Below are 57,671 nucleotides of genomic sequence, written 5' to 3'. Positions count from 1 at the left end.
CAGCAACTTGTTTCATTTCAATTGATGTCAACACACGTGTGTCACATTCTAATTGTTCTAAGCTATCTTGGAGTGCAAGAGCATTCATAACTGTAGCAAGCATACCCATGTAGTCTGCTGTACCACGGTCCATACCTAAATCACTACCAGTTTTACCTCTCCAAATATTGCCACCACCAACGATAACTGCGATTTCGCAATCCATCTTAGCAACTTCAGCTACTTGCTGTGCCACGCTTTTAATAATGATTGGATTAATACCAAAACCTTTGTCTCCTGCAAGTGCTTCACCACTAAGTTTTAATACTACACGTTTATATTTAGAAGTTTGCGCCATTGTTTTTTCCTCTCTATTGTAAAAATATGTAATATATACAAGTAAAGAAGACACTGACGCGCCTTCTAACATAAAGTATCACTTTATAATAGAAAACCTCAAAGGTGTCTTCTTTCTTGTAAATCTTGTCGACAGATTATTTCATTTGACCTTTAACTTCATCTGCGAAGTTTTCTTCACGTTTTTCCATACCTTCGCCTACTTCATAGCGAACGAAGTCAACAAGTTTACCACCTTTAGATTTTAAGAAAGCTTCAACTGTTTGATCTGGATCTTTAACGAAGTTTTGATCAACTGCACAAATTTCTTGAAGATATTTACGTAAACGACCTTCAACCATTTTTTCAACGATGTTTTCAGGTTTACCTTCATTTAATGCTTGTTGTTTTAATACTTCTCTTTCGTGATTGATTTCTTCTTCTTTAACTTGTTCTGAAGAAACATATTTTGGATTGATAGCCGCGATGTGCATAGCAACATCTTTAGCAGCTTCTTCATCAGTAGTACCTTCAACTACAGTTAACACACCGATACGTCCACCCATGTGTAAGTATGCACCAAATGCATCGTTATCAGATTTTGTTCTGATTTCGAAACGACGGATACTTAATTTTTCACCGATTGTTGAGATTGCTTCTTTCATTCTTTCATCAACTGTTTTACCACTTGATAATTTAGTTTCTAATAAAGCATCTACTGTTTCAGCTTTGCTATCAAGAACTTGATTAGCAATTTCTTTAACTAATTCTTGGAAGCCTTCATTACGAGCTACGAAGTCAGTTTCAGAGTTGATTTCAACGATAGCAGCTTCATTTCCTTTAACTTCAACATGTACTAAACCTTCAGCTGCGATACGGTCTGCTTTTTTAGCTGCTTTAGCGATACCTTTTTCACGTAAGTAATCAATCGCTTTATCGATGTCACCATCAGTTTCTGTTAGCGCTTTTTTACAATCCATCATACCAGCGCCAGTTCTTTCACGTAATTCTTTAACAAGTTTTGCTGAAATTGCCATTAATTATTCCTCCAATATTTCTAATTGTAATAATAGATGATACCTAAATATTACCATTAAAGTCACTATAATTTCCAATACTCTAGTAAACTTTAATCATTATTTTTTATTATTTGAAAAAAGGGCGATAAGCATTACATCTTATCACCCATTTAAACTATATCTTAGTTTGATTCAACAGTAGTATTTTCTTCAGTTGATTCTGCTTCTTGAGATTCTTCTTTTTCATCTAAATTGATGTTTTGCTCTGCAGCTACTTCATCGTTAGAAACACCTTGTTGACCTTCTAAGACAGCGTCAGCCATTTTACCAGTTAATAATTTAACGGCACGAATAGCATCGTCGTTCGCTGGGATAACGTAATCAATTTCATCTGGATCACAGTTAGTGTCAACAATACCAACGATTGGAATATTTAATTTACGTGCTTCAGCAATCGCGTTACGCTCTTTACGAGGGTCAACTACGAATAATGCTTGAGGCATAGATTTCATATCACGAATACCGCCTAAGAATTTGATTAAACGGTCGTATTCTTTTTTAAGTTCAACAACTTCTTTTTTAGGTAAAACGTCGAATAAACCGTCTTCTTCCATTTTTTCGATTTCAGAAATACGTTTAATACGTTTAGAAATTGTTTTGTAGTTAGTTAAAATTCCGCCTAACCATCTTTGGTTAACGTAGAATTGTCCAGCACGTTCTGCTTCAGCTTTAACTGACTCTTGTGCTTGTTTTTTAGTACCTACGAATAAGACTCTACCGCCATCTTCAGATACTTGTTTGATGAAGTTATAAGCTTCTTCAACTTTTTTCACTGTTTTTTGTAAGTCAATGATATAGATACCATTTCTCTCAGTGAAGATATATTTTTTCATTTTTGGGTTCCAACGGCGTGTTTGGTGACCGAAGTGAACACCGGCTTCTAGTAATTGTTTCATTGAAATTACTGCCATTTTAAATTCCTCCTAGTGGTTATTTACCTCCATAATAAACTCATATAAAGACAATTAATTTAATTGCACCCTTTAAATGTACGTTTATCATGTGTGTATTGGCTTTTATAGCCGAAAACAATAATATCATATTTCTATATAATGCGCAATGTTAATTTCACTAAAGAAATAATGCAATACACATTTTTCATAATAAAAACTGTTACAAATAATATATACTTGCAACAGTTGAATGTTGGTTATTGCATTATCGATTTAAATCATAATTATTTATTTCGTTCTAATTCATCAAGGAATTTTTCTTTTTTAACTTTAATAAAGGTACCCTTCATCCCTAAGGATCGTGATTCGATTACACCAGCACTTTCAAGTTTACGTAACGCGTTCACGATTACTGAGCGAGTGATACCTACTCTATCTGCTACTTTTGAAGCTATCAATAGGCCTTCATTGCCACCTAATTCTTCAAAAATATGCTCAATTGCTTCTTTTTCAGAATAAGATAATGAATTAATTGCCATAGTGATTGCCGCTTTATCACGTGCCTCTTTCTCAACTTCATTATGTTTCTCACGAAGTATTTCCATTCCAATAACTGTTGCAGCATATTCGCCTAATACTAAATCATTTTCGTTAAAGTCATCTTTAACACGACCAAGTACTAATGTTCCTAATCTTTCGCCGCCACCAAGTATTGGAAATACAGTTGTACGACTGCTACTAAATACTTCTTTATCTTCAGGTGGGAATACAGTTAATTCATTATCAATATCAATATTAGATTCAGTTTGTTTAACGTCCATTAATAGTTCTGTATATTCGCTAGGAATGTGTTTACTTTCTAACATTTCGTTAATTCTTTGACTTTTTAAAAGTTCATTTAAACTTGAACCTAGAATTTTACCTCTACGTGAAACAATAAATACGTTCGTTACTGTAACGCTACTAATTGTTTGAGCAACGTCTTTAAAGTCGACCGCAATACCTTTATGTTTTTGTAATAGTGTATTTAATTCTCTAGTTTTAGATAATAAGCTCATAAAATTTCTCCTTTATTTATATTATAAAATAAATGCACTTAAATCTTTATTTGTTGAAATAGATTTCAACTTATCATCAACATATTGTGGTGTTATATCTACTACAGCATTTGGCATGCTAGGGGCTTCGAAAGATAAATCCTCAAGCATTTTCTCTAAGATTGTGTGTAAACGACGTGCACCAATATTATCAGTGTCTTGGTTAACTTGATATGCCATTTCAGCTAATCTTGTAATCGCTTCCTTAGTAAAGTTCACAGTGACCTCTTCTGTTTGAAGCAATGCCTCATATTGTTTAATGAGTGATAGCTTAGGTTCAGTTAATATTCTATAAAAATCGTCAACAGTTAAACTTTCTAATTCTACTCTAATTGGGAAGCGTCCTTGTAATTCAGGTATTAAATCACTTGGTTTCGATACGTGAAACGCGCCAGCACCGATAAACAGCATATGTTCAGTATTTACAGTACCATACTTAGTTTGAATCATGCTACCTTCTAAAATTGGTAAGATATCTCGTTGTACACCTTGTCTTGAAACATCTTGACCACTATTAGCGTTATTCGTTGCTACTTTATCGATCTCATCGATGAAGATAATACCCATTTGTTCTGCTAACTCAAGCGCTTCTTGATTTGCAGTTTCTTGATCAATTAATTCATCGGCAAAATCATCAGCCAAAATCTTACGAGCTGTTTTAACTGGTACCTCACGCTCAACTTTACGTTTAGGCATGAGTTGATTCATCATGTCTTGCATTTGTTGGTTCTGATTTGTACCGAGCATGCCTAGTGCACCTGGATCTTGTTCTACTTTAATTCTAACTTTCTCTTCTTCAAGTTTACCATCTAATAATTGTTTTTTGATTTCTGAACGCTTAGTTTTAATCTCTTCTGTAGGTGTTTCCTCTTCTTCATCATCATTGTTACCAAAGTTTGGAATTGCACCACCAAGTAATGACTCTAAAGGATTACTATTATTTGACGCTTTTTTCTTCATACTAGGCACAAGTAATTTAACTAACTTTTCATTAGCTTTATTAACTGCTTCGTCTTTAACCAAATCTTTCTTTTGATCTTTAACAAGTCTTACAGCTACATCGACTAGATCACGAACCATACTCTCAACATCGCGTCCAACGTATCCTACTTCAGTAAACTTAGTAGCTTCCACCTTAATAAATGGCGCTCCTACAACTTTAGCCATACGTCTTGCTATTTCAGTTTTACCAACACCAGTCGGACCAATCATCAAAATATTCTTAGGTGCGATTTCTTGTTTGGTTTCTTCATCAAGCAAACTTCTTCTATAGCGATTTCTTAGAGCAATGGCAACTTTTCGTTTAGCATCATCTTGCCCAACTATATATTCATCTAATTTAGATACGATATCTTTAGGTGTTAATTTTATACCGTTTGCATCCATATATTTTACCTCCAACCTAATTAACGTCCATTTATATTCATTTCCATAATTTTTAAAAGTTAAAGTGTTTCCACTATAATATTATCATTTGTGAACACACAAATGTCAGATGCAACTTTTAAACTTTCGTAAGCCATTTCTTTAGCAGATAATTGGCTTGCATGACGCTTCAATGCTCTTCCAGCACTTAAAGCATAGTTGCCTCCAGAGCCAATCGCAATTAAATCATCATCAGGTGCAATGACTTCTCCAGTTCCGCTGACTACTAATATTGCATCTTTATCCATTACAATTAACATAGCTTCCAATTGACGTAATTGTTTATCACCACGCCACTCTTGAGCTAGTTCAACAGCTGCACGTTCTAAATTACCACTAAATTGTTGTAATTTTGTTTCAAACTTCTCAAACAAAGTGAAGGCATCAGCTACACTACCAGCAAATCCAGCTAACACTTTTCCTTCATATAGTCTGCGGACCTTGCGCGCTGTTTGCTTCATGATAACTTGCTCACCTAGTGTAACTTGTCCATCACCAGCCATCGCTGCTTCACCGTTGTGTCTAACGGCATAAATAGTTGTTGCATGTAATGATGTTTTACTCATTTATTTACTCTCCTTTTTCGCTCGAGGATGTGCATTTAAATACACTTTACGTAATTGTTGGTTAGAAACATGTGTATATCTTCCAGTTGTCGAAAGATTAACATGTCCTAACAAAGATTGTACCGTTCTTAAATCCGCACCTTGATTAAGTAAATGTGTTGCAAACGTATGTCTTAATTTGTGGGGGTGAATTTCCGTAACCCCTGCTGTACGTTTAACAACATCATTTAAAACATACCTAACGCCTCTCTCTGTTATAGGGGCGCCATTCATGTTAACTAATAAAAATGAATGTTTGGTATGTTGTATAGGCTTAAATTCGCTTAAGTATTGTTCAATGCTTTGACGACAAAATTCTCCAAACGGAACAAACCGTTCCTTATTTCCCTTTCCTAGTACTTTCACACCAGGTAAAGACATATCAATATCTTTAAGTTGGATATTTACTAGTTCAGAAACGCGTATACCCGTTGCATATAATAATTCTAGAATAACGCGATCCCGTAATCCCTTTTTAGTATCTTTTGCTACAGTTTCGAATAATGCTTCCATCTCTTCTTCATAAAAAAACTGTGGCAAGTAGTTCTCCTTCTTAGGATGAACGAGTTGTACAAAAGGATTTATGATTGTCTCGTCTTGTGTCATCCAAAACTCATAGAAAGTTCTTAAAGTTGAAATCTTCCTTGATACAGTAGTACGTTTCAAATTCTGTGAATATAAATAGCTTAAATAATTTCTAGCATCTTTATATTCAAATGTTCTTAGATTTAGTAATTCTTGTTCTAAAAAATGATTAAATTGTACTAAATCATCATGATATGATTTTAACGTATGGGCGGAGAAATTTCTCTCAACTTTGAGCATATTTAAGAATGTAACTTGGATTTCTTCCACTTAAAAATCCCCTCCATCATATGCATTGTAGCATATAACATGAAGGGGACTAAAATAATTAGCTATAGAATTCAAAATCTTTTGAGAATTACTTAAAAGATTGAAATAACTTGAACGTGAGACTAAAACAATGAATTCGAAATCAATTCTATTCTAGTTCAATCACTAAACTTATAGTGTTTTCTTATAATTCTCTAAATATTCGAGAGCTCTGTTAGCTTGTGCTTCGTAACGCTCTTTTTTATCTTTAATACGTTTTTCAAGTGAGGGTAATAAACCAAAGTTAGCATTCATAGGTTGGAAATTCTTTTCATTTTTAGCGTGTGAGATGTAATAAGCCATACTTCCTATCATTGTCTCTCTAGGGAAAATAACTTCACCTTTATCAAGTAATTTGTGAGCTAGGTTAATCCCAGCAACAAGTCCACTTGCTGCACTTTCAACATAGCCTTCAACACCAGTCATTTGACCTGCGAATTGAATTCTATCTTCTTTAATCAACTCATATTTCTCATTTAATACATCTGGAGAATTTATAAATGTATTTCTATGCATCACACCATATCGTACGATATCAACATTTTCTAAACCAGGGATAAGTTGAATTACTTCTTTTTGTGCGCCCCATTTTAGATGAGTTTGGAAACCGACAATATTATATAGCGTTCCAGCTGCATCATCCTGTCGTAATTGAACGACAGCAAATGGACGTTTACCTGTTTTTGGATCATCAAGACCAACAGGTTTCATAGGACCAAATAATAGTGTTTTGCGTCCACGTTCAGCCATTACTTCAAAAGGCATGCATCCTTCGAAATATTTTTCTTTTTCAAATTCATTTGTTGGTGCAACTTCTGCTTCAAGTACTGCATCATAAAAGCGATTAAATTCTTCTTCTGTCATAGGACAATTAAGATAGGCTGCTTCACCTTTATCGTAACGTGATTTTAGATAAACTTTATCCATATCAATCGATTCTTTTTCAATAATTGGAGCAGCTGCATCATAAAAATAAAGTTGATCCTTACCAGTAATATCTACGATTTCTTTAGCTAAATTTTCTGTAGTTAATGGACCAGTAGCAATAATTGTGTATCCTTCCGGGATACTATTAATTTCTTCATTAATAACAGTAACATTAGGATGATTTCTTAAAGTTTCAGTAATATAACCAGAAAAATCATGTCGATCAACTGCTAATGCACCACCAGCAGGAACTCTTGCTTTGTCAGCAGCAGAGATAATTAATGAGTCTAATCTTCTCATTTCTTCTTTTAATACACCCACACCATTTGTTAATGCATTGCCTCGTAGTGAGTTAGAACATACTAATTCTGCAAATTTATCAGTATGGTGTGCTGGCGTTTGCTTAACTGGGCGCATTTCAATCAAATTCACTTTGATACCTCGTTGAGCTAATTGATAAGCGGCTTCTGAACCAGCTAGTCCAGCGCCAACTATATTTACAGTTTGACTCATGGTTTTCCTCCTTAATTTATTATCTATTTTTGAACTTCTTCTTTATAGTCACAGTTTGAGCAAATAACTTGTGAACTGCGTCCTTTCTTATGTTCCATTAAATAATGATTACATTTAGGACAATCACGACCAACAGGTTTGTCCCAAGAAATAAAGTCACATTCAGGATAGTTTGAACAACCATAGAAAAGTCTATTTTTCTTAGATTTTCTTTCAACGACATCTCCATCTTTGCATTTAGGGCATGTTACGCCAATAGTTTTCACGATTGCTTTCGTATTTCTACAGTCTGGGAAATTTGAGCACGCCATAAACTTACCATATCGTCCCATTTTAATAACCATAGGAGAGCCACAAACTTCACAATCTTCGCCAGCAGGTTCATCTTTAATTTCAACTTTTTCCATTTCTTCCTCAGCACGTTCAACGTCTAATTTGAAACTTCCGTAAAAGTTATCAATTACTTTTCTCCAGCCAATATCTCCTTCAGCAATCTTATCCAATAGCGTTTCCATATTAACAGTAAACTCTACATCAATTATTTCAGGGAAATAGTCTTTTACTTGTTCATATACAATTTCACCTAATTCAGTAGGTACAAATCGTTTACTTTCAAGTTTTACATAATTACGTTTTTGTATTGTGTCAATCGTAGGTGCATAGGTAGAAGGTCTACCAATTTTTAATTCCTCTAACGTTTTAACCAAACGTGCTTCTGTATAACGTGGAGGTGGCTGAGTGAAGTGTTGCGCTGGTTCAATTTGAGTTGCAGTCACTTCATCACCTTTACTCAAGTTAGGTAATTTATTTTCTTTTTCATTATCTTTATCATCTTTGGCTTCTACATAAAGCGTCATGAAACCTTTGAATTTGATTGTTTGACCATTAGCTCGGAATTTAATGTTGTTTTGGGTAACATCTAAAGCAACAGTGTCTAAAATTGCTGGTGCCATTTGACTTGCTACAAATCTTTCCCATATTAATTTATACAATCGATGCTGATCTCTAGTTAAGTATGCTTTCATTTCATCAGGTGTACGTAAAGTACTTGTTGGTCGAATTGCTTCGTGGGCATCTTGGTCACCCTGTTTACCCTTAGCAGTTCTATTAGAAAGATAATCTTTACCATACTTATCTTCAATATATTGTTTCGCTTCGTCTTTAGCGGTTTGTGATATACGTGTAGAGTCAGTTCTCATGTATGTGATTAATCCAACTGTACCTTGTCGTTTTAGATCAATACCTTCATATAATTGTTGCGCGAGCATCATAGTTTTACGCGCTTTGAAATTTAATTTACGAGCTGCCTCTTGTTGTAATGTTGAAGTGGTAAATGGATTAGCAGGATTTCTAGTTTTTTCTTTTTTATTAACATTTGTAATTTCAAATTTGTCTCCATCTAATTCAGCTGTAACTTTTTCAACATCTTTTTTTGTTTTTAATTTAAATGGTTTATTTTTATAATGAAGAAACTTAGCAGTAAATTTAGATTTCTTATATCTAAACTCACCTTCTATAGACCAATACTCTTCAGGCTTAAAGTTACGAATCTCATTCTCTCTATCTATTACTAATCTTAAAGCTACAGATTGAACTCGCCCTGCAGACAGCCCCTTTTTCACTTTCTTCCATAATACTGGTGAAATATTATATCCAACTAATCTATCTAATATACGGCGTGCTTGTTGTGCATCGACTAAATCCATTTCTATGCCACGAGGATGCTTAAAACTTTCTTTTACCGCATCTTTTGTAATTTCATTAAATACTACTCTGTTTTCTTTTGAATCATCAAGTTCTAAAATTTTTGATAAATGCCAAGCAATCGCTTCACCTTCACGGTCAGGGTCACTCGCAAGAAAGACATTTTTTGCTTTCTTAGCATATTTCTTTAAGTCTTTAACAACTGGACCTTTACCGCGTATCGTAATATATTTCGGTTCATAATTATCTTCTACATCGACACCCATTTGACTTCTTGGTAAATCTCTAACATGTCCCATAGAAGCTATAACTTTATATTTTTTACCTAAATATTTTTCAATGGTTTTCGCTTTTGCAGGCGACTCAACTATGACTAAATTATCTGCCAAAGTGAATTCCCCCTTGCTATTTCAATTACTAAAGATAAATGATAAACGGTCAATTTTGTTTTTGTCAATGTTTAAATTCTATTAACGTGCATTTTAAACGCTTTTTAATATTATTTTTAGCTATCAATTAGAATTAAATATAGATTTTTATTACTCTAGAATGAATCATTAATGATATCTATTTATAATCACATAGGATATCATCAGCTGAGGTTACAATCATCGCACCTTCTTGAGCTCGTTTCAAATTACCTTTAGTTAGTGGATTAAATATTGAACCTGGTAATACATATATATTTCTATTTTGGTCTAATGCGCAATCAATTGTAATTTGACTACCGCTTCTAACACTTGCTTCAGTTATTAAAACCCCTTGTGAAAGACCGCTTATCAAACGATTGCGTTGCGGAAAGTGATATCGCCTAACACTAGTGAATGGCGGATATTCACTAATAACTAAACCTTTTTCTTCTATTATGTTGCGTAATTTTTGCGTTTCTCTAGGGTAATGCATCATATGACCAAAACCTAAAACAGCTATAGTAGGTAATTGATACTCTATAGCAAAATGATGTGCAATGCTATCAGCACCTTTTGCCAAACCGGAAATAATAGTTAGTGGAATTTGTTTAAATTTAGGAAATAAGTATTGCATGGCTTTAGCTGAGTATTCTGTTGCATTTCTTGAGCCCACCACACCTAATGTATTGGAGGATGTTAATAAACGGGGGTCACCTTGGTAAAATAGGACAAACGGATAATCATAAATTTCTTTTAACAGTCGAGGATAATTAGTGTTAAACGGTGTTGTAAAACTTACTTTGTGATTCTGCAAAAGTGACAAAATATCTTTTTCATTTAAATTATTAAATTTATCAATAAAATCATCATTATGAAACATTCTGTCCCAATTTCTTATTGTATCTATTTGATCAGTATAAGAGAATTCAAAAAAATCAGGATTTAATTTTAATAAATGATGAATATGTTGGGTCGTATAACCTAACCAAATTAATTTCAAAAGTAATATGTTGTTGTTAGTCATGAAGTCGTCTCCTTTAAAAACATTATAAGACAACTATGTCGTATATCACATTTCAATTAAAAGACATTTGATGGATAAAATTTAATAACTTTTAATGAGTAATTTTAATATTGAATTATGTAAACAGTCTTCATGCTTATTTTACACAAAAATCTGAGACCTAAAAGTCCCAGATTACTTTAAATTTTGTTACCTTAGCACTAAATAAATCAATTCACTTAATTTTGATATAATTTATAGAGCAATTTATTTACTGGCTTAATAAAATTACCAACATATTCTTCTACAAACGCATTGAATCCTTTTTTAAATTGTTGGACACCATAATCTTCTGCATCCTCACCAAAGTCGCCAGTTATGCCGTAGAAATTATAACGCTCTATGCCTTTCTCTTTTGCGTAGCGTATCATATCCCATTGCAGACAATAGGCACCCATAAATTCATTGTATTTAGGATTAGAACCACTTGATAAATAGTACATTTCGTGATTGTTATAAATAAACAATGCAGCAGCTAAATCAAGTAATGTACCATCCGTAATGATTAATTGTTCAGTTTTTGCAATTTTTTTATTAAGGCTCTCTAGTTGTTGATTTAATTGCTGATATTTTGTTTTTGTCTTTTTTGAATTAGCATTCACTTTTAATGATTGTTTAATTTCAGTCACTTTCTCTTCTAATTCTATCGCTCGTTGCTTTAATAAATTTATATACTTATTTAAATCAATATAAGCTAACTTCATACATGCTTTATCACCATAAATTTCAAGCATTTGTTTGAAATAAGGTTCTTCTTGAAAATGAAAGCCATGTTTTTCTTCAGCCATGTGATACAGTCGATAAAATCTATTCGTTTCTTTAATTGATAAAGTTTTAATTTGCACACCCATTTCAATTGTCTTCATAATGTTACGTCTAGTTTGATAAGACATATCTTTTAATAATTGTTGTTCACTTTTATCTTTTAAATCTAATATAGAATGCCATCTTATTTGACTCATAGCTGAATAGCCAGTTGTAAAACCTTGATGCTGGTATCCTAATTTATTCATCACCTTAAACCACTGTTTATTGTTAAAGTGTTCTATAATTTCACCATCAGCACTTCTTATATTCTCCAAGACATAAGGGTCAACTAGTATGAAAACACCACTTCGCATACGTACATAATGCGTTAATTTTTTAAAGAAAAATTCAACTAACGCTAAATTAGTAAAATCCATCACCGGTCCTCGATGGGTATAAAAGTATTTAAACACCTTAAATATACGAGCATCAGTTAATAGACAGGCAGCAACTACGTTACCGTTTTCTTTGACACCGACAATATGAACCCCTAAATTTCGAGCTTTCCTATATTTATATAACTCTTCAATCTGAGTATAATGCGAAAAATTATTTCTCATAAAAATTTCAAATTCATTTAATTCTAAAGTTGTAAAAATCAAATCATTCATACTCCCTTTTCTCAAATTCATTTATGCCACTTTATTAGGTCTTATAAAAATCATATCGTAGTCATAATTATGTATTACTCGATGTGCTACTTCTTTTTTTTATAACCACCTAAATTCCAATTTTTGATCTAAACTTTGAAAATTCATGAGTTTACCATCATAATTACCATTCAACACTATTGCTATATGTCCAAATCCACCACCATATCTTCAACTAAAAACTACAACATCTCCAGGTTTAGCTTCAAAAGTAGGAGTGTTTTTGTATTCAATTTTCACATTTTCATATTGGTTTTTAGAACTTGTTTCATTTGTCATAACTATATTTTTATTAAAATCATCCTGTGAAGTTATTACTACTTTATCGTTAGATTTTATCTCACTTGCATATGCACTATAATTGTGATTAATAAAAAATAAAGAACCTACTACAATAGACACTATACCGATAGTTATTTTTCGAATAAAAAAATTTTATGATATGATGTTTTATTCTTGATGCTCACTCTTTTTATCAATACACCATTATTATATATCTTATTTGTAATAAATTAAATATATTTTATAAATCATTTATTTAATTAATCTTATACATATATTAACTTCGACTTTGACTTTAATAATTATTAATAACTTATAATAAATTAAACAAAAGACCTGATTTCCAATAATAGAAATCAGGTTTTGAACAATAAAATCAATTTAAATTTTAATGATGATTATTTAATTGTTAATAATTCTTCATAAATACCAGCTTCTTTAGCTGCTTCGATTAATGTAGTACCAATTTCTGAAGGTGTATCCGCAGTTTTAACACCACATTCATTTAATGTTTTAATTTTTTCATCTGCAGTACCTTTACCGCCAGAAATAATCGCACCAGCGTGACCCATACGTTTACCTGGAGGGGCTGTTTGACCTCCAATGAAGCCAATAACCGGTTTAGTCATATTAGCTTTAATCCATTCCGCCGCTTCTTCTTCAGCAGTACCACCGATTTCACCAATCATTACAACAGCTTTAGTATCTTCATCTTCATTAAACGCTTTAAGTACATCGATAAAGTTAGTACCGTTGACAGGGTCGCCACCAATACCTACAGCTGTAGTTTGACCAATGCCTTCTTCAGTTAATTGATGAACCGCTTCGTAAGTTAACGTACCAGAACGTGATACAACACCTACATGACCTTTTTTATGAATGTATCCTGGCATGATACCAATTTTACATTCATCAGCAGTAATAACACCTGGGCAGTTTGGTCCAACTAAACGTGTTTTTCTTCCTTCTAAGTAACGCTTAACTTTAACCATGTCAACAACAGGAATATGTTCAGTGATACAAATAACCATATCTAAATCTGCATCTGCTGCTTCCAAAATAGAATCTGCTGCAAATGGCGCCGGAACATAAACTACAGATACGTTAGCACCTGTTTCTTCTTTAGCTTCAGCAACAGTATTATATACAGGTACGCCTTCAACAACTTGTCCACCTTTACCTGGTGTTACCCCTGCAACAATTTGTGTACCATAATCAAGCATTTGTTTTGTATGGAAAAGGGCAGTAGACCCTGTAATACCTTGTACCATTACTTTAGTATTTTTATCTATAAATACACTCATCTTAGTGTTCCCATCCTTTCCTTACGCTTCTTTAACAAGCTTAACAATTTTTTGAGCGCCTTCAGCCATTGTAGCTGCTGGTTCAATTGCTAAACCTGATTCGTTTAAGATTTCTTTACCACGTTCTACATTTGTACCTTCTAAACGAACTACTAATGGTAAAGTTAATTCAACTTCTTTAACTGCTGCTACAATACCTTCAGCAATAACATCACATTTCATGATTCCACCGAAGATGTTTACAAAGATACCTTTAACATTGTCATCACCTAAGATGATTTTGAATGCTTCAGTAACTTTTTCTTTTGTAGCGCCGCCCCCTACGTCTAGGAAGTTAGCTGGATTTCCACCAAAATGATTAATAGTATCCATTGTAGCCATCGCTAAACCAGCACCATTAACCATACAACCAATATCTCCATCTAATGCAATGTAAGATAAGTCATATTTAGATGCTTCAATCTCTTTAGGATCTTCTTCTTCTAAATCACGTAATTCTTGGATATCTTTATGTCTGAATAATGCATTGTCATCGAAGTTGATTTTAGCATCTAAAGCTAAAACTTCACCTTCACCAGTAGTAACTAATGGGTTAATTTCAACGATAGAACAATCTTTTTCGATAAATACATTGTATAAAGAAATTAAGAATTTCGCTGCTTTATTAATAGATTCTTTTGGAATATTAATATTAAAAGCAATGCGACGCGCTTGATAAGGTGATAAACCTACAACTGGGTCGATTGTTTCTTTAAAGATTTTTTCTGGTGTTTTAGCAGCTACTTCTTCAATTTCTGTACCGCCTTCTTCTGAAGCCATTAAAGTAATACGATCAGTTGCACGGTCAATTACAAAACCTACATAATATTCTTTTTGAATATCGCAACCTTGTTCAATATACAAACGTTTAACTTCTTTACCTTCAGGTCCAGTTTGATGTGTAACTAATTGTTTACCTAATAATTCGTTGGCATAAGTTTCAACTTCAGATAATGATTTAGCAATCTTAACTCCACCTGCTTTACCTCTACCCCCAGCGTGGATTTGTGCTTTAACCACATAAACCTCTGTGTCTAATTCTTTAGCCTTTTCCACTGCTTCTTCAGCAGTAAATGCAACTCGTCCTTCTGGAACAGCTACGCCCATAGAACGAAATATTTCTTTACCTTGATACTCGTGGATATTCATCTTCCATCCTCCTACTTCTTAGGTTAAGTTCAGTTATAATTATAGAAAATGAAAGCGCTATTGTAAACTGAAAGTGTTCCACTTTTTGCAATTAATTTAAAATTCAAATAATTACGTCATAGATTTGATTGGTTCAAAGCTTTTACGATGATACGGTGTGATACCAAGTTTATTTAGGCCTTCTAAATGTGCTTTAGTTCCGTAACCCACATTTTTCTCAAATTCATATCCTGGATATTCATCTGCAATCTCTTTCATTAAAGCATCTCTGTACTCTTTTGCCATTATACTTGCTGCAGCAATAGACACACTCTTTGCGTCGCCTTTAATAATAGATGTTTGAGGAATTGTTGTATCTAAAGACATTGCATCTATTAACAAATGATCTGGACGATTTACTAATTGACTCAAAGCTCGATTCATTGCTACTTTAGTTGCATTATATATATTCAATTCATCGATCTCTTCTGGACTAGCTAAACCATAGGCATACTCCAATACCCCATCTTTAAGCTTTTTATTAAGTATTTGTCTTTTACTCGCTGTTACTTTTTTAGAATCATCAAGTCCTAAATAGCGATGCCCTTCATTTAAAATTACTGCACATGCAACAACAGGACCTGCTAGCGGACCACGTCCAACCTCGTCAATACCACAGATTAATGCTTGAGGATTGTTATTCAGCAACTCATTTTCAAATTTATTCATTGTATTGTAATGGTCTAAAATTTCTTGTTCTTTAAAAAGTTGTTTACGACGTCTTGTAATAGCTTGTTGTACCCCTTTACGAGCGTCTTGATTTAATTCATGTTGTTCTAAAACTTTAATTGAGTTAATTTCAGACAATATGTGCTTTGCTTCATTAATTGTTTGTGTCATTATCTAATTCACTCTTCATTTCTGAATATAAGTCAAAACAGTATGTTCCAATTTTGGCATTTCTAACGTCATTAATTATCAGTTCAATAACCGCTTCGTAGTCTACTTCATTGCCTCTTTGTAAAAGTCCACGTCGACGTCCAATTGCATCAAACCATTCTAATATTTCAGCATCTGCAGGTACATCAATCTTATAATGTTGCTTAAAACCTTCTATATCATGGTTAATTAAAAACTGTAAACCATAGATAGCAACTTCATCTAAATGTACAATACTATCTTTTATTGCGCCTGTTAAACTTAATTTTTTACCAACAATTTCATCTTCAAATTTAGGCCATAAAATTCCAGGTGTATCTAATAATTGTAGAGATTGCCCAACTTTAATCCACTGTTGTTGTTTGGTTACACCTGGTTTATTACCAGTTTGTGCAATATTTTTACGTGCTAATTTATTTATCAATGTTGATTTACCAACGTTAGGTATGCCAACAATCATTGCTCTAATTGCTCTAGGTTTAAGTCCTTTAGCTTTCTCACGTTCAAATTTTTCTTTTGTTGCTGCTATAGCTGCTGTTTCTACACCTTTTAAATTTTTGCCATGCTTAGCATCTACTGACACAGGATAATATCCTTTATCTATAAAGAAGCGTTCCCATTTCTGCATTTCATTTAAATTGGACATATCTTTTTTATTAAGAATAACTACGCGTGGTTTTTGTTTAATTACTTCATCAATCATTGGGTTACGAGAACTATATGGAATACGTGCATCAACTAATTCAAATACAACATCTACTTTTTTTAATTGTTCTGTTACCTCTCGTTTAGCTTTTGCCATATGTCCTGGATACCATTGAATTGCCATTAATTGTCACCTTACTTTCGATATATTTTAATTCAACCTGTTGATTATAATTGAATTTTTATTTGAGAGCCACTTTTTTTCTAAGTTCATCATTTATTTTATCATTCATTAAATAAAACGATAAAGTACAATAAGTTTATAATGTTAGAAAAGCATAATTACTTTTAATCGCACAACCTATCCCCTACAATTTAAATATACTGTTACAATTATAATCCTATCGCTTAGAGGTAAATTATGAAGAAAATATTAATATATATAGGTATATTCTTAACACTGTCTTTCATAGGACATAGCTATATAATTTTTCGCTTTATTCACGATGGCGTATTATTCACAGGACCCAACGATGGTATCGAACAGATGATACCTATTCAAATGTTTCTATTTGATAAATGGAGCGATGGCAATCTTTTTTATGCTACTGATTTTGGTCTAGGTGGAGATTTTTTTACGGATTTAAGCTATTATTTCTCAACCAACATACTATTTATTATTAATGTACTATGTATCATTCTTTTAAAAACAATTATTCATATAAATACTCAGGGATTACTATTTTGGATGGTAAATGCGCTAGTTATTTCCATTATTAAAGCTGCATTAGCGATGTATTGTACCTATCTCTATAGTAAATTTATTTCACGTAATACTTGGATTAGTATTATTATGGCATTTCTATTTGTTATGTCGCCGCTTTATTATCGCTTTACTGTTTATTGGCCATTCTTTAGTGATGTATTTATTTGGATGCCATTGTTACTATTTTCTATAGAACGCACACTTCAAAAACAAAAGTTTGGTCTATTTATTGTCACAATTACACTAATAATGATAAATAATTTCTACTTTGCATATTATCTTTGTCTTATAGGTGCAGCTTACATACTTCTTCGTATAATTTTTAGACACTCTAAAGATATTATTCCACGTGGCAAAGCTTTACTATTATTTTCTATCAGTACCATTTTAGGGTTAGGTAATAGTTTATTTATGTTCTTCCACGGTGTTCAAAGTTTTTTAAATAATCGTCGTGTCCCTTTTTCAGGAACAGTAAATACCTTCGAAAAGCTAGATATTAACACAAATATCTTCTTTGATAATTATTTAATCGTATTGCTATTTCTAACTATTCAAGCATTATTATGTATTAAACTTTATAAACACTTTTATTATCGCTTATTCGCAATTTTAACTTTCGCATTTATTCTATTAAGCTTTGTACCATTTATCGATCAATTGTTTAATGGATTTTCTGCACCACAAAAACGTTGGCATTTTATATTGTCTTTTAATTCAGCAATATTAATAGGTCTATTTCTAAAATATTTTAGAACACTAAAAATCAAATCATATTTAATTAGTAATATTATTGCTGAAATTGTCATTTTCGCTAGTGCTATTACCTATCATAAATTTGTAGCTTGGCTTGTACTTGTACCAATCGTTTCTTTAATAGGGTTACTTATTTTAATTTTAAAAGATAGACGTTATCGCATTAATCTAAGCTATATATTCGGCATTTCTATAATCTTACTTAATTTAATGGTTTCTTTCGTCTTTATTAAAAATCAAATTTATTTTAAAGATCATCAAGAACGAGCTAATACATTTTATATTAATTCAAGTTTATATAGTTCAGACTTACAGCGTTCATTAGTTAATATAATGAAGAATAGTAAACGAGAAGATGAACGTATCGATTGGCGAGTGAATGAGCAAGATAACACACCTATGTACCAACACTTTAAGGGACTAAGTTTATATTCAAGTATCTTCCATCATAATATTCTCGATTACTATTATGATGCACTAAAAATTAATCTTGCCGAGGAGTCACTAAGTCGATATCAATCAATAAATGGTCGACAAAATATAGCGAGTCTTTTCTCAGTACGTTATATGATGCTTAAAGATTATCAGGGAAATTTACCCGCCTATTTTAAAAAGGTTAAAACAAGTGGACAATATTCTATCTATGAAAATACACTTAACTTGCCGAGTGTTAAAGTTACGAAAAATGTTTATAATAGTAAATCTTTAAAAACACCTATAGATCGTGAGCATGCGATGTTAAATGGTGTGATCATGAATAATGAAGGAAAATCTTTCAAACAACCAACATCTAATTTACTATCAAATGTTGATATGCAACAACAAAATATTAAGCGAATTGGAAAAAATCGCTATAAAGTCATTGGTGGCAAAGGTGGTACTATAAAATTACATCTTCCAAAACAAATACGTGATAAATATGATGATTTTTATTTAACGATGAAGATTAAGAGAGGTAATCCAGATAGTAATTACACAGTCGCTATTAATAATTACGCTAATCATCGATTGTTTAATAATTCTACTTATCGAACAGGTGTAGACACTCAACTTTATCGCACTCAACCAGATAAAAATGGTGATATCACTATTACCCTTTCGCCTGATGGTGAATTTTATGTCGATTTACAACAATTAAATGGCGAAAATTATGATACGCTTAAAAAGGCGCATGATAATGCTAATTTTGATACAAGTTATCATGATATTAAAAATGGTATACAAGTCCAACTCAGTCACCATGAGAGTGGTATAGCTTCAATAAACATTCCTTATCGAAAAGGAATGCGTGCGTATGTTGATGGTCAACCTGCAAAAATCCAAAAAGTAAATTATATGATGACCGGTGTTCCAGTCGACAAAAATGCAAAACAAATTGTCATTAAATATCAACCTCCTTACTGGAATACTATGATATTCATTTCATTAATGAGTATGATTCTTAGTGCTGTTTTTGTAAAAATTTTTAATTCAAAAAAACGAAAGATGAGGAAGTAAATTGATTAAAAAAATATGGTCAAAACCCTTATGGACGTTTGGTTTCATTTTCATCATAGCTAATATCGTAACACTAACCATTTATTATCCATTTATCCGAGATTACATAAAAGATGGCGTGGTATTTAGTGGCTCTGGTGATGGTTTTAGACAAATGATGCCGTTCCAATTATATTTATATGAACACTTCACACAATTAAAAGGATTTTATGATCATTCATTTGGACTAGGCGGAGATTATGTTAAAGGTTTAGCCTATTATTATTCCCTTTCACCAATCATGTGGGTCAATTTTATTATTGTATGGATCGGTGAGCATATATTCCATTGGCAACCGCAAAACATTCGCTTTTGGCCAACAAATCAATTAATTGTTGCATATGTACGATCAATAATTACTTTTATTTGTGCATTTTATTATTTTAGATACTTAAAGTTAAGTTCTACACCTCTGTTGATAGCAACAATTTTATATGGGGCATCGACAGTAGTGTTATATTACAATTTTACTTGGTCATTTTATGGAGATTTATTAATTATATTGCCATTATCATTATGGGGAATGGAACGTTTCTTTCAACGTAGAAAGATAGGTTTGTTCATCTTTGCAGTGGCAATCACACTATTTTCAAATTTTTACTTTACTTATTATCAAGCCATTGTGTTAGGTATTTATTTTATATTACGTGTCGTATTCCAATATCGCCATGACATCGTATCTCGTTGGCAAAAATGTTATTTACTAATTATAGGGGCTATGTTTGCGCTCCTATCAAGCATATTAGGTTTTTACACTGGTGTATCATCTTTCCTAAATAATGATCGCCAACAAAATTCTGATTTCAACATCTCACTATTTACTGATTTAACTAAAAATAATTATTATATATTTTCAAATGGCTTTTATGTAACAATATCACTTATTGCATTGGCAGCTTTATTAACGCCAAAGTTATATAAACACTATTACTATAAACTTTTCGCTATTATAACGTGGTTCTTACTTATTGGTTCATTATCACAGTACTTTGACAGTGCTTTTAATGGATTCTCATTACCACAACGACGTTGGGTTTACTTCTTAGTGTTATCTACAAGTGGACTGATTGCTATATATATTCATCACTTATCAGAGTTGACTATGAAACAGTTTCTATTTGCAGCTGTGCCCGTATTTATTGCTGGTTTGTGTAGATATATCATAGCTGACAACTTTGTGGATTGGATGGTAATTGCTTTAATTATCATCGTTGTGCTAGGAATATTTATCTATCGCAAATCTTTACTGAAACAACCAATTATTATGTTATCGTTGATAGTGCTATTTTTCGGTCAACAAATTATAATGACACATGATTCAAGACAAAGAACGATAGACCCATATTCAACGACAATCAATACATTGAGCGATCCTTCATACTATAATGATACTATTGCTAAAAAAATGGATTCTATCAAAGAACATCATGATGATCCATTTCATCGTATTGATTATATGTCGGCATATGCATTAAATTCTCCTTTTCTTTATCACTACAATGGTATTTCGCTATACTCAAGCATTTTTGATGGAGGAATTTTGAAATATTATGATAAATTAATGCAAATTAATATGCCCGTTGATAAAAATAGTACGTATCGCTTCTTAGGAAATCGTGCAAACTTAACTGCTTTATGGAATGTTCAAGATCGACTACGTCATCCTGAAGATAAAAATATGACTTACGGTTTTGAAAAGAAAGATACGATATTGAAAGGTAAAAATACGCTTATTCATTCTAAAAACATGATTGACTATCCATCTGCTCATGTAACTAATCATATATATAATAGTGATGATTTAAAGTCACCTTTAGATCGTGAACAAGCTATGTTAAAAGGGATCGTATTAAACGACAATTCAGAAAAAGCAAATACTTCATTTAAACCTAATAAAAATCTTTTAAACGAGTCAAAAATGTTTACAAAAGATGCGACTTGGAAAAATCAAAATCATCTTAAAGTACACAAAGATAATGGTGGAGTTACATTAAAATTACCTGAATCTATCGCTAATCAGTATAAAGATATGTACGTAGAAATGGATGTTGAACTACTTTCGCCTGACAAAGCGCATTCAGTAGGTGTTAATGAATATTCGCAAAATCGAAATGAACTGAGCTACAAATATCGTCGCTTAGTTACACCAGTTACAATGCGTGTTAAAGCGTCTGATAAGCTAAATATTCATCTATCTAAAGGGAATTATCGTTTATCTGTGAAAGGTATTTATGGTGAGGATTACAGCACACTTAAAAAAGCTTCAAAAGAATTAACACCTGTGAAAGTTAAAGATATGAGAAATGGTTATGTCGTCAAGAAACCAAAGAACGCAACAGGCTATGTCATTTTACCAACTGTATATGCAAATGGTATGCATGCGAAAGTCGATGGGAAAGAAGTACCTGTTCACCAAGCTAATGGTATCATGACAGCAATACCAGTTAATAAAGGAGATAAAGTGATTAAACTCACATACACCCCTCCTCACTTCTATCTACTTGCTATTATGAGTTTCATTGGTATTATCGGTAGTATATTATTTAGTTTATGGGTTAAGAAAAAACGCTAAATTAAGATAATTAATAACTTAAACTTTTATTGTTTAAAATGTGAATAAAAATAATAAAGCTTCCAATCTCAACTTGAAAGAAGAAGATTGGAAGCTTTATTTGTAAGACAAACGTTGTATCTAACCTCTGTCTTATTATTATACTCAGTTTGCTGATTAACGAATTTCTTGGATTCTAGCAGCTTTACCACGTAAACTACGTAAGTAGTATAATTTAGCACGACGTACTTTACCACGACGTTTAAGTTCGATTTTTTCGATTTTTGGAGTGTGTAATGGGAATGTACGTTCCACACCTACACCTGAAGAAATTTTACGAACTGTGAAAGTTTCAGAAATTCCTCCACCACGACGTTTGATTACAACACCTTCGAATACTTGGATACGTTCACGTGAACCCTCTACGATACGTACGTGTACACGTAAAGTATCACCAGTACGGAATGCTGGTAAGTCTGTGCGTAATTGTGATTTTGTAACTGCTTCGATTAACTTATGATTACTCATTGATATACTCTCCTTCAACCTATGTTCTTGCCTAGACATTCATATAGCAGCGGATCATAGTGATAATTAGTGTCTTTTCACACTTGATATATATTAGCATAATACTAATTGTTTTTCAATTGCTTTTTATAGCTTTCTATAAATTTTTCATCGTCTTCCGTTAAAGGATATCGATCAAGTAAGTCCGGTCGCTTATGATAAGTACGGATTAATTTTTGTTCATGTCGCCATTGTTCAATATTTGCATGATTACCTGATAATAATACATCTGGAACGGTCATACCTTCAAATTCTCTTGGACGCGTATATTGAGGAAATTCTAATAGACCATCTGAGAACGAATCATCTTGATGTGATTGTTGATTTCCTAATACACCTGGTATTAATCGTACAATCGCATCTGTCATCGTCATCGCTGGCAATTCTCCTCCAGTTAATACATAATCCCCCATTGAAATTTCATCCGTCACTAGGTGCGTTCTTATACGTTCATCATAACCTTCATAATGTCCACAAATAAATACGATATGCTCAGCTTCGCTTAATTCTTGTGCAATTTCTTGTGAAAAAGGTCTACCTTGAGGACACATTAAAATGACACGCGTTTTATCAGTTCGTTGTAAATCTTTCATAGCATTGAAGACTGGTTCAGGTTTTAGCACCATACCCTGTCCACCACCAAATGGGTAATCATCCACTTGATTATGTTTATTAATGGCGTAATCTCTAAAATTTACAGTATTCACACTAATGATTTCTTTATCCTGTGCCCTTTTTAAAATGGAGTGATTGAGCACGCCATCAAACATCTCAGGAAATAAAGTTAAATAATCAATTTTCATTAATCTAACAACCCTTCCATAGGTGTTATACGAATTGTTTTATTTTCAATATCTATTTCTTTAACTACATCAGCTATATAAGGAATGAGATATTCCTTTTCTCCTTTAACAACCCAAACATCGTTTGCACCTGTTTCAAAAATATTGATAACTCTGCCGATAGGTTGATCGTCATCATCAAATACAGTACTTCCAATGATGTCAGAGTAGTAATATTCATTTTCAGCTAATTCAATATCTTCATGATCGCGTTCTTGGTACAAATAGTCACCTTTATATTGTTCGACGTCATTAATGTTATTTATTCCCTCAAATTTCAACATATGGAATCCTTTATGAACACGGTAAGATAAGACCGTCAATTGTTCTTCATGATTTTGATGATTTACCGTCAATACTTCACCTGGTTGGAAACGGGTATCGGTAAAATCGGAATTAGATTTCACTTTAACTTCACCTTTAATTCCATGTGTATTTACGATTTGACCAACTTCAACTTGCATATTTGCACCTCATTTAATCCATTAATGTCATTTTGTTTATCATATCATGATTTTTCAGTATTTAAAAAGGCGCCATCAGTTGGCGCCTCTATTACTTTACTTATAAAGTTTAAGCTAATTATTTAGCGTGTTTTTGTTCATCAAAAGTTTTTAAAATACCTTGTTTAGATAAGATATTATGAACTGTATCAGTTGGTTTAGCACCGTCTTTTAACCATTTTAATGCTAATTCTTCATCAATTTTAACTTCTGGAGCATTAACACTAGCTGGGTTGTAAGTACCGATTTGTTCGATAATACGACCATCACGTGGTGAACGTGCGTCTGCTACTACGATACGATAAAATGGATTTCTTTTTGAACCTAAACGAGTTAAACGAATTTTAACTGCCATATATAAAACTCTCCTTTAAATCTTTTACTTTTTATTTTCTACAAGAAATAATATTAACAGTAACTTGATATTTTGTAAAGACTTTTTTCTTTACCAAATCTAGGTTTTTTTAAAACCGTAGATTTGGTTATGGACTAGCTTTAGCTAGGCCGAACCTTATTACCTAAATGTTTGGTAGTACATTTATTTTTCAATAAACATCAAAATATCGAACGCTATTTGAGGAGCGTTCGATATTTTCACTTAATTAAAATGGTAAGTTCATACCTTTTAACATATTTTCCATTTGACTACGTTTACCTTTTTTACCTTTACGGCCTGCACCACTGAATTGTTTCATCATTTTCTTCATATCGTTAAATTGTTTCATCAAGCGATTCACTTCTTGTAGTGAACGACCAGAACCTTTGGCGATACGTTTTTTTCTAGATACATTTAGTACTGCTGGATTTTCTCTTTCACTTGGTGTCATAGACTGGATAATCGCTTTAATATGGTCAATTTGCTTTTCATCCATATTTAACTTATCCATGCCTTTCATCTTATTCATTCCTGGAATCATTTTCATGATGTCATCAAGTGGGCCAAGGTTTTTAACTTGATCCAATTGTTCAAGGAAATCGTCCAAAGTGAACGTAGAATTACGCATTTTTTGTTCTAAATCTTTAGCTTTTTCTTGGTCAACATCTTGTTGTGCCTTTTCAATAAGACTTAAAACATCTCCCATACCAAGTATACGAGAAGCCATTCGCTCTGGGTGGAACAGTTCAAGTCCATCCATCTTCTCACTCATACCAACAAATTTAATTGGTTTTTGAGTTACTGAGCGAATAGATAATGCAGCACCACCACGAGTGTCCCCATCTAATTTAGTCAACGTAACACCAGTAACGTCTAATTGGTCATCAAATGATTGAGCAACGTTAACAGCGTCTTGCCCAGTCATAGCATCTACAACTAACATGATTTCATTAGGTTTAGAAATTTCTTTAACTTCTTGAAGTTCATTCATTAACGCTTCATCAATATGCAAACGACCTGCTGTATCAATGATTACAAAATCTAAATGTTCTTCTTTGGCATGTTTTAATGCATTTTCAACGATTTGTTGCGGTTTAACTTGGTCCCCTTCACTATAAACAGGAACATCAAGTTGTTTACCTACCGTTTGTAATTGATTAATTGCGGCTGGACGATAAATATCCGCTGCAACTAACATTGGCTTTTTATTATATTTTTTACGCATTAATAATGCTAGTTTACCGGCTGTTGTTGTTTTACCTGCACCTTGTAAACCAACCATCATAACAACAGTTGGTGGCTTGTTTGCCATTTTAATCGTTGAGTTTTCGCCACCCATTAATTGAGTTAATTCATCTTGTACAATCTTAATGACTTGTTGACCAGGTGTTAATGATTGCATTACATCTGATCCTAAGGCACGATCTGACACTGTCTTAACAAATTCTTTAACTACTTTAAAGTTTACATCGGCTTCTAATAATGCTAATCGTACTTCACGCATCATTGCTTTAATATCCGCTTCAGTAACTTTACCTTTACCACGCATTCTCTGCATCGTAGCTTGCAAACGATCGGATAATCCTTCAAATGCCATATCAATTGCCCTCCTTTATCTCTATTTATTCTAATTCTTCTAATTGATTAATGTATTGTTCTAACTTCTTAGAATCATTTAATGTTTGTTTCATATCGTCATAAATTTTACGACGTTGTTCAAATTTTTCATACAAATTCAATTTAGCTTCATAATCTTCTACTAAATCGCCAGTTCTTCTTATATTATCATAAACTGCTTGTCTACTCACATCAAATGTCTCTGCAATTTCACTTAGTGAATAGTCTCTCAAATAAAACAGTTCCAAATAATTTCTTTGTTTTTCAGTTAATAATGTTTGATAAAAATCAAACAAATAATTCATTCGCAAAGTTTTAACTAAATCATTTTTCCCCATTTGGATTATCCTCATTATTAAAATCTAATTCAGCAACTTCATCTGGAATATCTTCATTTTGTTCAATCATATCTGCAAATAAGCCATATACATAACTTTCTGGGTTAAATGGTTGTAAGTCATCAAGTTTCTCACCTAATCCTACATATTTCACAGGTATATGAAGTTCATTTCTAATCGCAAGTACAATACCACCTTTAGCAGTACCATCTAATTTAGTTAATACTATACCTGATACGTTTGTAACTTCTTTAAATGAACGTGCTTGAGATAATGCGTTTTGACCTGTTGTTGCATCTAAGCATAATAAAGCTTCATGTGGCGCATCTGGTACAGCTCGGCTAATGACACGTTTCATTTTATCCAATTCTTGCATTAAATTAGATTTGTTTTGTAAACGTCCTGCAGTATCACAAATTAATATATCGACACCTTTATTTTTAGCGGCATTAATTGCATCATATACAACTGCTGCAGGATCTGAACCCTCACTTTGACGAATTACTTCAACACCTACACGGTCTCCCCAAACTTGTAGTTGATCAATTGCACCAGCTCTAAATGTATCTCCAGCGGCAAGCATTACTTTTTTGCCTTCCATTTTATATCTGTGTGCTAATTTACCGATTGTAGTTGTTTTACCAACACCATTTACGCCAACCATTAAAATGACATTCAAACGGCCGTCTTCAAGATTCATTGCTTCTGATTGGTCATCTTCTTGATGATAGATTTCAACAATCTTTTCAACAATAACTTCACGTAAATCTTCAGTTTCTTGTATATTTCGACGTTGTGCTTCAGTACGTAATTCTTCTGTTAATTGCATCACTGTGTTGAAACCAACATCTGCAGTGATTAACATTTCTTCAAGTGCTTCGAAGAAATCTTCATCTACTGTTCTATAACGTGCGATCAAATTATTAAGTTGTTCTTGGAAGTTCTGACGTGATTTTTCAAGTCCTGCTTTAAATTTAGCACCCATTTTTTGTGCTTCAATTTCTTCAAAATCTTCAATTGAAATTAATCCATCGTCATCAAAGTCCGCTTCACTTAATTTACGTGGTTTTTTCTTCGGTTCTATCTGTGCTTCATCATTGTCATCATGAGTTGCGCTACTCTGATTACCCTCTTCTTCTGATAATTCTTGTTCTATATCTTCAGTAGATTTCGTTGAAAATTTGTCTTTTAATCGTTTAAAGAAACTCATGCTTGTTCCTCCTTCATAACCTCATCAATTGTATTTAAGTTGACACTTACTAATTTTGAAACACCTGACTCTTGCATCGTCACACCATATAAACGGTCTGAATATTCCATAGTTCCTTTTCGATGTGTAATAACAATAAATTGAGTTTGAATAGATAATTCTTTTAAAAATTGAGCGTATCGAATTACATTTGCTTCATCGAGTGCAGCCTCTACTTCATCTAGTATAACAAATGGAGCAGATCTTACTTTCAAGATAGCAAATAGTAGTGCAATAGCACTTAATGCACGCTCACCACCACTTAATAAAGATAAGTGTTGCAATTTCTTACCAGGTGGTTGAACAATAATATCGACACCAGCTGATAAATAATCATCATCTGTTAACTCTAATTTAGCATGTCCACCTCCAAATAACGACTGAAATACTGTCGTAAAATGAGCTTGCACTTGTAAAAACGTTTCTTTAAAACGACCTTTCACTTCTTGGTCCATCTCACTTATAATTTGTTCAAGTGTTTGTTTCGCTTCACGCAAGTCTATACGTTGTTCATCTAGGAAAGTATAACGCTCATTTAATTCTTCAAATTGCTCAATAGCATTAATATTTACTGGCCCTAGTTCTTCAATTGACATTTTAGTTAGTTTGACTTTCTTTCTCAGCGCATCAATTGGCGTTTCTGAAGAGAATTCACTTCTAGCCCGCTCAACAGTTAGTTGATATTCATCATTCAAATGATCAATTGCATGGTTAATCAATACATCTAATTTCGATTGTTGTGCTTTTATATCTTGATAAAAACTTTCAATTGACAATAAATCTTGATGACATTCTTGCAATGTAGCTTCATGTGACTCAACATCTTCATTGACATCAATACGTTCTTTTTTCAATTGTTTTAACTGATCAGTGATGGATTGTCGGTCATTTTCTTTAGATTTTATCTGTTGTTGTAATTTTTCAAATGCTTGTTCCCCCATCATTTCGTCAGAATTGAAGAGTTTAATTTTATCGTCAACATTTGTTAATTGTTTGTTAATCGTCTCTATCTGTTTATCTGTACGTTCTAATGACGCTTTTTGAGCATTTATTCGTTCTTTAATTACAGCTAAGTCAGAGCGTTTTTGGTTTAATTGTTGTTGCACTTGAGTGGTATTCTCTTTACCTTCTTTAGATAATTGAGTATAACGTTCAATATCTGTTTCAAGTTGTTTTAACTTACCTTGAATAATAGTTAATCGCTCTTGTTTTTCAGTTAAAGTAATGCGACTATTTTCACTTTGGTAGCCATCATTTTTCTCGAATTCAAATTCCTCATGTTCATCTTTAATGTGCGCTTCTTGTGTTTTAAGTCGATCTAATTCTAACGCTTCGTTATGAGATTGTTCTTTTACTTCGTTATATTGCTGACTCATTTTAAAATAAGATTCGCTGAGATGTTCAACTTCATTTTTTTGTTTTTGTAACTGTTTCTCGAAATCTTGTGTTTGCGATTCATAATCTTTTAATTGATTACGCATAGTTGTCAGTTCATCTTTTTGTGAAAGAATACTCTTCGTCTTGCGCGCACCACCACCGGTCATAGAACCACCAGGATTAACAATATCTCCTTCTAAAGTTACAATGCGCGTTTTATATTGGATAGCTCTTGCCAGTTCATTAGCATGTTTCAAATTGTCTACGATAATAGTAGTACCTATTAAATTTTCAACTACAGCTTGATATTGTGAATTAACTTTAATCGCATCTGAAGCTACATTGATAAATCCATTGGTATTTTCAGCGATGTGCCTAATATTATTAGATAATTGTCTAGATTTTATAACATTTAATGGTAAGAATGTGGCTCTACCAAGACCCTTTTGTTTTAAAAATTGTATTGCCTGGCGTCCATCTTTTTCAGTATCAACTATGATATGTTGTAATGAAGCACCTAATGCGGTCTCAATCGCTTGAGTCAATTCAGATGGCACATTTATCACTTCTGCAACAGCACCATGAATACCTTGTAGGTTATCATTTTTAGCTTTTAACACATGTTTAACACCATTAAAGAAATAAGTATAATCCTCTTCTTGAGTTTCTAAACTCTCTATTCTAGCTCTCATTTTATCAGTGTATCGATAAGCCTGATAAAGTTTATCTTCATATTCAGTTTGAGTTTGTTTAGCTTTTGATAACTGCTGTTCTAGTTGACTTATTTGAGTCTCAATATCGCTCAATTGTTTAACAGTAGCTTGATGGTTGCGTTCTGTATTAGAAATTTCACTTTGCAACGCTTTAAGTTGATTGAACGCTTCAACCAAGCGAGAATCTAAGCGTGATTTTTTCGCTTCATTCTCTTTAATCGTATGCTCTAAAAAGCGAATATCATTATTTACATCTGATTGTTCAGACATTAATTCATAGTATTCATTTTTGATTGATTCCAATTTTTCGTCATGTTGTTCATCAGAAACATACAGTTGTGATTCTAATTGATGAATACTATTATTCAACTCTTTTTGTTTTTCTTTTAAAGTAGTAATTTGTTGAGTAATATCAGCTTTTTCATTTTGAGCATTTTTTAATTCTTGATGTAAATTATCTAACTCTTCTTCAAAACGAGCATTCGTTTCTGATTGATTTCGTTTTCTTTCTTCTAAAACATTCAACTGACCTGTGAACTTTTCATATTCTTCAGTAGCTTTGATTAAATCATAGTTTAATTGTTCAATGTCATTATCAATTTGTTGACGTTGAGACTTTTGCTTTTGAATATATTTATTAATCTGAGCTTGTTTTGCTTCTTTATCCGCTTGTTGGCTTTTTAAATCATTTAATTTTTGATCCAGTTGACGATTATCCTCTGAATATTGGTCGATATCATGTACAGTAACAATAACATCACTTTGTTTCATCTCTTCAGACAATTTTAAATACTCTTTTGCAATTGATGCTTCAGCTTTTAATGGTTCAACGCGTCCTTCTAAATCATATAAAATATCTTCTACGCGCGTAAGATTATCTTCAGTGTGGTCTAACTTTTGTAATGATTCAGCTTTTCGCTTCTTATATTTTAATACACCAGCTGATTCTTCAAGTATTTGTCGTCTATCAATAGGTTTAGCATTTAAAATTTCATCTACTCTACCTTGAGATATAATACTAAATGCTTCTTTTCCTAAACCAGAATCCAGGAATAGTTCAGTGATATCCCTTAAACGCGCTTTATCATTATTAAGATAGTATTCGCTCTCACCACTACGATATAAACGACGTGTCACGACGATATCATCTGAATCAACTTGTAACTTTCTAGCTTTATTGTCAAGTTTCAATTGTACTTCTGCATAATTCTGAGCGTTTCGATGTTCTGCTCCTGAAAAAATAATATCTTCCATTTTAGAGCCACGTAATGATTTGGCGGACTGTTCACCTAATACCCATTTAATGGCATCAGTGATATTACTTTTTCCGCTACCATTAGGCCCAACAATTGCAGTTACACCCTTGTCAAATTGAACATCTGTGTGATCTGCAAATGATTTAAAACCTATGGCATCAATTGATTTTAAATACACCATACTATTCTCCTTGTTAATCATTCCACTCATTCTAGTTGAGAGGAGGACAATATTTTACCGTTTAATGGTTTTCTTTAATATATGTTAAAGATTATTATTGCTTTTTAATTTTGAATAAGCGCTCTCTGCCGCTTTTTGTTCTGATTCTTTTTTAGTTTTACCTTGACCTGTTGCTACTGCTTCATTCTCTAAAATGACTTCCGACGTAAACAATCGATGATGCGCTGGACCTTCTTCTTTAATTAAACGATAAGTCACATCTCCACGATTTTGACTATGAACATACTCTTGAAATTGTGTTTTAAAATCAACAACACCAACCAATTCATCATCCTCAACATATGGAAAAATCACTTTCTCAGCAAACTGCCAAACTACATCTAATCCTTGATCAAGATATAAAGCCCCGACAAAAGCTTCAAAGGCATCGGACACTAATGAAGGGCGTGTTCTCCCACCCGTTTTTTCTTCACCTTTACCTAATAAGATAAGTTGATTTAACTCGATTTTGTTAGCAAATATTACAAGTGAGGGCTCACATACAATTGTTGCACGCATTTTTGTTAAATTACCTTCTGGTAGATCCGGATGTTTATCAAAAAGGTAGCGTGATACCGTCAATTCTAATACCGCATCGCCTAGAAATTCGAGTCGCTCATTATGCGCCAAACGATCCATATTAAAGTCATTGATAAAACTTGAATGAGAAAAAGCTTGTTGATACAAGTCAATATTTGAATATGTAAATCCCAACTCATTCATTTTCTTCGCAAACTGTTGTTGAAAGTCATTAACCATTTCTATTTTTTTTGGATTAGTCACATTAGAACCTCCCATATGTTTATTCTTAGTTTGATTCTTAAGAAAAAAATCTGAGCCATCTTGTAGACGACTCAGATGTAAGTTTTTATTTTTCAAGACTATTGATGTATTTAACTGCATCACCAACAGTATTGATTTTTTCAGCTTCTTCATCAGGAATTTCAGTACCAAATTCATCTTCTAATTCCATCACTAATTCAGCGATATCAAGTGAGTCAGCGCCTAAATCATCTTTGAAAGATGCGTCTTCAGTTACTTTATCAGCATCTACACCTAAACGGTCAACGATGATATCTTTTACTTTATCGAAGTTTTCCACGTCGATTCACCTCCTTTAAAAGTGTCTATCCATAGACTACTATATTTTCCCATTTTAATGGGTAAAATACAAGCATTTCTTAAACACTGATAATAAAATTCAAGTACTTCAATTACATGTACATGCCACCATTGACATGGATTGTTTGGCCAGTAATATATTTTGCTCTATCAGATGCTAAAAATGCTACTGTATTCGCTATATCTGTATCTTCACCAAATCGAGATAAAGGTATTTGTTCTAACATTTGTGATTTTAAATCATCACTCAGTGCGTCTGTCATATCCGAAACAATGAAACCAGGTGCTACCGCATTGACTGTAATACCACGTGATGCAAGTTCACGTGCGCTTGATTTCGTTAAACCTTCTATACCTGCTTTAGTAGCAACATAGTTAGCTTGTCCTGGATTACCCATGGCACCTACAATACTTGATAAGTTAATAATTGCTCCACCACGTTGACGAAGCATTTGAGGTGTAGCTTTTTGAATGCAATTAAATGTACCTTTAAGGTTAGTATTGATAACATCATCCCATTCATGTTCTTTCATGCGCATTAATAAGTTATCACGAGTGATACCAGCGTTATTCACAAGTACATCTATCGAACCAAATTGACTAACGACTTCTTTAATCATAGCTTTAACTTCGTCACCTTCAGCTACATTTGCTTGAATCGCAAAACTTTCAACACCTTTAGCTTTAATTTCAGAAACAACTGCTTCAGCTTTTTCTTTATTACCTGCATAGTTTACGGCTACATTGAAACCATCTTCAGCCAATTGTAATGCGATACTACGACCTATACCTCTTGAAGCACCAGTCACTAATGCATTTTTATTCGTCATGATTATTCCATCCTTTCACATCTTCTAATGTTTGAATTGATGTCAATTTAACATCGCGATTTATTTTCTTAATTAAACCAGATAAGACCTTACCAGGACCAATTTCTATAAAATGATCTACACCTTGCGCAATTAACCATTCTGCTGATTCGATAAATTCAACAGGTGAATATAATTGTTTAATCATATTGGACTTAATTGTTGCTGCATCAGTTTCACCCTGTGCATTAACATTTTGAACAATCGGGAACGATGCATCATGCCACTCAAATTGATTAATGAAAGACTCAAAGTCTTTTTCAATCACTTGCATCATTGAAGAATGAAAAGGTCCAGAAACCGCTAAAGGTAAGACACGTTTAGCACCTAACGATTTACCTTCTTCAACAAATTTATCAATAAGTGATTTGTGACCTGACACTACAATTTGACCTGGACAATTAATGTTTGCTGGTTCGACCAATTCATCATTTGTAGATAATTCTTTACAAATTCGGTCTACTTCTTCATAACTCAAACCTAATACTGCTGCCATACTACCAACACCATTTGGAAAAGCTTGAGCCATTAATTGACCACGTTTGCGAACAATCTTAACTGCATCTTCAAATTTTAATACTCCTGCAGCAACTAAACTAGAATATTCACCTAAGCTGTGTCCCATAGTATAATCAGCATTAATATTATCTAATGCACTATATAATGCTATATTATGCGTCAATAAAGCTGGTTGTGTATGTTCAGTTTCACCTAGTTTGTTCTCATTATCTGTAAACATCGTTTCCAATAAATCAAAGTCCATTGCTTCTTGAGCTGTATTTAGAATATTTGTCGCTTTCGTATCCTCATTAAACAAATCACTTGCCATGCCAACTTTTTGTGCACCTTGTCCTGGGAAAATAATTGCTACCTTACTCATCCTTACCACCTACCGTCTCTCTCATAATATCGACAATCTTTTCATCGCCAGCAATTTTAGCTTGTCGAATTGCAGAATAAAACGCGCGAGCATTAGATCCACCATGCGCTTTAACAACCGTTCCGTCAAGACCTAATAATACTGATCCACCGTATTCTGCATAATCCATCTTCTTAGTAAATGTATCTAAGTCTTTTTTTAATACTAAAGCTGCTAGTTTGTTTTTTAAACTTCCTAAAAATGTTTCTTTCAACATTTTACCTATTGATTTTGCAGTACCTTCGATATTTTTAAGTACCATGTTACCCGTATATCCATCAGTTACCACTACATCAGTATTACCTTCCATTAACGTTTTAGCTTCAATATTACCATCAAAGTTAAAGCTTTGATCGTCTTTAAGTAGTTGGTAAGATTTCTTAGTCAATGTATTACCTTTAGCTGGTTCTGTACCGATATTTAATAATGATACTTTAGGATTTTGAATGCCACGGATTTTTTTAGCATAAATATTACCAAGTTGTGCATATTGCAATAAATGTTCAGGTTTCGCATCTGCATTGGCACCCACATCTAAAAATACAAATCCTTTACCATCAATTGTTGGTAAAGTGACTACAAGTGCTGGTCTTGCCACGCCTTTAATACGACCAACAATGAATAAACCTGCTGACATAAGCGCTCCGGTATTACCTGCAGACACACATCCATCCGCTTCACCATTTTTCACTGCTTCTGCCATTCTTACCATTGAACTGTCTTTCTTACGTTTAATAGCTCTAACAGGTTCGTCTTCCATTTCTATTTTCTCAGAACAATGTCTAAATTCTATACGTTCATGATTGAGTGTGTATTGATTTTTATCACCAAATAAAATAATCTCTAAATCTTTAAAATCATTAACTGCTTTCTCAACCGCTTCTAAGACGATACCGGGTGCGTCATCTCCACCCATCATATCAATAGCAATTTTAACCATGTCATTCATCCTCGCTTATATAAAACATTTTAAACGTTCCTTTAAACACTATTGTGTCTCTTACGTATGAGTTTACTTCTATAACATAATGGTGCGAAGTTTTATTTACAACGTGTGCTTCTGCCCTTACTGTATCATTAAGTTTAACTTTCTCAATGAATGCTACATTACTTTCCTGTGTTAGCACTGTTGATTTATGTATTAAAGCTACACAAAGCGAATTTGCCTGAGCAAATAACACATGACCTCGTGCTATCTGAGTCTTCATAAAAACGGATTCTTCAGTAATTTCAATGAGGGATTGAGCAGATATATTTGGTTCAACTTGAATTAAATCTCCAACCACTTCATTTGCCTCTAGGGCACGAATTTGTTCATAATTTTGCTCAGCTACTAATTTAATACGCTTTCGTAGTTCTGGAATACTTAGGTTTGTTCTATCTAACCGTATGGTTTGAATACTAACTTCAAACTGTTCACATAATTCACTATCCGTAATAAAGGGATTTAATTCTATTGCTTTTTGAATCGCCTGACGACGTTCCGCTTTTTTCAATTTCAATTAAATCCCTCCTTAAAAGTGAAATTAGTACCAAGTCTTAAACATTCCTCACATATCATAACACTTTCCGTTTGATAAGCTCAACAAATATCATAGTGCTATATTTTACTTTTTGACAATAGTGAATTTTAAGCATCAATCAAAACTCATATGTAGCAAGTTCTGATCAATGAATTCTCGTAAGTGCTGATATGTTTCTGTAAAAAATTTACCTGATTGTATCAACTCTGCCGCTTCGTCTCGAGCTACTTCAAGCATTCGATAATCTTCAACAATGTTCGCTACCATAAAGTCAGGCAAACCACTTTGTTTAACTCCAAAGAAGTCACCAGGACCACGCATTTCTAAATCACGCTCACTCAATTCAAAACCGTCCGTTGTTTGCGTCATAATAGTCATGCGTTCTATGCCAGTTTCTGTCTTGGGAGATGCAATAAGGACACAGTAACTTTGATGTTCACTACGTCCTACACGACCTCTTAATTGATGCAACGTTGATAAACCAAAGCGGTCTGCATCATATATCATCATAAATGTCGCGTTTGGTACATTGACGCCAACTTCAACTACAGTTGTTGAAACTAGTATATCTATATCATGTTGACTGAATCGCGTCATAACCTCATCTTTTTCTTCAGCTGGCATTTTACCATGTAATAATCCTACTTTTTCCTCTCCATAATGCAGTTTAAGTGATTCATACAACTCAACTACATTTTGCACATCTTCAAGATGCTCTGAACTCTCTATCAATGGACATATTACATAGGCTTGACGTCCTTTCTTAAGTTCAGACGTCATTTGCGATAGCACTTGCTCATATTGTTCATGCTTTGCCCAATTTGTAATAATTGGCTTGCGCCCTTTAGGTAGTTGCTTAATTGATGACACATCCATTTCACCAAATACGGATATAGCAAGTGTTCTAGGAATCGGTGTTGCTGTCATAAAGAGTACATTCGTCATTGCACCCTTTTCTCTTAAAAGTTGACGTTGATTGACTCCGAAGCGATGTTGTTCATCTGTTATGACAAGTCCTACATTTTGAAATGTTACATCATCTTGAATAAGCGCATGTGTACCTATTAAACAATCAATAGTACCATTTTCTAATTGCTCTAATAGAACTTTTCTTTTTTTACCTTTAACAGAACCTGTCAGCAATGCTACATTCATGTACTCACCGAACAGTTCAGTTAAACTATTTGCATGTTGTTCAGCTAAAATTTCAGTTGGGACCATTAATGCTGATTGATAGCCCGCTGTTTTCAACGCATACATACATATTGCTGCAACAATTGTTTTACCTGACCCTACATCACCTTGTAGTAATCGGTGCATACGTATCGGTGCTTTTAGATCTCTGAAGATTTCATTTACACTCTTTTTTTGTGCATCAGTTAATTCAAAAGGTAAAGTTTCTATAAAATCTTTCACTTTTTGAATATCGTAATTTATCTCAATAGCTTCGTCAGATGACTTTTCTAAACGATTTAACCACTGCATTCTTAATTCAAACATAAATAACTCAGTAAAGGCATATGTTCTTCTAGCACGTAATAAGTCCTGTCGATCCTTGGGTCGATGTAAGGCATGGAGTGTATCCTCTAAGGATTCTAATTTATATTTCTGTTTAAGTTCTTCTGTAAGCCATTCATGAATTGTAACATCATCTAAAGTTTGATAAATCATATCCCGCATTTGTTTTTGTTTAATGCCCTCTTTAATGCGATAAACAGGTTCTAACTTAATTTCACTTGTATCTTGTGATTTTTCATTAAAAAACATCCTGTTTCCATTTATTTCTTGTTTTGCACGATTCCATTTTCCTTTAACAGTTACCGTCCCATGAAGTTCAATTTTCTTTTTCAAGTATGGTTGATTAAAGAAGATACACTTGACCGCGATGTTATCTACCATCAAGTGCACTGTTAACTTTGATTTATTTCTGCCGAAAAATGCGACAGTTGGCATCGAATAAACTTCTCCGACAATTGTAACTGTAGATTGATCTTCAGCCATATTTAAATCTACAACTGTATTATCTTCGTATCGAGTCGGTAGATAGAGTACTAAGTCTTCAACCGTATTAATATTCAGTTCTTGCAATAAAGCAATTCTTTTTGGTCCTAGTCCTTTGATACTTTGAAGCGGATACGGACTTTCTATTAAATTGACTTTAGTCATAACTTCTCACCTAGTATTTGTAATATTAATTTTTATTTTATCATGATTAGGCTGATTAATTGATTGTTACGCCTTTGCACTATAAAAAAGGTACGAAACAATATTCATTACGAATTCATTGTTCCGCACCCTAATTCACTATATGATTAATGATTATCTTTCACATGCCCATCCATCTTTATCACGGTCTAACTTAGATTGATAAGCAGGATGTCCTTTTTTAACTCCATTGGGATATTTCTTTCTCATCAAAGTACAATTTTTATAATTTTCTTTAGATTGCTTTTTTGTTGTTTTTGAAGGCGAGGTCTTTGGTGTTGTTGGCTTCACAGTAGACTTGGCAGTAGATGTCTGACCTGACTTGGTTTTAGAGTTCGATGTTGTCGTACTCCAAATATTTAGCTTTTCAGCTTGAGCTTTCGATTGACTCACCTTCAACATCTGTTCGAACGTATTATTAGGTGGATAAATGTATGTTACGCGTGCTAATCCTTGTCTTACAACGGCTTCGTTAACCATTCTACCATCAGCATAAACATACGCTAAATAACGACCATATTTATCTGTGCGTTGCCCTCTATCAAACTGCACTTGAATAGTACGAGCATTCGCTAACATATTTGTCGTGAAACGACTAGCTTCTGGACCATATTTTTGAACAGGTTTACGTGGATCTTTAGTTTCAGGTGTATCGATAAGCAACAATCTAAAAGTTGATTTCTTTCCTTTGTAAAGAAGTTGAACAGTATCTCCGTCGATGCCCTTCACAAATTTAACTTTCTCTTTTGTTAATACATTACTTTGCGCATTAACGATGTGCTGTGGCATTACTACTAATATTGAGGTAAATGCTATTAAAATCGACAAACTTGCAATAGCAACCTTCTTTTTAAAAAGAATTAACATAAGACTTATAATAATAAAAAGACAAATAAATACTAAATATATGTTCCCCATAAGTATTCTCCTAATAATTAATATACCTTTATTTTATACTAAATATCATAAAAAATACTATTAAAATTTTAATATTTTTATCATTTAAATCATTTATAAGAAAATGAAAGTTTAGCTCCATATAAAAAATAGCTATGAAGCATTCTATAGTCATAGATTACTTCATAGCTATTTTAGAAATTAGTTATTCAACTGAGAATAAATATTGATAAATCGGTTGTCCACCATTATGTTCTTCTACTTCAACATCTGGGTATTCACTTTCAACCCATTCTACTAATTTGTCAGAGATTTCATCATTTGCATCCTCACCAGCAATGATAGTTAAAATTTCACTATCTTCATTAAGCATAGCTTTAAGCAAACCAGTGACTGTAGCAAATTCATCATCATTGCTTGTAACAATTTTACTTTCTGACAATCCCATGAATTCGCCTTTTTTAATTTCTACACCATCAATTTTAGTGTCACGAACAGCAAATGTTACTGAACCAGATTTCACTGATTCTAATGCTGTTGTCATATGAGAGTGATTATCTTCAAGCGATGATGAAGGATCGTATTGGAACAATGCCGCAATACCCTGTGGTATTGATGTTGTAGGGATAACAACTGTATCCGCTTCAACTAAAGTTGCAGCTTGATCACTCGACATTCTAATATTTTTATTATTTGGTAGAATAATAGCGCGTTTGCATTGCGATTGCTCAATTACTTTCACAATATCTTCTGTTGAAGGGTTCATTGTTTGCCCACCACTTATGATATGTGTCGCACCCATAGATGTAAACAATTCAGAAATACCATCACCCATTGAAATCGCGATAATCGCAGTCTCAACTGTTTTTGATTCTTCTTGCTCTTCAGAATGATGATTTAGTTTCTCTTTTCTAATCACTTCACGATGTTGTTCACGCATATTTTCAACTTTTAATTTAATAAGTTCACCATACTCTTGACCATAGTTGAACACTTCACCAGGCGTTTCAGTATGTACGTGCACTTTAACAATTTCATCATCATTAATCACAAGTAAAGAATCACCGAATTGACTCATATCTGTTCTAAATGTTTGTTCATCAAATGCTCTTTTATCTTTTCCAAAGCGAACCATCATTTCAGTACAATAGCCGTATTTGATATCTTCTGTATTTATCACACCGTGGAAATCATGTTCTTCATGTACTAATTCTTCTGTGTTTAACTTTTCTTTTTTAGCTTCAATAGTTTGACCTGTCAATCCTTTTAAGAAGCCTTCATACACACATAGCAACCCTTTACCGCCACTATCTACTACACCAACTTCTTTTAATACGGCAAGTAGATTTGGCGTATTATTTAATGATTTTTCAGCTTCCGCAATTGTATATTCCATAACTTCAACGCAATCATCTGTTTCTTCGGCTTTATTAACCGCAGCTTTTGCAGCATCTTTAGCAACAGTTAAGATCGTACCTTCAACCGGTTTCATCACTGCTTTATAAGCTGTATCAACTCCCGCTTGAAAACTACTTGCAAGTTGTTGCGCATTTATTTCATTTTCAGTTTCGATATTTTTACAGAAACCTCTAAATAATTGAGATAGAATAACACCTGAGTTGCCACGAGCACCCATAAGTAATCCTTTAGAGAATGTCTTCCCTAATTCACCAATGCTTTGAGATAAATTATTTTCAACTTCTTCACGTCCAGAAGTAATTGTAAGATTCATATTAGTTCCTGTGTCGCCATCTGGCACAGGGTATACATTTAAAGAATCCACTAAATCTGCATTATTAGATAAATTTTGTGCCCCTTGTATTATCATATCGGCAAATAATTTACCATTAATTTTGCTAATCATCCTGCTAAGTCCTCCTATACCTACTTGCCCTTATTATTAAGTCTTACACCTTGTACAAATATATTAATTGAATTCACTTTAACATTTAGTGAGTTTTCAAGTGTATATTTTACTGATGATTGTACGTTGTTTGCTACTTCTGAAATTTTTACACCATAGCTTACAATAATATACATATCTATATCAATGACACCATTGTTTTCTTTTACTTCAATGCCTCTAGCATAATTTTCATGTCCTAAAATTTCGGCAATGCCATCTCTAACTTGTTGTCTTGATGCCATACCTACAATACCATAGCTTTCAACAGCTTTGCTGCCTACTACTGAAGCAATGACTTCATTTGAGATATCGATTTTACCATAATCATTTGAGATTTCTATTGTCATCTTTATATTCCTCCTGAAATTTGTTTAAAAATGACGAAACTATAAAATTTACAATTAAATTCATAATTGAAAATAACCGATTCTTCCATAAATAAGTCTTAATAACTTAATTAAATATATTACATAACTCCTCAGCTTACAATTATACCATAAATTATAAATTTCAAAACATTTTTAAAGAAAACGACTTTAATTTCATTGCTTTAAAATTTTATATATGGTATCTTATTTAAGTATATAAGTAGTCAAGTGTATTTATATTTATTAAAGGAGGTACTTTGATGGGTAAACAATGTTACGTAACAGGTCGTAAAGCATCGACTGGTAATAATCGTTCACACGCTTTAAATGCGAATAAACGCAGATTTAATGCTAACCTTCAAAAAGTTAGAATTTTAGTTGACGGAAAACCTAAAAAAGTTTGGGTTTCTGCTCGTGCTTTAAAATCTGGTAAAGTTACTAGAGTTTAATAAATATAATGCACTAAAAAATGCCTTCATATGTGGTGAAGGCATTTTTTTATGCTTAATTTTAATTTGCATCTCTACTTCTAATTTGTAAGACTTGTCCATCATGTACTTCGATTTGTGCAATATTCTCTTTAACCTCATTCGATAATGTAAGTGTAGATCCTTTTTCAAGAGGTTGCTGATTCAAATTGTATTTAAATCCAACTAATGACAAAGCAACCATATCACTAACTGGAATAAATGAAACGTATGGATAATTTTGTAATTTACGAATTTCATGACTACCTTGCTTCAATAACTTAATTTCATTTTGTAGATCTTCAACAATAATTAAGATGTTTTGTTCTACATATTTTGGCTTTTGTAGTATTTGCAAAACACCCATAAAATGATCTAATCTACCACCTGTTGCGCCATAAATGTGTATTTCTGTAAATCCTCTATTAACAGCTTCCTCTACACCTAATGCCAAATCAGTATCATCTTTTTCAGCCTTAACTGGTTTGATATTTAATTCGTGTTTCAATTGATGACGTTCTTCTTCTGAAACAGAATCAAAATCTCCAACTGAGAAAACTGGAATAATAGAATGATTTATAAGAATAAGTGCACCTCTGTCAATCCCGCCCCAACAGTCCTGCTTCAATGCGGTTAATACATCTGATGGCAAATGACGGTCACTACATAATAAATTGATTCGCATATCAATATCAGCCTTTCAATAATTGTGTTACCTTACCATAATCTTCCTGTTTAAAGAAATAAGAACCGGTAACAAACATATCTGCCCCATTATCAGCACATATTTTAATAGTTTCATTGTTGATACCACCATCAACTTCGATATTAAAATTTAAATTTAATGATTGTCTTAAATCTCTTAAGATTTTCACTTTTGCTGCACATGCTTCTATAAATGATTGACCACCAAATCCTGGATTTACAGTCATAACAAGTACATAATCAACAATTTCAAGTACTGGTAATAATGACTCAACTGGTGTACCAGGATTAATTACAACGCCAGCCTTCTTTCCGGCATTTTTTATCATTTGTAATGCTCTATGAATATGCTGTGTAGCCTCAACATGTACTGATATCATGTCAGCACCGTGTTCAGCAAAGGTATTAATATATTGTTCAGGTTGTTCAATCATTAAATGAACATCAATCGGTAATTGAGTAGTTGCTCTAACTGAATCAAGAATAGGAATACCAATAGAAATATTAGGTACAAATTGACCATCCATTACATCAAAGTGCAGACCATCAATTTGTGCTTCTTCTAAAGCTTTAATTTCATTCTCTAAATTTAAAAAATCGGCTGATAAAAGTGATGGGTAGATTTTCTTCATTAATATCTGACCTTTCTATTTGAAATTTCATTATATAATTGAATATAGTGATCATAGCGAAATTGTGCTAAATCACCATTTTCTAATTGCTGTTTGACATGACACTTTGGTTCCTTAATGTGGTTACAATTTCTAAATTTACATTCCTCACTAAAGCGATTCATTTCTATAAAATAATGCTTCAATTCATCTTTATCAATATGATCGAAATCTAGCGCACTAAATCCAGGTGTATCTGCGATAAAACCAGATTCTCTTTCAAACAACTCTACATGTCTAGTTGTATGTTTACCACGATTAAGCGATTTAGAGATATGATTAGTTTCTAAATTTAGTTCTGGTTTAAACGCATTGATAAACGTCGATTTACCTACACCTGATTGACCACTTAATACAATGAGCCCTTTAGGCCATGTAGCCACAACTTCTTGTTGACTCGTATGCTTGCCTACAAATTGCGTATTGTAACCAATTTTTTCATAAATTTTTAACCACGCATTAATTTTTTCAATTTCATTTTCAGAGGCTAAATCCTTTTTAGTCACTAGAATACTCGGCTCTAAATCATACGAATGTGCAATAACCAAGAAGCGATCTAACAATTGCGTTGAGAAATCTGGTTCAACAGCGCTCATCACGATGATTAAGCCATCAATATTACTAACTGGTGGTCGTTTCAATTCATTATGACGATCGTGAACGTGATGAATATAGCCTTCACTTGTGTTTTGAATTTCAAAATCAACGATATCCCCCACAATTGGTGAAAATTTCTTCTTTCTGAAAAGACCGCGTGGTTTAGTATCATATAAAGTTCCATCAACATCTACTTGATAGACACCACTAATTAGTTTGATAATTCGTCCAGTTTCCAAAATGACACCTCTTAATCATTATTTATATTAAATTATTATAGCAAATGCTTGAAGATTATTATATCCAGAAGTGAATTGAAGAAATGATTTATCATTATATATTTATTTTTAGTTTACATAATAATTTTACGATTTATTTATTTACTAAGAAACCCTTTTAGCGAATGTGCATTATTCCATTCACTAAAAGGGTTAAATTTAATATTCTATATCTTTATCTGCAATTACATCGCCATCAACTCTAATCGTATAGCCCGCATCTGAGCCTTGCTCAATTTTAAGCGGAATCGTTATCGTTTTGTCATCTTTTATACTAAACGTTTGGCTAGCAGATGTGCCACTATTGTCCTTATCTCTAATGTAAACTTGAACTTTTTGACTTTCGTCATCTCCCGTATATGGGATGTGATATGTTTCTGTATAATTCTTAACTTTTTGTTTATCATCAGACTTGTCTTCACTAGAAGATTTAGATTTCTCTGAATCTTTGTCTTCATCTTTTGAAGATGCTTTTCCTTTTGAAACAATGAATTGTACAGTACTTCCCTCTTCAACCTCTGTATTTTTAGGGCTTTGTGAAATAATATTATCCTTTTTAACATTATTACTTGATTCTGTCGTCATTTGTACTTTTAGACCACTTTTTTCAAGTTCTTTCTTTGCAGTTTGATAATTTTTATTTTCATAATTTTTAACATATACCTTTTTAACACCTAATGATTCGGTTAAAGTAATTTGATGATCGTTTATGCGAACATAACTATCAGGATTAACACTTTGCTTAGCTATAGCACCTTTAGGTACTTGATTATTATATTCTTGATTGACTGTCACATGATCAAGTTTAGATTGTTTCAATTTATCTAATGCATCTGCTTTTTTCATGCCTATAACATTAGGCATTTTAGCACGTTCAGGACCTTTTGAAAGCACAATATCTACCTTTTCATGCTGATTAACTCTTTCACCTTGTTTTGGTTTAGTCTTTATTATTTTATTTTCCGGATAATCATCACTGTAATCTCTAGAGATATTACCAATTTCTAAATGAGATTGTCTCAGTATTTTTTCCGCTTCTTTTTCAGTTTTACCTTTAAGATCAGGCATTTCCGCATATTTACTACCAAACATGCCCATCGCTATAAAACCAAATAAACTTGCGACTAATAATAGTAAAATAAGCGCAATAGCGAATTTCTTCTTTTTTGAACGTTTTTTCTTAGGTGGTTCATAAATTTGTGCTTCACTAGTTTGAAAATGATGCTCATTAACAATCGGTATTTGCATCGTTTGTGCAATTTGTTTTTGTTCATTTTCTTCTTTTATTTTACTTTTAATATCTTGTCTATCAATCGATACTGTATTTGTCTCATCTTCTTCAATAGAATGCTTCTTTTCATTAGCACGACTAGACACAAGCACGCTACTTAAATCTTCTTTCATATCTTTAACACTTTGATAGCGATCAGAGGCTTTTTTCTCCGTTGCTTTAAGTACGACATTACTTAGTGATTGAGGTATTTCAGATCTTAACTCCGTTACATTTGGAATTGAATCTTGAATATGCTTTATTGCGATACTAACGGCTGTCTCACCATTAAAAGGCGGTTCACCAACTAACATTTCGTATAGAACGATACCGATGGAATAGATATCAGTTGCTTCATTCGTAGTTTCACCTTTAGCTTGTTCTGGTGAGAGATACTGAACTGTACCTAATACATGATTCGTCTGTGTCATAGATGTTTCACTTAACGCCTTTGCAATTCCAAAGTCAAAGATTTTTAGTGTTTTGTTCTTATCAATTAAAATGTTCTGAGGTTTTATATCTCTATGTATGATAAGTTTTTCATGCGCTTGTGCCACACCTTTTAAAATCTGATTCGTGAAATCAATAGCTGTATCTACACTTAAAGGTCCATGGCTATGTATGTATTCTGATAAAGTAGGTCCATCTATATATTCCATAATTAGAAAGAAGCACTCTTCATCTTCTTGAACATCATATACTTCAACAATGTTTTCATGTGAAAGTTGTGTCGCATTGTTAACTTCTCGTTCGAAACGCTTCATCGTTTCTTCTTTTTCATTCTGAGGAATAGAGATTGCTTTAATCGCTACTTCACGATTTAAAATGGTATCTTCTGCTAAGTAAACGGTACTCATACCACCGCCACCAAGCTTATCTACTATTTTGTAACGTTCACTAACTATCTTACCAATCATAGACGATCACCTACAATAGCTGCTATTAAGACACTGATGTTATCTTTTGAATCATGATTTAATGCTAATTGAATTAGTTGCTCCCCATGTTCTTCTAATGATAATGATTCATTAAAAGACTCATGAATACTTTCACCTCTAACATAGTCCGTTAAACCATCAGAATTTAACATTATAAAGTCATAATGATTAAAACGTTTTGTAAATATATCTGGACTCACTCGTTTATCTGTCCCCATTACTTTAGTAATAATATTACGTTGCGGGTGTGTAAAAGCTTCTTCTTCAGTTATTTGACCTGTCATCACTAAGTGATTTACAAACGAATGATCGTAAGTAATTTGTTCAATTTCTCTAGAGTTAATTAGATAGGCTCTAGAATCCCCTATATTGGCCACTACCAATTGTTTATCGAATACCAGGGCACAAACGCATGTTGTACCCATACCTTTGTATTCTTCATTAGCTTGAGCATATTCAAATAGTTCACGATTAATCTCTTTTAAATTAAAACGCAACCAAGTTTCGGCTTGTTCATACTCAATAAAATTCTCATCTTCAAAACGTTTTTGAAGTTCATAAGTAACAAACTGACTTGCAATTTCCCCCGCTTTATGACCACCCATACCATCGCATAATACTAATAACTGTTGTTGGGTTTGGTTATAAAAAATACCTCCTGCATCTTCATTTTTATTTCTATGTTGTCCAGTATCTGTGAAAAATTGTGCGTTTAGCATTGTGATTACCTCGTTTCTACTTGTCGTTCCTTCGCTCTTAATTGTCCACATGCTGCGTCAATATCTGATCCTTGTTCTCTTCTAATTGTAGCATTAATACCTAATCGTTTTAGTTCTTTTTCAAATTTAAAAATATCGTCTTTAGGTGTTTTGACGTAATTTCGTTCTGGAACATGATTAACTGGGATTAAGTTAACATGACAATTTAAATCTTTAATAAGATGTGCTAAATCACGTGCGTGCTCTAGTTGATCATTTACGCCACCGAACAATCCATATTCAAATGTCACACGGCGATTTGTTTTTTCTTGATAATATTTGATTGCTTCCATTAATTTATCTACATGATATGCTCTGTTAATCGGCATTAATTTAGATCGAATTTCATCTTTAGCTGCATGCAAACTTACGGCAAAGTTAATTTGAATGTCTTCTTCGGCAAAATCATAAATACGTGGAATTATACCTGATGTTGAAACTGTAATATGGCGTGCACCGATGTTTAAACTGTTGTCATCATTAACGATACGTAAGAAATCCATCATTTCATCATAATTCTCAAAAGGTTCACCAATACCCATTATAACAATTTGGGATACACGTTCATCAGTTGCATCTAATGCTTTTTGAACTGTTAAGACTTGTGAAACAATTTCTCCGGCTTCTAAATTACGTTTTAAGCCTCCTAATGTTGAGGCACAGAATGTACAACCGATACGACAACCAACTTGAGTTGTCACACAAACTGAATTTCCATAGTCATGACGCATTAATACGGTTTCAATAGTATAGCCATCTTGTAGTTCAAATAGGAATTTAATTGTTCCATCTTTACTTTCTTGTTTAACGACAGTAGTTAATGTTGTCATTGCAAAATTATCTTTTAAAACTTGACGCAAATCTTTGGATAAATTTGTCATGTCATCAATGCTATCTACGCGCTTTTGATATAACCATTCAAATATTTGTTTGGCTCTAAATTTTTGTTGGCCTTGTTCTACTAACCATTCTTGCAGTTCATCATATCTTAATGAGTAAATCGACTGTTTTTCAAAATCAGGCAAGAATTTATTTTTCTTCTTTTTTTCAGTAGTTATCATCTTAACTTTCCTTTCTTTTTATTTTAGTGATAAAAAAGCCATCCGAATTAAAGTCTTGGGGTAGAATTTGTATTGTCTTCACTTGTTCACCGGTAACTGGGTGAGTCATATGTTCAAATTCGAAGTCTTTATTATTTTTTAAAAATGTATAAATAACATTTTCATTTTCAAGTTGTTCAATAGTGCATGTTGAATAAACTAGTGTACCACCAGGTTTCAAGTTATCTTTTACATTGTCTAATATCTCTAACTGTAATTCAACTAGGTCTTGAATATCTTGTTGCGTTTGAACATATTTAATTTCTGGCTTGTGTCTAAGCACTCCTAAACCACTACACGGTGCATCGACAAGAATTTTGTCATATACATCTTTGTATGGTTTTGTTGCATCATGATCAAAAGCTTTAATGTTATTAAGTTGTAACTTTACAATATTCTCTTTTATTAAACCAATTTTATGCTTATGGATATCTGTAGCATCCACGTGACCACTTGGCGCCAATAACTCAGCTATGTGACACGCTTTACCTCCAGGTGCACTACAAGCATCTAAAATAACGTCATTTTCTTCAACACCCATCAAATATCCTACAAACATTGAGCTTTTATCTTGAATAGAAATATTTCCATTCTTAAAGTTTGAAGATTCAATAATTGGACGCCCTTTTAGATGTAAACAATATGGAATCAATTCATCGACTTTAACTTCATATCCTTCACCTTGCAAACTTGACACGACGTCTTCAACTTTATTTTTACTTGTATTAACACGAACTGTACCCGCAGTTTGATCAAAAAATGATGATGCCATCTTTCGTGTCGTTTCAACACCATAGTGCGTAATCCAATGTTCAATAATCCACTTTGGAATACTATATTCAATGGCCATACGCTGCTTATCATTCTTAATAGATTCTAAACTTGGCAATTCACTTCTAAAGATTGTTCTCAATATTGCGTTTACAACATTACCGTTATGAGGTCCCCCACGACGCTTTGCAATATTTACTGCTTCGTTGATAATGGCATGATTCGGTACTTTATCTAGATAAATATATTGATATAAACTCATCCATAACAGTTGTCTGACCCAACTTTTTATTTTTGTCTTCACAAAAGGTCTAAGATAGAAATCCAATGTCATTTTTCTCTTTACTGTCCCATATACGAGTTCAGTATATAAAGGTTTATCGATATTAGAAACATTACCAGCAGATAAAACTTCATTAATTCTCAGATTACTGTATGCATAGTCATTAAATATTTCTTGAATTGTTTGAAACGCTAATTCTCTCACTGATTGTGTCATTTTAATATTTTCCCAACTAGCGATTCTTGTACACCGCTTAAATAATTTGATGCCAGCATACGTTTCTTGCCAGCTAATTGAATATCTGTTAAAGCAATTGCATCATCTGATCCTGTAGCAACAACAATTGACTTTTTAGTCGTCTCTACGATCTCACCAGGTTGACCTTTTTTATTACTGACGATATGTGCTGCATATAATTTTAAATTTGTATCATCCATAGTTGTATAGCCAACTGGCCATGGAGATAAGCCACGAATATGATTATGAATATCTTTTGCATTCATAGTCCAATCAATTCTTTCATCTTCTCTGCTAATATTTGAAGCGAATGTTGCTTGTGCATCATCTTGTGCAATACTATCATTCGTGCGATTTACGATTGAAGGTAGCGTTTCTTTTAGTAGTTTAGCACCGAGTACACTAAGCTTATCATGCATCGTACCTACATTGTCATTATCTTCAATATTAATAGCTTTTTGTGAAATAATATTTCCTGCATCTAGCTTTTTAACCATATACATGATCGTGATTCCTGTTTGAGCTTCACCATCTATTATCGCTTGATGTATTGGTGCGCCACCGCGATACTTTGGTAATAATGATGCATGAACATTAATTGCACCTAACTTAGGTAATTGTAATAACTGTTCAGGCAATAACTGTCCGAAAGCTGCAGTAACGATTAAATCGGGCTCTAACTGTAATAGTTGCTCCAATTCATCAGATTGATTTAATTTTTCTGGTTGAAACACAGGTAAATTGTGTTCTTCAGCCACTCGTTTAACAGGTGGTGGTGTTAATACCCGTTTACGTCCAACTGGTCTGTCGGGTTGAGTCACGACTGCTATGACGTCATGCTCTTCGATTAACATTTCCAATACTTTAGTTGAAAAATCAGGTGTCCCCATAAATATCACTTTAGTCATTTTCAAAATACGCCTCCACTTCTTCATCAGTTAATAAATGCTGTACACGTTTTGTAAATGGTATACCATTCATTTGATCGATTATATGCAGTATCATTCTAGCTACATCGTCATATGCAGTTAGTTCAATCGTATTACCTTCTAAATCATTCGCTTCAATTGTGATCATTTTACTACGTTCGACTTCTCCATATATACCCGGTAAATTTACAGAGCCTTCAAGATCGATTATTTTATCATTAGATTCTGATTTGATTTTAGGATTGATTAGTTGCAATAATCCTTCAACTTCCATATCAATGATAGCTACTTGTTTACTTATGCCGATTTGAGGCGCACATAAAGCTGAGGCCTCTTCTGCATATAATGTGTCTTCCAAATCTAATAATAAATCTTTTAATGTAGCATCATACGCTTTAATAGGTTGTGCTTTTTTAGTTAATACAGGATGCGTTGACTGGACTAATTTTTGTATCGCCATTAAATATGCTCCTCTTGAAAAATTCATCATATAATTATAACTTAATTCACTTTGAAATGCGACCTTAGTCTTAAATTTAGGCACTTCAATCTGTTTTAATTGCTTTTATTTTCTATACCTTTAAAATATATATTAAAGATACCAATAAATACAATATTTAACAGTGGAGGTGTAAATATGGAAGTAAATAAAATTATATACATTGTGCTCGCATTCTTTTTAGGCGGTTTCGGCGTTCATAAATTTTATGCAGGTAAAACAATTTCAGGACTTTTACACTTGGCCTTTTTCTGGACAGGAATTCCACACATTATTGCAATTATAAGTGGCGTCCTAACATTATTAAGACCAGCAGATGAAAACGGAAATGTTGTAATGTAATTAAAGTAAAAGAGTTACGCAATTTAGGAACCCATCCCTAATAATTGCGTAACTCTTATTTTTTACATTAATATTTGCGGATTAATGTCTATTTTTAATGCTAACTTATCTTTTAAATAAGCTTCATGATAATAATCATCTAAAAATTGAAGTGCTTTCAATAATTCTGGTTCGCTCTTATATTTAACTAAAATTTGAAAACGATGTTCATTGTTAATTCGTGCGATGGCTGCTGGAGATGGCCCTAAAACTAACGCGCGATCCGTTAGATGTTGCAATAAAATTTGATGAATATGTTTGGAGGCCTCCATCACTCTTTTCATATTTTTATGAGATATCGTAAAATTAATTAAAAAATAGTATGGTGGGTATTTACCTATCTTTCTATATTCCATTTCTTTTTGATAAAAGGTTAGATAATCATTCTTTTGAACATCTTCAATAGCATAGTGTTCTGGATTATATGTTTGAATAATAACTCTACCCGGTTTATCATGACGTCCCGCTCTTCCAGCTACCTGCGTTAATAGTTGATACGTCCGTTCACTAGCACGGAAATCAGGTAGATTTAACATTGTATCTGCGTTCAAAACACCTACTAGTGTAATATTGGGATAGTCCAACCCTTTAGCAATCATTTGTGTACCTAATAAAATATCACCCTTACCTTCTTCAAATTCATTAAGTAATTTCTCGTGAGCACCTTTTCTAGAAGTTGTGTCAACATCCATTCGTATAATACGCGCTTCTTCAAATTCTTGTTGCAAGATTTCTTCTACGCGTTGTGTACCAGTCCCTACTTGACGTATATGCGAACTCTCACAATTAGGACACTTATTTGGAGGCACCTCATGATAACCACAATAATGACATTTTAATTGGTCCGTAGACTTGTGATAGGTTAATGAGATATCACAGTGTGGACATTGTGGTACATAACCACAATCTCGACATAACATAAATGATGCATATCCTCGACGATTAAGAAATAATACGATTTGCTCATTTTTACGTAATCGTTCTTCAATAGCCTCTCGTAATTCATTAGAAAACATCGAACGATTGCCAGCGCTTAATTCTTCTCGCATGTCAACAATATCTATTGCAGGTAAAGCCTGTTGATTAACCCTTGTAGGTAACGTTAGTAGCTGATACACACCTTTTTCAGCACGCGCATATGATTCTAAACTTGGTGTTGCACTTCCTAAGACTAGAGGACATTGATGAAATTGACTTCTCCATTCAGCAATATCTCTCGCGTGATAACGGGGATAATCCTCTTGTTTATACGTTGATTCATGCTCTTCATCTATAATGATAATTCCTAAATTTTTAAAAGGGGCAAAAATACTTGAACGAGCTCCAACACTTACACTGGCTCTACCATCTCTAATCTTTTGCCATTCATCATACCGTTCACCATTAGATAAGCCAGAATGTAATACTGCTACATCATCACCAAAACGACGCTTAAATCGTAAAACCATTTGAGGTGTTAATGCAATTTCAGGGACTAACATCATTGCTTCTTTACCTTTATTAAGTACTTCTTCAATTGTTTGCAAGTAGACTTCAGTTTTACCTGAACCTGTCACGCCATGTAGTAAGAATGTTCGTTGTTCACTATTATTAATTTTCTCTTTAATATTTTCATAAGCAATACGTTGTTCTGAAGTCAGTTCTCGTTTCTCTTCTTGTTCAAACACTCGATTAGCAAAAGGATCACGCTCTACTTCAGCATTATATTTTTCGATGAAACCTTTTTTAACTAATCCATCAATACTTGATTTAGAAAAACCCATTTCTTCCATATCTTTTAAAAAGACAGTTTTATGGCGCTCATCTAGAAGGTAAGCATATACATCATATTGTTTGATTTTTTTCTCAAGTTTAGCAAGGACTTCATCTGGATGATATCCATCTATAATACGTACTGCTTTCTGTGTTTTCTTTTTAATGTTTTGAGATAATAGGGTTACTTCTTTTACAGTACCAGCCTTTAAGAGTTTATTTAAAATAGGAAGATGGTCATTTTTTTGGGCATCTTTATACTTATATTGACCGTCGGAATCAAAAAATTTCAGCAACTGCTCATTCATATCATTATGTTTCACAACTTCAAAGACTTTAGTATATTTAGCTTTGATAGCACTCGGTAACATGACCTCTAATACAGAAATACTTTTTGATACATGATAATGGCTAATCCATTCACTTAATTGAATTAATTCAGAAGTTAATTCAGGTTTTATATCTTGGACTTCTTTGATTTCTTTAAGTTTTTCAAGATTAATATCATCACTTGGTTCAGTTTCAATATTCATCACGTATCCTTGAATTGTACGAGGACCGAATGGAACTACAACTCTGACGCCAACTTGAATAAACGCTTCTAAATTTTTAGGTATAAGATAATCAAATTTGAAGTCAACGCTCTTAGAAGGAATATCTACTATTACCTTTGCAATCATTATTGCCACCTAGTTTCTAATTCATCTAAAATTTGTTCAGCTAATTGAACTTTTTTGCCTCTCTTAATATTAATCATTTCTTTATTTTTAAAATGCATTGTCAATTCATTATCATCTGATTTAAAACCAATCGTCTTGTCACCTACATTATTTGAAATAATGACATCTGCATTTTTTCGTTTTAACTTATCTTGTGCATATGCTTCTATATTTTGCGTTTCAGCAGCGAACCCAACTAAGTATTGTTGTACTTTATGTTCACCTAAATATTTAAGAATATCTTTAGTACGTTTAAACGTCACAGCTAAATCGCCATCTTGCTTTTTCATTTTATGATCTAATACTTCCATTGGCGTATAATCTGAAACAGCTGCTGCTTTAATAACTATATCTTGCTTATCAAAACGTGTCGTCACCGCTTCAAACATTTCCTCTGCACTTTCAATATGAACAACATCTACACCAATCGGATCAGCTAGTTGTGTTGGTCCAGTTACTAATGTAACATGTGCGCCTCTATTTCTTAATGCCTCAGCTAATGCGTAACCCATTTTTCCAGAAGAACGATTTGATACAAAACGAACTGGGTCAATCACCTCGACTGTTGGTCCAGCTGTCACTAAAGCATGTTTACCTTTAAATGAACTCTCTTCTTTTTTCTTTTGAGAATTGAAAAAATCATTCAGAACTTTGACAATCTGCAAAGGTTCTTCCATTCGTCCTTTAGCAACATAACCACATGCTAAATAACCATCCCCAGGTTCAATAAAGTGATATCCATCTTCCATTAAAACGTTAATATTATGTTGCGTGCGGTTGTTCTCGTACATATGTACATTCATTGCTGGGGCAATAAACTTTGGCGTCTCAGTAGCTATCAAGGTTGATGTCACAATATCATCTGCTATTCCCACACTTAATTTAGCTATCACATTGGCAGTAGCTGGGGCAACTACAATCGCATCTGCCCAATCACCTAGTGCGATATGTTGAATTTCTTGTGGATTCTCTTCCTTAAACGTATTAGTATATACTGGATTTCTACTAATAGCTTGGAAAGCGAGTGGAGTAACAAATTCTTGAGCATGTTCTGATAACATCACACGTACATCGTAACCGGCTTGTGTTAATTTGCTCGTTAAATCTATTGCTTTATATGCTGCAATACCACCTGTAACAGCTAGTAAAATGTGTTTCATAATCGTATTTCTCCCTTTTACTATCTCGATTATTAATCATAATTTATATTAAATTTATTATACACAAATTAAACGTTTAATTAAAAAGACACATCTTATTGAAAAGTGGTTATACTTAAATCAATAAGATGTGCATATAAAAAATTATATTTAATTCGCTTTTTACATTGTGAATTCATCAGAAACTACTGGTGTAATTTTACCGCTAGCAATTTCTTCTAACGCTTCACCAACAGGTTTAGCTGAATGATATCCACTTAATAAAGCCGTTTCAGGTCTTTCATCTAATTCACGTGCACGCTTAGCTGCAGTCGTAGCAATTAAATATTTAGAATTAATTTTAGATTGTAACTGGTTTAATGGTGGGTTTAACATTATTTTTTGGCCTCCAATAACATTTTTCTATATATAGCTTCAACACGTTCGCGTTTTAAGTGTTCTGCTTCAACAATTGATTGAATACGTTCTTTCGCTAAATGGACTTCATCGTTTACCACAACATAGTCATAAAGATTCATCATCTCAACTTCTTTACGTGCTTCATTTACTCTGGATTGTATCTTCTCGTCTGATTCAGTGCCACGTCCAACTAAACGCTCTTTCAAATGATCTAAGCTAGGTGGTGCAAGGAAGATAAATAATGCATCTGGAAATTTCTTTCTTACTTGTTTGGCACCCTCTACTTCGATTTCTAAGAACACATCATGTCCAGCAGCCATCGTATCCTTAACATATTGAACAGGTGTACCATAGTAATTTCCAACGTATTCAGCATATTCAATAAATTGATCTTCCTGAATTAAAGCTTCAAATTCTTCTTTCGTCTTAAAAAAGTAATCTACACCATCAACTTCACCTTCACGCATATTTCGTGTCGTCATTGAAATAGAGTACTTATATGATGTAGTTGGATCATCAAATATCTCTTTGCGAACAGTTCCTTTGCCTACTCCTGAAGGACCTGAAAGAACAATTAGTAATCCTTTTTCATTATCCATGCCTTACGACCTCTCTAAGCTATTCTTCTATTATTTAAATATAATATCATATTGTAGTTAAAATTGTATAGAGTATGCAACATAAACTTAAATCATGACGCTATCATTCTACCATGTTACAATATACTGAATGATTAAATTGAAGGTGGAAATTATTTATGGCATATGATGGCTTATTCACTAAAAAAATAGTTGAATCAATACAGTTTTTAGTATCAGGACGAATTCATAAAATCAACCAACCTGAAAATGACACTATCCTTATAGTTATACGTCAAAATCGCAAAAATCATCAACTACTACTATCCATACACCCTAGTTTTTCAAGAATGCATATTACGACTAAAAAATATGATAATCCATTTGAACCGCCAATGTTTGCTCGTGTTTTTAGAAAGCATCTAGAAGGTGGCATTATTAAAGCTATACGTCAGATTGGTAATGATCGTCGTATTGAAATCGATATTGAAAGTAAAGATGAAATTGGTGATACCATTTACCGCACGGTTATCTTAGAAATCATGGGTAAACATAGTAACTTGTTACTTGTTGATGACAATTACAAAATAATTGAAGGGTTTAAACATTTAACCCCTAATACCAATCAATATCGTACTGTTATGCCAGGATTCAAATATGAAGCGCCACCTACTCAAAACAAATTGAACCCTTTTAATATAACAGGCGAAGAAGCTTTAAAATATATAGATTTCAATAGTGGTAAAATTGCGAAACAATTATTAAACACTTTCGAAGGCTTTAGTCCTCTCATTACTAATGAAATCGTTAATCGCTATCAATTTATGACAACGGAAACGTTACCTAAAGCATATGACGAAGTTATTAACCAGACATTGAAAACACCCGTCCCTATTTTCCATAAAAATCATGAAACTGGAAAAGAAGATTTTTATTTTATGAAATTAAATCAATTTCATGATGACATGGTTGAATATGCGTCCTTACATGAATTATTAGATCGCTACTATGATGCACGTGGTGAAAGAGAACGCGTTAAACAACGCGCAAATGATTTAGTTCGATTTGTGCAACAACAATCTCAAAAATATCAGCATAAATTAAGTAAACTTATAGATGAATATGAAAGTGCTAAAGATAAAGATAAGCAACAACTTTACGGTGAATTAATTACCGCTAATATTTATCGTATTAATCAAGGTGATGACGCTGTAACTGTATTAAATTACTACACCAATGAGGAAATAACGATACCTTTGAATCCTACTAAATCACCATCAGTTAATGCGCAATATTACTACAAGCAATATAATCGTATGAAAACACGTGAACGTGAATTAGATCATCAAATTCATTTAACACGTGAAAACATAGATTATTTTGCAAATATTGAACAGCAATTAGATCATATTACAGTTGATGAAATTGATGATATTCGCGATGAATTAGCAGAACAGGGATTTATGAAGCAACGTAAAAACATCAAAAAGAAGAAGCATGATAAAATTCAACTTCAAACATATATCTCTACGGATGGCGATACTATATTAGTAGGTAAAAATAATAAGCAAAATGATTATTTAACTAATCGCAAAGCTCAAAAGACCCATATATGGTTCCATACAAAAGATATTCCAGGTTCACACGTTGTCATTTTGAATGATGCACCAAGTGAAGAAACGATTAAAGAGGCAGCTATGTTAGCTGGTTATTTCTCAAAAGCGGGTAATTCTGGTCAAATTCCCGTAGACTATACGGAAATAAGAAATGTTCATAAACCATCAGGCGCTAAACCTGGGTTTGTAACTTATGACAATCAAAAAACATTATTTGCAACTCCAGATTATGACAAAATTCAAAGTATGAAAGTCAAATAAGAACGACAAAATAACTATATAATAAAAAATAGGATTAGAACAAAATGCATTTATAAATTCGGTTCTAATCCTATTTTTTATTTTTCAGGCAACGCGAGTTGAAAACTAAC

General features: G+C 33.1%; 51 protein-coding genes and 2 pseudogenes (1 of these 53 running past the window's edge). 5 read left to right on the top strand and 48 right to left on the bottom strand.

The window, feature by feature from the left end; genetic code table 11:
* From pyrH to ylqF, 17 genes and pseudogenes are all read right to left on the bottom strand, one after another.
* A protein-coding gene (pyrH, locus tag F1592_RS09565; RefSeq protein ID WP_011275942.1) for a UMP kinase crosses the window boundary here: on the bottom strand, positions 1 to 337 show its start. The gene continues 386 nt to the left of window position 1, outside the view; only the first 337 of its 723 coding nucleotides appear in the window; the start codon lies at positions 335 to 337; its stop codon lies off the left edge, out of view.
* A 136-nt stretch (positions 338 to 473) separates the two neighbouring features.
* A complete protein-coding gene (gene tsf, locus F1592_RS09560) occupies positions 474 to 1,352 on the bottom strand; it encodes a translation elongation factor Ts (protein WP_107609946.1) in 879 nt (292 codons plus the stop codon).
* Between the two features lie 164 nt (positions 1,353 to 1,516).
* Positions 1,517 to 2,305 carry a 30S ribosomal protein S2 gene (gene rpsB / locus F1592_RS09555; protein ID WP_011275944.1) on the bottom strand — a complete coding sequence of 263 codons (789 nt, stop codon included), beginning with the start codon at positions 2,303 to 2,305 and terminating at the stop codon, positions 1,517 to 1,519.
* A gap of 266 nt (positions 2,306 to 2,571) precedes the next feature.
* Positions 2,572 to 3,345: a GTP-sensing pleiotropic transcriptional regulator CodY gene (gene codY / locus F1592_RS09550; RefSeq protein WP_011275945.1), complete on the bottom strand. Its 774-nt coding sequence runs from the start codon at positions 3,343 to 3,345 to the stop codon at positions 2,572 to 2,574.
* Positions 3,346 to 3,366: 21 nt separating this feature from the next.
* Positions 3,367 to 4,770 carry an ATP-dependent protease ATPase subunit HslU gene (hslU, locus tag F1592_RS09545; protein ID WP_037537323.1) on the bottom strand — a complete coding sequence of 468 codons (1,404 nt, stop codon included), beginning with the start codon at positions 4,768 to 4,770 and terminating at the stop codon, positions 3,367 to 3,369.
* Positions 4,771 to 4,829: 59 nt separating this feature from the next.
* Positions 4,830 to 5,375, bottom strand: coding sequence for an ATP-dependent protease subunit HslV (gene hslV, locus F1592_RS09540; protein WP_011275947.1), 546 nt, complete (start codon positions 5,373 to 5,375; stop codon positions 4,830 to 4,832).
* Complete coding sequence (xerC, locus tag F1592_RS09535) at positions 5,376 to 6,239, bottom strand: tyrosine recombinase XerC (protein WP_276311470.1); 864 nt, start codon at positions 6,237 to 6,239, stop codon at positions 5,376 to 5,378.
* A 201-nt stretch (positions 6,240 to 6,440) separates the two neighbouring features.
* Positions 6,441 to 7,748, bottom strand: coding sequence for an FADH(2)-oxidizing methylenetetrahydrofolate--tRNA-(uracil(54)-C(5))-methyltransferase TrmFO (gene trmFO, locus F1592_RS09530; RefSeq protein WP_053017084.1), 1,308 nt, complete (start codon positions 7,746 to 7,748; stop codon positions 6,441 to 6,443).
* 23 nt (positions 7,749 to 7,771) lie between these two features.
* Positions 7,772 to 9,841 (bottom strand): type I DNA topoisomerase, encoded by a 2,070-nt coding sequence (topA, locus tag F1592_RS09525; RefSeq protein WP_037537327.1) that lies wholly within the window; start codon positions 9,839 to 9,841, stop codon positions 7,772 to 7,774.
* Between the two features lie 178 nt (positions 9,842 to 10,019).
* Complete coding sequence (gene dprA / locus F1592_RS09520; RefSeq protein ID WP_053017082.1) at positions 10,020 to 10,886, bottom strand: DNA-processing protein DprA; 867 nt, start codon at positions 10,884 to 10,886, stop codon at positions 10,020 to 10,022.
* Between the two features lie 218 nt (positions 10,887 to 11,104).
* Positions 11,105 to 12,334 carry an aminoacyltransferase gene (locus F1592_RS09515; RefSeq protein ID WP_053017118.1) on the bottom strand — a complete coding sequence of 410 codons (1,230 nt, stop codon included), beginning with the start codon at positions 12,332 to 12,334 and terminating at the stop codon, positions 11,105 to 11,107.
* A 30-nt stretch (positions 12,335 to 12,364) separates the two neighbouring features.
* Positions 12,365 to 12,610 (bottom strand): annotated as a pseudogene (locus F1592_RS13805) (cell wall hydrolase); the annotation flags it as partial.
* Positions 12,611 to 12,742: 132 nt separating this feature from the next.
* Positions 12,743 to 12,808, bottom strand: a pseudogene (locus F1592_RS14045) (YSIRK-type signal peptide-containing protein); the annotation flags it as partial.
* A gap of 254 nt (positions 12,809 to 13,062) precedes the next feature.
* On the bottom strand, positions 13,063 to 13,968 hold the full coding sequence (gene sucD, locus F1592_RS09505; protein WP_011275953.1) for a succinate--CoA ligase subunit alpha: 906 nt from the start codon (positions 13,966 to 13,968) through the stop codon (positions 13,063 to 13,065).
* Positions 13,969 to 13,989: 21 nt separating this feature from the next.
* Positions 13,990 to 15,156: an ADP-forming succinate--CoA ligase subunit beta gene (gene sucC / locus F1592_RS09500; protein WP_053017080.1), complete on the bottom strand. Its 1,167-nt coding sequence runs from the start codon at positions 15,154 to 15,156 to the stop codon at positions 13,990 to 13,992.
* 111 nt (positions 15,157 to 15,267) lie between these two features.
* Positions 15,268 to 16,035, bottom strand: coding sequence for a ribonuclease HII (locus F1592_RS09495; RefSeq protein WP_053017079.1), 768 nt, complete (start codon positions 16,033 to 16,035; stop codon positions 15,268 to 15,270).
* Entirely contained in the window at positions 16,019 to 16,903 is an 885-nt protein-coding gene (gene ylqF / locus F1592_RS09490; RefSeq protein ID WP_053018898.1) for a ribosome biogenesis GTPase YlqF, read from the bottom strand. Before ylqF ends, F1592_RS09495 begins: the two co-directional genes overlap by 17 nt.
* A 237-nt stretch (positions 16,904 to 17,140) precedes the next feature.
* Between ylqF and F1592_RS09485 the strand changes: the two genes are divergently transcribed.
* Positions 17,141 to 19,735: a YfhO family protein gene (locus F1592_RS09485; protein WP_149809545.1), complete on the top strand. Its 2,595-nt coding sequence runs from the start codon at positions 17,141 to 17,143 to the stop codon at positions 19,733 to 19,735.
* Position 19,736: 1 nt separating this feature from the next.
* Positions 19,737 to 22,346, top strand: a complete 2,610-nt coding sequence (locus F1592_RS09480; RefSeq protein WP_053017076.1) for a YfhO family protein — start codon at positions 19,737 to 19,739, stop codon at positions 22,344 to 22,346.
* A 156-nt stretch (positions 22,347 to 22,502) separates the two neighbouring features.
* Here the strand turns inward: F1592_RS09480 and rplS are convergent, their stop codons facing one another.
* The 18 genes from rplS to F1592_RS09390 form a co-directional block, all read right to left on the bottom strand.
* Positions 22,503 to 22,853, bottom strand: coding sequence for a 50S ribosomal protein L19 (rplS, locus tag F1592_RS09475; protein WP_037537864.1), 351 nt, complete (start codon positions 22,851 to 22,853; stop codon positions 22,503 to 22,505).
* Between the two features lie 104 nt (positions 22,854 to 22,957).
* A complete protein-coding gene (trmD, locus tag F1592_RS09470) occupies positions 22,958 to 23,695 on the bottom strand; it encodes a tRNA (guanosine(37)-N1)-methyltransferase TrmD (RefSeq protein ID WP_053017075.1) in 738 nt (245 codons plus the stop codon).
* Positions 23,695 to 24,198, bottom strand: coding sequence for a ribosome maturation factor RimM (gene rimM / locus F1592_RS09465; RefSeq protein ID WP_053017074.1), 504 nt, complete (start codon positions 24,196 to 24,198; stop codon positions 23,695 to 23,697). The genes trmD and rimM overlap by 1 nt, the downstream gene beginning before the upstream one ends.
* Before the next feature lie 118 nt (positions 24,199 to 24,316).
* Entirely contained in the window at positions 24,317 to 24,592 is a 276-nt protein-coding gene (gene rpsP / locus F1592_RS09460; protein WP_011275962.1) for a 30S ribosomal protein S16, read from the bottom strand.
* 247 nt (positions 24,593 to 24,839) lie between these two features.
* A complete protein-coding gene (gene ffh / locus F1592_RS09455; RefSeq protein WP_037557994.1) occupies positions 24,840 to 26,210 on the bottom strand; it encodes a signal recognition particle protein in 1,371 nt (456 codons plus the stop codon).
* A gap of 25 nt (positions 26,211 to 26,235) precedes the next feature.
* Entirely contained in the window at positions 26,236 to 26,568 is a 333-nt protein-coding gene (locus tag F1592_RS09450) for a putative DNA-binding protein (RefSeq protein ID WP_037537868.1), read from the bottom strand.
* Positions 26,555 to 27,778: a signal recognition particle-docking protein FtsY gene (gene ftsY, locus F1592_RS09445; protein ID WP_037557992.1), complete on the bottom strand. Its 1,224-nt coding sequence runs from the start codon at positions 27,776 to 27,778 to the stop codon at positions 26,555 to 26,557. The genes F1592_RS09450 and ftsY overlap by 14 nt, the downstream gene beginning before the upstream one ends.
* Entirely contained in the window at positions 27,775 to 31,344 is a 3,570-nt protein-coding gene (gene smc, locus F1592_RS09440) for a chromosome segregation protein SMC (protein ID WP_149809544.1), read from the bottom strand. The genes ftsY and smc overlap by 4 nt, the downstream gene beginning before the upstream one ends.
* A gap of 84 nt (positions 31,345 to 31,428) precedes the next feature.
* Positions 31,429 to 32,181 carry a ribonuclease III gene (gene rnc, locus F1592_RS09435; protein ID WP_210423027.1) on the bottom strand — a complete coding sequence of 251 codons (753 nt, stop codon included), beginning with the start codon at positions 32,179 to 32,181 and terminating at the stop codon, positions 31,429 to 31,431.
* Between the two features lie 70 nt (positions 32,182 to 32,251).
* Positions 32,252 to 32,485 carry an acyl carrier protein gene (locus F1592_RS09430; protein WP_001830184.1) on the bottom strand — a complete coding sequence of 78 codons (234 nt, stop codon included), beginning with the start codon at positions 32,483 to 32,485 and terminating at the stop codon, positions 32,252 to 32,254.
* A gap of 112 nt (positions 32,486 to 32,597) precedes the next feature.
* Entirely contained in the window at positions 32,598 to 33,335 is a 738-nt protein-coding gene (gene fabG / locus F1592_RS09425) for a 3-oxoacyl-[acyl-carrier-protein] reductase (protein ID WP_053017072.1), read from the bottom strand.
* Positions 33,325 to 34,254 carry an ACP S-malonyltransferase gene (gene fabD, locus F1592_RS09420; RefSeq protein WP_149809543.1) on the bottom strand — a complete coding sequence of 310 codons (930 nt, stop codon included), beginning with the start codon at positions 34,252 to 34,254 and terminating at the stop codon, positions 33,325 to 33,327. The genes fabG and fabD overlap by 11 nt, the downstream gene beginning before the upstream one ends.
* Positions 34,247 to 35,233: a phosphate acyltransferase PlsX gene (gene plsX, locus F1592_RS09415; protein ID WP_037537880.1), complete on the bottom strand. Its 987-nt coding sequence runs from the start codon at positions 35,231 to 35,233 to the stop codon at positions 34,247 to 34,249. Before plsX ends, fabD begins: the two co-directional genes overlap by 8 nt.
* A gap of 1 nt (position 35,234) precedes the next feature.
* Positions 35,235 to 35,795, bottom strand: a complete 561-nt coding sequence (gene fapR, locus F1592_RS09410; protein ID WP_053017071.1) for a transcription factor FapR — start codon at positions 35,793 to 35,795, stop codon at positions 35,235 to 35,237.
* Positions 35,796 to 35,930: 135 nt separating this feature from the next.
* Entirely contained in the window at positions 35,931 to 37,982 is a 2,052-nt protein-coding gene (gene recG, locus F1592_RS09405; RefSeq protein ID WP_053017070.1) for an ATP-dependent DNA helicase RecG, read from the bottom strand.
* Between the two features lie 153 nt (positions 37,983 to 38,135).
* A complete protein-coding gene (locus F1592_RS09400; protein ID WP_053017069.1) occupies positions 38,136 to 38,939 on the bottom strand; it encodes a thermonuclease family protein in 804 nt (267 codons plus the stop codon).
* A gap of 184 nt (positions 38,940 to 39,123) precedes the next feature.
* A complete protein-coding gene (gene fakA / locus F1592_RS09395) occupies positions 39,124 to 40,782 on the bottom strand; it encodes a fatty acid kinase catalytic subunit FakA (RefSeq protein WP_053017068.1) in 1,659 nt (552 codons plus the stop codon).
* A gap of 20 nt (positions 40,783 to 40,802) precedes the next feature.
* Positions 40,803 to 41,171: an Asp23/Gls24 family envelope stress response protein gene (locus tag F1592_RS09390; protein ID WP_011275975.1), complete on the bottom strand. Its 369-nt coding sequence runs from the start codon at positions 41,169 to 41,171 to the stop codon at positions 40,803 to 40,805.
* A 281-nt stretch (positions 41,172 to 41,452) separates the two neighbouring features.
* Between F1592_RS09390 and rpmB the strand changes: the two genes are divergently transcribed.
* Positions 41,453 to 41,641, top strand: coding sequence for a 50S ribosomal protein L28 (gene rpmB, locus F1592_RS09385; protein WP_011275976.1), 189 nt, complete (start codon positions 41,453 to 41,455; stop codon positions 41,639 to 41,641).
* 61 nt (positions 41,642 to 41,702) lie between these two features.
* On the opposite strand, the gene F1592_RS09380 is transcribed toward rpmB, so the two are convergent.
* The 9 genes from F1592_RS09380 to F1592_RS09340 all read right to left on the bottom strand — a co-directional run bounded on the left by F1592_RS09380 (position 41,703) and on the right by F1592_RS09340 (position 50,656).
* A complete protein-coding gene (locus F1592_RS09380; RefSeq protein ID WP_037537890.1) occupies positions 41,703 to 42,344 on the bottom strand; it encodes a thiamine diphosphokinase in 642 nt (213 codons plus the stop codon).
* 7 nt (positions 42,345 to 42,351) lie between these two features.
* On the bottom strand, positions 42,352 to 42,996 hold the full coding sequence (gene rpe, locus F1592_RS09375) for a ribulose-phosphate 3-epimerase (RefSeq protein ID WP_053017067.1): 645 nt from the start codon (positions 42,994 to 42,996) through the stop codon (positions 42,352 to 42,354).
* The gene (rsgA, locus tag F1592_RS09370) at positions 42,996 to 43,871 is read right to left on the bottom strand and encodes a ribosome small subunit-dependent GTPase A (protein WP_053017066.1); all 876 of its coding nucleotides are present in this window, start codon (positions 43,869 to 43,871) and stop codon (positions 42,996 to 42,998) included. The genes rpe and rsgA overlap by 1 nt, the downstream gene beginning before the upstream one ends.
* A gap of 198 nt (positions 43,872 to 44,069) precedes the next feature.
* Positions 44,070 to 46,097 (bottom strand): Stk1 family PASTA domain-containing Ser/Thr kinase, encoded by a 2,028-nt coding sequence (pknB, locus tag F1592_RS09365; RefSeq protein ID WP_053017065.1) that lies wholly within the window; start codon positions 46,095 to 46,097, stop codon positions 44,070 to 44,072.
* Positions 46,094 to 46,837 carry a Stp1/IreP family PP2C-type Ser/Thr phosphatase gene (locus tag F1592_RS09360; protein ID WP_053017064.1) on the bottom strand — a complete coding sequence of 248 codons (744 nt, stop codon included), beginning with the start codon at positions 46,835 to 46,837 and terminating at the stop codon, positions 46,094 to 46,096. The genes pknB and F1592_RS09360 overlap by 4 nt, the downstream gene beginning before the upstream one ends.
* Before the next feature lie 5 nt (positions 46,838 to 46,842).
* On the bottom strand, positions 46,843 to 47,937 hold the full coding sequence (gene rlmN, locus F1592_RS09355) for a dual-specificity RNA methyltransferase RlmN (RefSeq protein ID WP_053017063.1): 1,095 nt from the start codon (positions 47,935 to 47,937) through the stop codon (positions 46,843 to 46,845).
* A gap of 1 nt (position 47,938) precedes the next feature.
* Positions 47,939 to 49,246: a 16S rRNA (cytosine(967)-C(5))-methyltransferase RsmB gene (gene rsmB / locus F1592_RS09350; RefSeq protein ID WP_149809542.1), complete on the bottom strand. Its 1,308-nt coding sequence runs from the start codon at positions 49,244 to 49,246 to the stop codon at positions 47,939 to 47,941.
* Entirely contained in the window at positions 49,243 to 50,175 is a 933-nt protein-coding gene (gene fmt / locus F1592_RS09345) for a methionyl-tRNA formyltransferase (RefSeq protein WP_053017117.1), read from the bottom strand. Before fmt ends, rsmB begins: the two co-directional genes overlap by 4 nt.
* A complete protein-coding gene (locus F1592_RS09340) occupies positions 50,168 to 50,656 on the bottom strand; it encodes a peptide deformylase (RefSeq protein WP_149809541.1) in 489 nt (162 codons plus the stop codon). The genes fmt and F1592_RS09340 overlap by 8 nt, the downstream gene beginning before the upstream one ends.
* 177 nt (positions 50,657 to 50,833) lie before the next feature.
* Here F1592_RS09340 and F1592_RS09335 point away from each other — a divergent pair, with 177 nt between their 5' ends.
* Positions 50,834 to 51,037: a TM2 domain-containing protein gene (locus F1592_RS09335; RefSeq protein WP_037552326.1), complete on the top strand. Its 204-nt coding sequence runs from the start codon at positions 50,834 to 50,836 to the stop codon at positions 51,035 to 51,037.
* Between the two features lie 62 nt (positions 51,038 to 51,099).
* On the opposite strand, the gene priA is transcribed toward F1592_RS09335, so the two are convergent.
* From priA to gmk, 4 genes are all read right to left on the bottom strand, one after another.
* Positions 51,100 to 53,508 carry a primosomal protein N' gene (gene priA / locus F1592_RS09330; RefSeq protein WP_053017062.1) on the bottom strand — a complete coding sequence of 803 codons (2,409 nt, stop codon included), beginning with the start codon at positions 53,506 to 53,508 and terminating at the stop codon, positions 51,100 to 51,102.
* Positions 53,508 to 54,707, bottom strand: coding sequence for a bifunctional phosphopantothenoylcysteine decarboxylase/phosphopantothenate--cysteine ligase CoaBC (gene coaBC / locus F1592_RS09325; RefSeq protein WP_149809540.1), 1,200 nt, complete (start codon positions 54,705 to 54,707; stop codon positions 53,508 to 53,510). Before coaBC ends, priA begins: the two co-directional genes overlap by 1 nt.
* Before the next feature lie 162 nt (positions 54,708 to 54,869).
* Positions 54,870 to 55,082: a DNA-directed RNA polymerase subunit omega gene (gene rpoZ, locus F1592_RS09320; protein ID WP_011275989.1), complete on the bottom strand. Its 213-nt coding sequence runs from the start codon at positions 55,080 to 55,082 to the stop codon at positions 54,870 to 54,872.
* Positions 55,082 to 55,705 carry a guanylate kinase gene (gmk, locus tag F1592_RS09315; RefSeq protein ID WP_016930696.1) on the bottom strand — a complete coding sequence of 208 codons (624 nt, stop codon included), beginning with the start codon at positions 55,703 to 55,705 and terminating at the stop codon, positions 55,082 to 55,084. The genes rpoZ and gmk overlap by 1 nt, the downstream gene beginning before the upstream one ends.
* Before the next feature lie 158 nt (positions 55,706 to 55,863).
* Here gmk and F1592_RS09310 point away from each other — a divergent pair, with 158 nt between their 5' ends.
* Positions 55,864 to 57,561 (top strand): Rqc2 family fibronectin-binding protein, encoded by a 1,698-nt coding sequence (locus tag F1592_RS09310; RefSeq protein WP_149809539.1) that lies wholly within the window; start codon positions 55,864 to 55,866, stop codon positions 57,559 to 57,561.
* The last annotated feature ends 110 nt before the right edge of the window (positions 57,562 to 57,671 follow it).

This window comes from Staphylococcus sp. GDX7P312P, from assembly GCF_008385775.1.
In the GTDB taxonomy this organism is placed as follows: Bacteria; Bacillota; Bacilli; order Staphylococcales; family Staphylococcaceae; genus Staphylococcus; species Staphylococcus haemolyticus.
Note: the sequence above shows the minus strand (reverse complement) of the source record. Positions and strands in the feature narration are given on the sequence as shown.

What these genes read in the sequence shown, in the direction of transcription:
- tsf (WP_107609946.1), bottom strand. Translation starts at nt 1,352, where the DNA reads ATGGCAATTTCAGCAAAACTTGTTAAAGAATTACGTGAAAGAACTGGC.
- rpsB (WP_011275944.1), bottom strand. Translation starts at nt 2,305, where the DNA reads ATGGCAGTAATTTCAATGAAACAATTACTAGAAGCCGGTGTTCACTTC.
- codY (WP_011275945.1), bottom strand. Translation starts at nt 3,345, where the DNA reads ATGAGCTTATTATCTAAAACTAGAGAATTAAATACACTATTACAAAAA.
- hslU (WP_037537323.1), bottom strand. Translation starts at nt 4,770, where the DNA reads ATGGATGCAAACGGTATAAAATTAACACCTAAAGATATCGTATCTAAA.
- hslV (WP_011275947.1), bottom strand. Translation starts at nt 5,375, where the DNA reads ATGAGTAAAACATCATTACATGCAACAACTATTTATGCCGTTAGACAC.
- xerC (WP_276311470.1), bottom strand. Translation starts at nt 6,239, where the DNA reads ATGCTCAAAGTTGAGAGAAATTTCTCCGCCCATACGTTAAAATCATAT.
- trmFO (WP_053017084.1), bottom strand. Translation starts at nt 7,748, where the DNA reads ATGAGTCAAACTGTAAATATAGTTGGCGCTGGACTAGCTGGTTCAGAA.
- dprA (WP_053017082.1), bottom strand. Translation starts at nt 10,886, where the DNA reads ATGACTAACAACAACATATTACTTTTGAAATTAATTTGGTTAGGTTAT.
- sucD (WP_011275953.1), bottom strand. Translation starts at nt 13,968, where the DNA reads ATGAGTGTATTTATAGATAAAAATACTAAAGTAATGGTACAAGGTATT.
- sucC (WP_053017080.1), bottom strand. Translation starts at nt 15,156, where the DNA reads ATGAATATCCACGAGTATCAAGGTAAAGAAATATTTCGTTCTATGGGC.
- F1592_RS09495 (WP_053017079.1), bottom strand. Translation starts at nt 16,035, where the DNA reads ATGACACAAACAATTAATGAAGCAAAGCACATATTGTCTGAAATTAAC.
- ylqF (WP_053018898.1), bottom strand. Translation starts at nt 16,903, where the DNA reads ATGGCAATTCAATGGTATCCAGGACATATGGCAAAAGCTAAACGAGAG.
- F1592_RS09485 (WP_149809545.1), top strand. Translation starts at nt 17,141, where the DNA reads ATGAAGAAAATATTAATATATATAGGTATATTCTTAACACTGTCTTTC.
- rplS (WP_037537864.1), bottom strand. Translation starts at nt 22,853, where the DNA reads ATGAGTAATCATAAGTTAATCGAAGCAGTTACAAAATCACAATTACGC.
- trmD (WP_053017075.1), bottom strand. Translation starts at nt 23,695, where the DNA reads ATGAAAATTGATTATTTAACTTTATTTCCTGAGATGTTTGATGGCGTG.
- rimM (WP_053017074.1), bottom strand. Translation starts at nt 24,198, where the DNA reads ATGCAAGTTGAAGTTGGTCAAATCGTAAATACACATGGAATTAAAGGT.
- rpsP (WP_011275962.1), bottom strand. Translation starts at nt 24,592, where the DNA reads ATGGCAGTTAAAATTCGTTTAACTCGTTTAGGTTCAAAAAGAAATCCA.
- ffh (WP_037557994.1), bottom strand. Translation starts at nt 26,210, where the DNA reads ATGGCATTTGAAGGATTATCCGATCGTTTGCAAGCTACGATGCAGAGA.
- F1592_RS09450 (WP_037537868.1), bottom strand. Translation starts at nt 26,568, where the DNA reads ATGGGGAAAAATGATTTAGTTAAAACTTTGCGAATGAATTATTTGTTT.
- ftsY (WP_037557992.1), bottom strand. Translation starts at nt 27,778, where the DNA reads ATGAGTTTCTTTAAACGATTAAAAGACAAATTTTCAACGAAATCTACT.
- smc (WP_149809544.1), bottom strand. Translation starts at nt 31,344, where the DNA reads ATGGTGTATTTAAAATCAATTGATGCCATAGGTTTTAAATCATTTGCA.
- rnc (WP_210423027.1), bottom strand. Translation starts at nt 32,181, where the DNA reads ATGGGAGGTTCTAATGTGACTAATCCAAAAAAAATAGAAATGGTTAAT.
- fabG (WP_053017072.1), bottom strand. Translation starts at nt 33,335, where the DNA reads ATGACGAATAAAAATGCATTAGTGACTGGTGCTTCAAGAGGTATAGGT.
- fabD (WP_149809543.1), bottom strand. Translation starts at nt 34,254, where the DNA reads ATGAGTAAGGTAGCAATTATTTTCCCAGGACAAGGTGCACAAAAAGTT.
- plsX (WP_037537880.1), bottom strand. Translation starts at nt 35,233, where the DNA reads ATGGTTAAAATTGCTATTGATATGATGGGTGGAGATGACGCACCCGGT.
- recG (WP_053017070.1), bottom strand. Translation starts at nt 37,982, where the DNA reads ATGACTAAAGTCAATTTAATAGAAAGTCCGTATCCGCTTCAAAGTATC.
- F1592_RS09400 (WP_053017069.1), bottom strand. Translation starts at nt 38,939, where the DNA reads ATGGGGAACATATATTTAGTATTTATTTGTCTTTTTATTATTATAAGT.
- fakA (WP_053017068.1), bottom strand. Translation starts at nt 40,782, where the DNA reads ATGATTAGCAAAATTAATGGTAAATTATTTGCCGATATGATAATACAA.
- F1592_RS09390 (WP_011275975.1), bottom strand. Translation starts at nt 41,171, where the DNA reads ATGACAATAGAAATCTCAAATGATTATGGTAAAATCGATATCTCAAAT.
- rpmB (WP_011275976.1), top strand. Translation starts at nt 41,453, where the DNA reads ATGGGTAAACAATGTTACGTAACAGGTCGTAAAGCATCGACTGGTAAT.
- F1592_RS09380 (WP_037537890.1), bottom strand. Translation starts at nt 42,344, where the DNA reads ATGCGAATCAATTTATTATGTAGTGACCGTCATTTGCCATCAGATGTA.
- rpe (WP_053017067.1), bottom strand. Translation starts at nt 42,996, where the DNA reads ATGAAGAAAATCTACCCATCACTTTTATCAGCCGATTTTTTAAATTTA.
- pknB (WP_053017065.1), bottom strand. Translation starts at nt 46,097, where the DNA reads ATGATTGGTAAGATAGTTAGTGAACGTTACAAAATAGTAGATAAGCTT.
- F1592_RS09360 (WP_053017064.1), bottom strand. Translation starts at nt 46,837, where the DNA reads ATGCTAAACGCACAATTTTTCACAGATACTGGACAACATAGAAATAAA.
- rlmN (WP_053017063.1), bottom strand. Translation starts at nt 47,937, where the DNA reads ATGATAACTACTGAAAAAAAGAAGAAAAATAAATTCTTGCCTGATTTT.
- rsmB (WP_149809542.1), bottom strand. Translation starts at nt 49,246, where the DNA reads ATGACACAATCAGTGAGAGAATTAGCGTTTCAAACAATTCAAGAAATA.
- fmt (WP_053017117.1), bottom strand. Translation starts at nt 50,175, where the DNA reads ATGACTAAAGTGATATTTATGGGGACACCTGATTTTTCAACTAAAGTA.
- F1592_RS09340 (WP_149809541.1), bottom strand. Translation starts at nt 50,656, where the DNA reads ATGGCGATACAAAAATTAGTCCAGTCAACGCATCCTGTATTAACTAAA.
- F1592_RS09335 (WP_037552326.1), top strand. Translation starts at nt 50,834, where the DNA reads ATGGAAGTAAATAAAATTATATACATTGTGCTCGCATTCTTTTTAGGC.
- priA (WP_053017062.1), bottom strand. Translation starts at nt 53,508, where the DNA reads ATGATTGCAAAGGTAATAGTAGATATTCCTTCTAAGAGCGTTGACTTC.
- coaBC (WP_149809540.1), bottom strand. Translation starts at nt 54,707, where the DNA reads ATGAAACACATTTTACTAGCTGTTACAGGTGGTATTGCAGCATATAAA.
- rpoZ (WP_011275989.1), bottom strand. Translation starts at nt 55,082, where the DNA reads ATGTTAAACCCACCATTAAACCAGTTACAATCTAAAATTAATTCTAAA.
- gmk (WP_016930696.1), bottom strand. Translation starts at nt 55,705, where the DNA reads ATGGATAATGAAAAAGGATTACTAATTGTTCTTTCAGGTCCTTCAGGA.
- F1592_RS09310 (WP_149809539.1), top strand. Translation starts at nt 55,864, where the DNA reads ATGGCATATGATGGCTTATTCACTAAAAAAATAGTTGAATCAATACAG.